Below are 57,671 nucleotides of genomic sequence, written 5' to 3'. Positions count from 1 at the left end.
AGAGTGAAAGAGAGATCATATCCCTATGGCTTTGTTGCTCTTCAAAGTCTTTCTGTACATTGAAGTGGGCATTTTCAAATGAGATACCACGTTTAGCCGCTTTAGTGATCGATGACGCGACAAGCACTTTGCCATTAGCAAATGGGGTGAATGTATCGTTTGTTTTAGTGCGGGCATTTGCTACATCAGCTTCATAGGTCACTACACGGTCGTTGTCTTTGGTATAGATAACCCAGCGATCATAAAGTGATGATTGCTTATTATTGATTTCATACCATATTTGCGGATAACTTTTGCCTGATTCAATACCATTGGCAAGATCTCGTGCAACTTCATTATCGGTAAAGTCATACGAGTTATTATTGTATCCCATGATATTCTGTGTGGTGCCAACAAACTTAGATTTCCAATCTCTGTCACCGACGGTCAGGCATGTCGCAATGACCGTGTTTTCTATCGCTACTTTGTCTATATATGAGCTGTACCAACCACCATCAGAGGTTGATATGTAGCCGGTAAAACCATGTCCTGTGTGGTACAACAGTTTAGCTTCACGGCCCAGATAGTCTGTCAATTCGGCACTAGAAACGTTGTCATCATCAAGTACCCACTCGTAACCCTGTCCACGCATGGCATTAGCAAAAATATTTTTGTCATCAGGGTCTAGGTCATCATAAACACTGGAAGTAATAATGGTGTCATCCATTGAGCCCCCACCGCCAGTATCGCCATTGGCATTCATGTTGTAGGTGTAATCTTCATACTCCCACGCGCTATTTTGGTAGCTCCACAGGCGCACATAGATAGTGCCACTATTTGGAAGGTTGCTTATTGTGGTGCTTTGCTGGCGAATGGCACTTTCGCTTTCAAATATGTCGGCACCACCAACAGATGAGCCTACATCGAGCCAGTAATAACCACTGTCATTTGTCCAGCTTAACGTAACGCTGTTGCTGGTGAGTGTTGAGCCCGCATTTGGGGTGATGGGTGATGAACTATTGCCGCCAACATCCATGCTATAGCTGTAGTCTTCATACTGCCACTGACTAGCGTCCCAGTCGTAGTAGTAGATCCGTACATAAACAGAACCACTGTCTGGCAAACCATCAAGGGTGTAGCTTTTTTCCTGAAAATAGCTATCGGAATCGTATATATCAGTCCCTCCCTTAGAGGTCCCCGCACTGATGTAATAGTAGCCTCCGGGGTGGTCCCAGCTAAATGTCTCGCTGTTACTCGTTAATGTAGAGTTAGCTGCGGGAGATATCGTGCTCTTCGCAGACTTATAATACGCATCTTTCAGCATTGGATATTGCGCTTGGGCATAAGCGGTGCCAACGCTAGATGACACAAGCAAACTAAGAAGAACATACCTAATCATTAAATACTCCATTAATTAGTGAAATTATATCTCTTGGTTAAACCAATACTATGAGTTAAGGCCATAGTTGGATTTCAAGCTTAAAAAGAAATCTCTAATTTCGAATAAATTAAAAACTTTATTAAAATTGGAAGGTTCTATTCCTATTTAAAGGATAGAGTTCGAGCGGGAAGAGTATATAAGTGTTAATTTATTGCAATGGAGTTAAAGTTGTTAACATAATCCAAATCAATTTTTATGTTTTAATGTGATAGACTAAATTAGTTGTTGGTTTGGTTTTAAGTCAGATTTATAGTTTAGACGTTTGCTAATGATTCTTTATTTTGAATGAGGTCAATGCCTATTGTGTTGATTTTTAGCTACTTTATTTTTTGAGTTAAACGCTCTGATGGTTTTAATTCTAATTTACCTATTCATTTTTTAGCTTTTGTTTATTGTTGTGGGTTTTATCTCTTGGCTTTGCTGGTGAATTGTTGTTTAATCGCGATGTTTTAAATTCTATTAACATTATTCTGTTTATTGGCTATTTATTTGTTTTGCCTTTTTTAGGTTGATATGTTTAAGTTGTTTTTATAGCCCTCGGTCTTAAAGCAACGTTACGTAAGCTCGGTTTTTATTCTCTGGAGGATAAGTGAGTAGCACAAGAAAATATCGTTTGATGAGTTCAGTCGCAGCCATTGTATGCTTATTTCAATCTCCGTTATCGGTTGCGAAACAGGTTAAAATTTATAACCCTGGTTTTGAAAGTGATGCGGCTTGGTCTGGTTGGACGGATAGTGAGCCATCTTCTATTTCTGGTGTGGCTCATTTTGGTAAGAGGTCGGCTAAGATCGCAGGACAAGGTGGCCGCTTTTATCAGTACATTGATGTTGAGCGAGATACTGATTATCAGCTTATCGCCCATGTAAAAGGCAGTGGCAAGGTGGGGGTCATCGCTGGTGACACACGCTACACCGAGCAAGTCAGCAAGCAGTCAAACTGGAAGCGAGTTGTAGCCGAGTTCAACTCTGGTGATAACGGCAATATTGAGATCTTTGCTGAATATTATAAAAGCGAAGGCCGCTTTGATTCATTCAAGTTAATTAAAATGGATGCTGGATCAGTGCCGGTTCCGTCTGATCCGAATACTGGTGTGTGTGGCGACCTATCTATGTTGCAGATCTACTCGGCAACTGACGATGGGACTAATGACGGCCATGGACCTGAAAACACGCTTGATGGGGGACTGGGGAATGAATCTCGCTGGTCATCTAAAGGATTGCATAAAGAGCTGGTTTTTGACTTAAAAGATCCGTCGGTGGTCAAGGCAGCGGCGTTTAAGTGGTACAAAGCGCGTCAGCGTATTTCCTATTTTGATATTGAAACCTCGATTGATAAGGCTAATTGGCAGCGTGTATTGTCTAACGGCGAATCAGCATCGGATCACCCTGATTTTTTTCAGGTTGATATAGAAGATAGCGAAGCCCGCTATGTGAAAATTATTGGTCGTGGCAATTCGGATAGTGCTTGGAATAGTTTGATCGAGGCGCGTTTGTACGGCTGTGTCGATGGTCAAGATCCAACAGATCCAACAGATCCAACAGAACCAACAGATCCACCAAGCCCAGAGCTCAATCCATCATTACCTCCTTCAAGTAACTTTGATCTGTCTGATTGGTATTTAAGTGTACCCACTGACATCGATGGCTCAGGTACGGCTGATTCAATCAAAGAGAAGCAGCTAAATGCAGGTTATGAGAGCAGTGACTACTTCTATACTGGTGCTGATGGCGGCATGGTATTTGTGTGTCCTATAACTGGATATAAGACTTCAAAAAATACCTCCTATACCCGTTCAGAGCTGCGAGAAATGCTGCGCCGTGGTAATACCAGCATTAGCACCGGTGGTGTTTCTAAAAACAACTGGGTTTTTTCAAGTGCCCCTCGCTCCGCTCAGAACCAAGCGGGTGGGGTCAATGGGGTGCTTGAGGCCACGTTAGCTGTCAATCACGTGACTAAAACGGGCAGTCGCGCTCAAGTTGGACGTGTCATTGTGGGGCAAATTCATGCCAACGACGATGAACCGCTGCGCATCTATTATCGTAAGTTGCCAAACCACAAGAAGGGATCTGTCTATTTTGCTCATGAACCTCGGACAGGCAAAGAGCAATGGTATGAGATGATTGGTAGCAAAGATGATAATGCAGATGAGCCAGCCGATGGCATTGCATTAAATGAACGCTTTGGCTATCGGGTTGATGTGGTGGCGAACACATTGACAGTGACTATTACACGGCCGGGTAAAGAGGATGTTGTTAAGCGTGTTGATATGAGTGACAGCGGCTATGACGACGGTAAGCAGTACATGTACTTTAAAGCCGGTGTCTATAATCAGAATAAAACGGGGCATGATAACGACTATGTGCAAGCAACGTTCTACTCTTTGAGCAATCATCATGAGGGTTATGAATACTAGGTTGTATCGGGTATATCAGTCTGAATCCGCCTAGGCTACGTACAAATCTGCATCATCCAGTGACCATCGTCATGCGTTAGGTAAAGCGACTGTTTTACCTAACGCCTTTTTATCTTGTGCTGATTGTTTGTTGACCAATGTTTGGCGCTTTGCTTTGATAACCGAGTTAGAGGAAGCGTACGCACCGTATTGGTAGTAAGAACCTCTCGGTGCTGATTAGCATAATGAAGGAGAACAAGATGCAACGACATGGAAAGAAACGTGCGTGGTGTGTTCTGGCTTTTATCACGCTTTGGCCACTGATTGGTTGTGCGCCATCAGACCAGCTAACCCCTCGTTACTCTTTGGTCGGTGAATGGATTGTCACTTCGATGGAAGGGACGGATTTGGTGACTAATACTCCCATCACATTTCGCTTTGCTCCCGATGAAACGATTGCTGGTACCGGTGGTTGTAACCAATTTTCTGGTGCCTACTTTGTGGAAAACGATGCGCTGCGCTTTGGCCAGTTCATGGTGACAGCGATGAACTGTAAGAAGGCGCAAAATGCCCAAGAGAAGCATTTCTTCGCCAATATGGGGTTGGTCAATCAATTCGAGTTGGCGGGGGATACTCTGTTACTGATATCCGGTGACAGCGACATCGTTATTACCGCTAAGGCGATGAATTAATACAGACGTCTGATTGTTCGTTGTTCCGGTGTTGTGGGGGCAAAGACGTTGGTAGCGACTTATATCGCCCCCATGAAGTATGTGAGGAAGCAGTTGGTTACTACTGCTTCCGTATCCTTTTCCAACTTACGCTGTGCGAATGGCTATTCAGGCCGTGGGCATCCATCACCGTGGGCAATCCTTTCTACTTCACAATGAAAGGTGATCGGACTGTCTTCGCAGGCACAGATGCGTCGGGCGCATGCTTCGGCGGTCTCTTCATCTGGAGCCCAGAATGGCGGTGCGGTAGTGCAGCAAAAGTCATTTTCTTCGTTATATACGCGCATGGAGTAATGTTCTTCCGCACGGCCTCCTGCACACGGTGCACACTCTGTGCAAGGTGCAATCGCTGGATCATCGGAGCCCCCGCCACCGGGGCAGTCGCATTCGCCACTGCCATGTGAAGCTGGACCTGGATCCCAAGTGCAGCCAGGCTCGCAGGGCGACGAGGAGCAAAGCCCAGTCCTGTTGTTCCAATATAATCCTTCACAGCAGCGGTCTTGGCTTGAAGCTGTCATGCCGTCAGTGGCACAGCAATAGGGGCCATAAGGGCCGGTACGTATTTGACCACTGCAGCAATCGGATGCTGGCGCATCGCTGTCGAGGGCTGCGTTGTTTCCTCGGCAACATCTATCGTTTTCACAATTACCTGCTTGGCAGCAGTTTGTTTCTGCGGTGCAGGATTCTCCTATATCAGTGCAGTCTTCGCTTTTACTTGCCAGGATCGCTGCAATGCCAAAGATCACGATGAAGGCGAGTATCAGTGGGCGAATAATTGTCCATTTCGGCGTTTGGTTATCCATGAGTGGTTTTCCTCGAGGTTGTAGCCAATGCAATTAAAAACGCCGTCCCAGCACCTGCCAAGATGGCGACAACATCACGGAGGTCAAAGGTGCCGCTGTACAAAATGCAACTTAACATCGTTGCGTGATCCTCTATCTCGATGGCTTGTTCCATGCGCTGTTGAATGTAACTCGCGAAGATGGGTAGCTGTGCCAATTCGAACAGTAGGTTAGCTCCGCCCCAGAATGAGCAAACAATCAGTAAGTTTTTCCGGCTGGGGTTGACCAGGCTAAGGCTAAGTAATGAAAACCCCAACGGATGAACGAATGCGGGCAGTACCAAGCTAAATTTGACGAAAGGTTGTACTAGAGGTTGCAGTTCGGGGAAGTAGTCGGGCAGGTAGGGTAAACCAATGGCTGGACGTACGAACATATATACAGCGCTACCTAGCACCAGTATGGCAATGCTTAAACCAAGCTGTACGACATTAAACAGCTGACGAGGGGGAGCCATCGCCTGCCTTCCTTTAACGAGTATTGAAGATTACAGCACCGTCTTAAGCATAGATCCGGCACGCAAAATAACCACTCTGAGTGTGTGGTTTATTCCCTTCCCTGAACTAATCTTAAATTCCCGAAAGGGATAACCAAGGAGGAGGTAATGAAGCATCTATTGATTGCTCTAATGGCGGCTTGTGCATGGTTGTCTTCCACTTGTGCCGTTGCTGCTTATGTCGAGTTTGATTTCAGTGGTAGTGAGGCTTACGACGATGGCAGTGGTGCCTATGATCGTGCTGTTGTCGGCAACTTATATTGGGATATAGATCAAGCGGTGATTGTCGCTGGAAGAGCGGCGGTGGCTGATACGCTATTTGTCTTTGACGCCGCATCCGGAATGGGAACGACCCACCTTCACGATGCTCGTTTCTTTGATTTCGGCATGTTCATTGAATTTGATGTCTTGATGGTGAACTACTGGAATGCGAGTGATCAGTTACAGCTTGAGTACATTCGCTACGAGGTGCCTATCGGTGATCCTTACCGGCCTTGTGTGGAGGGGCCGTTTACCGATTGCTTTACCAATGGCGTGGATGACCAATATGTGTGGCAAAACGCCTATGATCAAGATGGCATACTTGAAAGTAACTATGTGACGGCAATAAGCGATTACGCTGATGGTGCCCATGGTTGGTTGTCGTTGGCTTCTCCTTGGCGGGATGGCTGGCGGATAATTGATGAGTTGCCTGATCTGGTTGCTAAGCGGGTGCCTGTGGGGTCTGTGCTACCACTTTTTGCTCTGCTAGCGCTGGGATCTATTTCCTTGCGAAAGTCTGTGTAATAAATAGCTTTTGATTCATTGGTGATTTATCAGCGCGTCAGTCTGGCGCGCTTTTTTGTCTCTAGTTGCATAAAGTCCCCATTTGTTTTCCCCCATAAAATAGATTTTCCTTTCACTCTGGAGCTGCGCGTATGCAGTGTCTGACTGAGCTACATCGATCCTAGCCATGCTTCTTGGCTGATAAATGAACGATGCTATATCGCCGGTGGATTTACTTCGCTTTCCTATTGGGGCGGTTTCTTGTCGCGATTTAGATTAATTATGTCGCTAACTTCGCTCCAGCCTATCGTTAGCTCATTTATTAGTTATTCATTATGTTGATGTTATTAGATTTTTTGGGTGAATATTGTTTTGTGATTCAAATCATTAAATGTTATTAAATTGTGACGCGAATCACTTTGGCTGTGTTGGAGTAGGGCATTGCAGGCTAAGGCATACCTCTGTTCTTTATCGCTGTGTTTCAGGTGTATTCGGCGTTCGGTGTTTTTTGTTTTTCATTTTTTGTTAGGAATCGGAATGAATTTGTTAAGCGGTTATTCATTTGGTGTCGGTGCCTTGGTGTCGAAATCTTTGCTGGCGTTCATCACGTCACTACTCTTTTTATCTCCCATTGTCAGTGCTACTACTTACGAACAAGGGTATGGCTATACCCAACAGCACGGGTTGCAAGAATTTAGCGTCAAGGTTGAGCATACCGAGAGCGGCAATGTTCGTTATCTGTTGCAAGGGGTGACTAAAGATGGCTATCTTTTTGAATCACGCTTTGGTGGTGGTCGAGGATCTTACGGCACCATAGGTAATGGCTCGGTTGTTTATGATGGTAACCAAACGAATGTTTGGAATGACAACATCTATGTTGATTACAATGATCAGCGTGTTGATACCACTTATCCCGCCGTTTTGTTGGACTTGCACTGGAGTCTGGAAAAGACCTTAGACTTCTATAAGTTGATGGGTAGGGATGGTGTGATTGAAGCTGATCCTAATTTCGTCATCCGCGGTAATATCTCTTCAACTTGTAACCAATACGGTGAAGCATCCACCCGTTCTAACAATATTTGCTTTGGTAAGCCATCTAACAGCAACGGTGATCAGCCTCACCGTGTCACGTTGGACATCGTCGCGCACGAAGTGACTCATATCGTGGATTCTTCAATCTATCTGGCTGCGGGCAGAGAGGTGGGTTTCTACGAAGGTTTTACCGATCTTTTTGGTACGGCTGTAAAGCGCCACTATCTTGAAGATGCCAGCTATCGTGTAGGTGAAAACAACTTTGCTGGCGGGGTGCCGTATACCTGCGGTACAGAAAGTTCACGACTGCGTGATTTGAGTGCGCCTGTGGTAACGACTTATCGCGGCCAATCTTGGCTAGATAACCAAAACTGCGTCTATGCCGTCGGCTCTCTGATCGGTCATTGGTACTATCTGCTTTCTGAAGGCGGCTCGGGTACCAATGAGCTAGGTAACACATATCAGGTGGACGGCTTTGGCGATAATCTGACGGGCGCCCATATCGCTTATCAGTCATGGGTTAACTTCGATTCAAATACCTTTATGGATATGCCCACTTATGCAGCGTTTAGCGTACAGCAAGCCGAACTCTTGTATGGTGAGAAAGGCGTGAACACGACCTGTGCAGCTTGGTATGCGGTCGGTGTGGACGTGGAAGCCTGTGACAACGATGTTGATCCAATGCCAGAGCCTGTGGCGGTTGAGTTTAGTTGCGCGAACGGTCATACCCAGATGGGCCAAAATGTGTATGCCGTAGGAAATGTGGCTGAACTTGGTAACTGGGATCCGAGTAAGGCCTTCAAGCTGGAGCCAACAGACTATCCAACCTGGCGTGCCTCATTGGCGGGTTTTGCGCCTAATCAAGCCATCGAATGGAAGTGTATTAAGCGTGATCTTGGCGCTGTTGAATGGCAGGGGGGTAGCAATAACACATTGACTACGCCAGCTAGTGGTTCAGTTGCCACCCAAGGCAGCTTCTAGTTTACTTTAGCCCTCGGAGCGTGACCTCCGAGGGCTTTGTTATTATTGTCCCAAATCGAACAAAATTTCTCCATTCGTCTCTTCGCATACAATACGTTTTCTTTTTATTCAGTAAGTTACCTACGGAACACGCCTTGCAACTGTTCAGTGTTTAATGAACCACTGAAGAAGGAAGTGCACTATGGCGACAGTCTATTTTTCGTCTCCGACCATGCGTAAGAACAAAAAGGTGACTGCGGTTGCTGGTAAACGTAATGCCCTACTAGGTTTGGCAGAAGAGAACGGTATTAAGATCCCCTGTGAATGCCGTGATGGCGAGTGTGGATCGTGTTTGGTGAAGGTGACGCATCTTGATGGTGATCGCGTGAAGGCGGTGATGCTGACCGACAAAGAGCGTTCCGTGCTTAAATCTGTGGGTAAATTGCCACCCCATGAAGCTGAGCGCGCGTCAGTCCATGATGTCCCCCCAACCTACCGTCTTGCCTGTCAGACAATCGTCACCGATGAAGATTTGTTGGTTGAATTTACCGGTGAGCCTGGTGGAGCGTAATTAGATAGACAATACGCAGGTTGTTTAATCCAGAAGTCGCTGATAGGCGACTTCTTCTTCCTTGGCGATCACAGTGTGAGCAAGCGCAAATATTCATTCATATGAGACTAAAACTACACTCTTAAGATCAAGCATTCGACGGTTGCTCCCCCCCATATTTTCCACCTTCGAGTAGAGTGCTGTAAGCGGCGCAAGCATCAGTATATTTGATGGTCATCATCTCGCGATGAGATCAACAAACTAACATGGTGAACGGTTTGCGTTTGGTGGCTATTTTCAGGAGTGTCTGATGTTCAACAGTAATAGATTCAAAATGGGGAGCGCGGGTTTGTTGCTTACCCCACTGGCATTGCTTATGTCTGGTTGCGGCGGCAGTAGCGGTGGTGGTGATGATCCCGAACCACCCGTTCCAGATTCATTTACTGTTTCAGGCACGGCCACCGGGTTGCCGGATTTTGGGCTGCTTACTGTTTCATTGAATGGCGGTTTGTCAGAGCCGGTACTCGTCGGTAATGCCAATGACCTGTCGGGCACTTTTCGCTTTCCGGATCGCTTTCAAGTCGGTGATAACTATGAGATCAGTTTGAGTGAACTGCCATCTCGTACGACTTGTATTGTTGAGAACGGCAGCGGTGTTATTGCGGAAGCTAACATCGAAAACATTGTTGTTAGCTGCGAAGCGGTCCCCCTAGCGCCGAATGAAAGAACCTTAACGGGAACGATTTCTGGTTTAGATGACAACACTAACGTACAGCTATCGTTGAATGGCGAAGAGTTTTTAGACGTCAACCACAATGGCCGCTTTATGTTCCAGAGCGCTATGGTTGATTTCCAGAACTATGAGATTGATGTTGAGCGAGATCCAGCCCGACAAGAGTGTGAGATTGAAAATGGCGAGGGAGTGATTGACGGTGACAATATCGTTGATATTGCTGTTCGTTGTGAGCAGGATGATTCTGCCTCTGTTTTTGCAACAGACCGCCTGCATCGCTTCCGCATTACGATGACAGCCCAAGAGTGGCTGGCATTCGTACTGGACACCGAGCGAGCACGTTATACCAATCGGGATGCCCATGGCTGGAGTTTGTGGAATTTGTGGACCCACAGCGAAGTCTATCGTGAAGTCAGTCTGGAGTATCTTGATGATAACGGCGATGTGATCGAACAGTTAGATCACGTGGCATTCAAGATGCGCGGAAACACCAGTCGCCAATGGCCTGAAGAGTGGTATCAGCAGGACGATGACAGCTGGACGGCGAAGCCTCGCCGGTTCCATTTTTCATTGAAGTTTGACGAAGAGTTTGATGACGACGAAAGCGTGTATGCCTGTATTGACGATGACGGTCAACCTGCCGCTGTGAACAATGGGCATTGTAATAATCGTGTTGGTCGCGACGTGCCTGAAGTAACCGCGAATGACGGCCGAGAATTCAACGGCGTCGAGAAACTCTATTTTAAATTCAATAAAGACGATCCAGGCTATCAGCGCGAAATGTTAGCGCATGACGTGCTTAATAGCGCAGGTGTACCGACCGGACGTATGGCCCATGCCAGTGTTGAGTTAGTGATCACGGGTGAGCAGGGTGAAACCCTGTATGACCGGCCATTACCTCAGGTATACAACATGGGCGTGTTTATGATGGATGAGCCTATCGACAAGCCCTATCTAAAACGCTACTTCGGCGAGAATGGTTACCTGTTCAAAGTGGGCGGAGGTGATCTCAGCACCGCGGATGCGGCGAACCCGAACTGTGTACCTTATGAGGATGGTTCCGGCTACATCAATAGTAATTTCTGTTTAATTGGTGTGGAGAAGTCAGACCCTGATGACAGAGAAGATTGGTTAGGCACGGCCAATTACCTAAATCCTGACTACGTGAATAGCGATATTAACGATCAAGGTGGCATGGCGTCGCAGTTCGCCCCTTATCGCCCCACTTATGATATGAAGAGCAAGAAGAAGTCGATTGCTGATGCCAGAGTCGATTTGCAGAACTTCATGACTTTTGTACAGGGACGCCCCAGTGTTTCTCGTTTAGCTGAAGAGTTTGATATTGATGGTTTTGTGCGTGCGCAGGCGGCTGATATCGTTATCGGTGCGGTGGATCATTATGTCCGCGTTGCCAATAACTACTATCTCTACCTCAACCCTCTGACCGAAAAGTGGACGTACTTGACCTACGACTATGATTTCAACTTCCGTGACAATCATCCAGTGGCGTGGGGAAGTAATGTCGAAGCGTTTCAGAATGTGGCAGGTAGTTATGCGCTCCCTGGCACAGGTGAAAGAGATTGGCACAGCGAACGGATGTCAGGTGTGACACCTGTTTTGTGGGATATTGTGTTTGCTGAAGCAGTCTATCAGCGCCGACTTCTGCAGGAGATCAAGCGCATTCTTGATGCCCAGATGGATTGGGATAGCCAGTTGGCGCCTAAGCTCAAACAGCGTCGTGAAATGATCGAAGCGGTAGTATTGGCCACAGACGCTGCACATCCGCAAGGCTGCGAACAGATCTACGACCGTCGTGCGATTGATGCGGATGCAGGGACTGAACTGTGTGATGCGGGCGACGTATCGATGAAAGTGTTTATGCAGCAAAAAGTCGCCGCACTGCGTGAGGAGTTAGCTAAGCATGGCATTGAATAGTGCTGCGTAACTTACTGCTGTTGTTTACTAAAAACACCGTCTTGTTGTTAGCATCAAGGCGGTGTTTTTTTATGGCTGATTGGTGTTTTCTTAAGTTTGATAGTCAGTTATCGGCAAAGATGTTCGATTAACTGATGTACCCAGCTAGCTGCTCGCTGGTGGTATAGCAGGTAAATCTGTTCATTGCAGGTATAGGGGCAATTGGTCACCTGCACCTGTTGCAGTTGCCATTCCCGAAGGAGAAAGTCCGGCAGATAGGCGACCGCCTGGCCGCTTCTCACCAGTTGCCCGATCACCGCATAATCGTTGACGACCCAGCCAATTTGGCGGGGAAACAGCTGTTCATTCCAGCCATCGCATCCCTGCCCACGGGCTTCACCACAAAAAGGCGATATATGTGGCGTCGCGAAAGGATATTTTAAAACCTCTTCCGCATTGGCTGCCCGTGATATCCCTTTGTTCGACCGGCGATCCCGCAGCGCTTGCGCCAGAGGATGGTTGCGGCTGATCGCTGTTTGCATGGTTAACGAGCCGAGAGGCTGGCTCATTATATGGTCCGGCAGTGATTTGAGCTGGGTTCCTGTAACCAAAGCAAGGTGCACGTCACCCTGTTTTAGGCGTTGTAACGCCTGTTGTTCAAACAGTGTGTCGACCTCCAGCGTGCTGGCCGCAAGTTGCTGACGCAGGCAGCGACTGATTGGGCTAAGCCAACGATATTGAAGGATGGCTGGAGCCGCAATTCTGCATATTAGCGCCGTCGACGAGCGGTTTAGTGCTCGTTTGGTTTGGTGTGCCAGTTCAACTAATTCTCGGGCTTTGGGTTGAAGCTGTTCACCATGTTGATTTAACCGCAGGCTTTTTCCTACGCGGTCAAATAGTGATACCTGCAGTGATGCTTCCAAGCGCTTTAATGACTTAGATAGAGCACTCGGGGTGACATTAAGCGTAATTGCGGCCTTCTGCAGACTATTCGTTTGGGCTATGAGTAAAAACTTCTCTAAATCTGCTATTTCCATATCGTTGTTAAAAACTCTTTATTGGAAACGATTTGGACTCGATTTTAGCTTAATCTCGCCATGGTTATTAGTGTGGGTGTTTGAATTGGTGAGGGGATATCTGATGGGAAAGCGTAAATTGTGCCGCGCGGCAGTGGCGGGGAGCTGTGTTGCTTTGATCTGCTGGTTGTTGGCGGGTGGCTCTGCGATGGCGGGTAGTGTAAATCATGCATCTGTGACTGCTGGCCATGATCATTCGGTAGGCATTCACGGCATGGTGTTGGTTAAAGTGGCAGATGTTTTTTATGCTTCTCATCTGCCGCTGCATGGTAGCAAACACGCACATCAGATCATTATGGCAGTGGATATCGAGAGTTTGCCGCCCGATTTTATTAATGCACTGAATAGTCAGCAACTGGTCACTCTCGCTCCGGAGGCGTTCTCGCTAAACCAACTACAGGCAGGAGAGCTGTTGCAATTTCAAGCCACGCTATATCTTGGGCATTTTGAGCGCGGTGGCCAGCCATTTAAAAAACAGGTCACAGTTAAGGTCGCAAGTCGGTTGCTGATGACAGCGTTACATGATGGAGAAAATGGGTCCTTTTACCAAGTAGAGCTAAACAGAGATCATGCCCTGTTGGTACACCGTATCGGACAACGACCAAGCTTTGATCAAATTATCTGGGTCAGTCGTCGCGCCCCTCTTTTGCGGCCTGAGCCGCCTATGGAAGTGCAACGTGAAGTCGATGAGGCCGCTAGTGTGCCGTTATATCGTTTATCTAAAGGCGGTAAATTGACTCGCAGCGATGCCGAGAACGGATTGCCGGGGTGGCGTTGGCAAGCAGAACTGTATCTGGAAACAAGGGATTTTCAATAAGCGCAGCGTTGTCTATAGTAGGCCGCTTAATGTTATTAGCCTTCCATTTGATCTGAGTTCAGGTTTGAAACTAAGGCGCGGGGATATGCTCAACAGGTTAAACCGCACCTTCACTCCTGTATTTTTCAGTCATGAATGGCGGTACCAAGTTGTATTCGCTGTGCTTAAGGTCCAGCAGAGACACAGGCATAGCTAGCCAATAAAGGTGGATACAACACCCTTTAAGAGGACTATATTCCAGTGAGAACCAAACTATTAACCCTTGCTGCAGCCGTTGCTGTGGCAGCAGGATGCTCAGACGTGTCAGAACCGAAACAGCCGCAAAGTGTAGATATGCCGGTCGAAGTAGCCGAACAGGTTGCCGGAGTGGTGGAATCTAACCCGCTGATGTCGATCAGCCCACTGCAGTACCAAGCGCCACAATTTGATCAGATAAAAAACGAGCATTTTAAGCCAGCGTTAGTGGCAGGTATGGCAGAGCAGTTGCAAGAAGTTGATGCCATAGCCAATAACCCTGAGCCTGCCACATTTGATAATACCTTGGTGGCACTAGAAAAAACCGGTGCGTTGCTCAATCGCGCTTCTCTAGTGTTTTATAACTTGGCAGGCTCCAGCAGCAACGAAACCATTCGTGCCATACAAGGTGAGTTAGCGCCTAAGATGGCTGCCCATCGCGATGATATCTATCTCAATAAGGCGCTGTTTAAGCGCGTTGACGCACTGTATCAACAGCGAGAAAGCCTCGGTTTAGATGCAGAATCGTTACGTCTGTTAGAAGTTTATCACCGTGATTTCGTGATGGCTGGGGCGCAGCTTAACGATGCGCAACAGCAGCAGATCCGTGATCTGAACGAACAGGAAGCGACCCTGACTAACAACTTCCGCCAAATGCTGATGGCACAGCGTGATGAAACCGCTGTGGTTGTTGATAGTGTGGACGAGCTGGCGGGGTTGAGCGAAGGCCAAATCGCCATGCTCAAAGCGGCGGCTGATGAGAAAGGTTTAGACGGCAAGTACCTGATTTACATTACCAATACGACACGCCAGCCGATCCTGACCAATATGGATAATCGTGCGTTGCGTGAGCGAGTATGGCAGGCGTCTGTTAATCGCGGTATCGCGGGTGAGAATGCCACTTATCCATTGGTACAGCAGTTAACCGCATTACGTGCTGAAAAGGCTAAATTGCTCGGTTTTGACACCTGGGCGGATTACCGTTTAGCGCCTGCCATGGCTAAAACGCCACAGGCGGTACGTGACATGTTCAGCTCGATGGTGCCAAAAGTGGCTGCCAATGTTGAGCGTGAAGCTGAAGCGATCCAACAAATGATCGTTGCTAAAGGCGAAACATTTAAGCTGCAGCCGTGGGATTGGGCGTATTACGCCAATCAGGTGCGTGCCGAGCGTTTTGCGCTGGATGAATCAGAGGTGAAAGCTTACTTCGAATTCAAGAGCGTACTGGAACAGGGCGTGTTCTTCACCATGAACAAGCTGTTTGGGGTGACGTTTAAGCCACGTCCAGATCTGCCTGTTTACCATGAAGATGTGCTGGCGTATGAAGTCTTTGATGATGACGGTAGCAGCCTAGCTATCTTCTATGGTGACTATTTTGCCCGTGAAGGTAAACGTGGCGGTGCCTGGATGAGCGCCTTTGTGAAACAAAGCGGTTTGCTCGAAGCAAAGCCGGTCATTGTTAACGTGATGAACATTGATAAAGCGGCCGCGGGGCAGCCAACGTTGGTGAGTTATGATCATGCAACCACCATGTTCCATGAACTGGGCCATGGCTTGCACGGTATGTTCTCTGATGTGAAATACCCAAGCTTGTCTGGCACCTCAGTGAGCCGTGACTTTGTTGAGTTCCCATCCACCTATCAGGAAGATTGGGCAGCAAATCCAGAGGTACTGGCGAACTATGCTCGTCACTATAAAACTGGTGAGCCGATGCCAAAAGCCTTGTTGGATAAAGTGCTAGCGTCACGCAGCTTTAATCAGGGTTACGACACCATGGAGTACATGGCCGCGGCCTTGCTGGATATGGAGTGGCATTCATTAGCCGTTGACAGCAAGGTGGAAGATGTCGCCGCGTTTGAAGCGGACGCGTTGGCAAAGAATGGCGTTAAGCTGGATTATGTATTGCCACGCTACCGTTCGGGTTACTTCTCCCATGCGTTCCCTGGCGGCTATTCCGCTAGCTATTACGCCTATATGTGGAGTGAGATCCTGGCAGCTGACGCGTTTGCGTATACTCAGCGCAGCGGTGGTTTAAACCGCGCCAGTGGTGATAAATTCCGCAAACATGTGTTGTCGGTCGGTAATAGCATCGATCCTATGGAAACTTACAAAGCGTTCCGTGGTGAAGCCCCTAAAACAGCAGCGCTGTTAGAGCGTCGCGGTTTGTTATAATGCTTAACATCCTAGCCTAAACTGGCGGTGTTTGATTAAGCCAGCGTTTATTCAGCGCTGGCTTTTTTGTATTTGACGCTTTGATTTTATTGTTAGAAAAGTTCATGCAATTCAACACTGCCGATGCAAATAACGACCTTTCGCCATCAGGTTCATCATCAGTTCATTGACGTAGCTTTTCTGGATCTCGCTGTTGGCTTGTTCACGCAGTGCGAGCAGTGGCTTGAATGCGTAGTGTAGGCAGATAGCTCTGCGCTCGTGCTCTAGTTGCTCATCAGTAAGCACGTGCATCAGTTGGCTGATTCGCTCCAGATGAATAAACCACATAAGTTCAGAGGTCTCACCTGGATGGAGCGGTTGCGTTGCAAGCCAGTTTTCTAATGCAGCTTGTGCATCTTTATCTTCACCTTGAAGCACTGCCGCTGGAAGAGAGGGTTGAGCAGGTTGAGAGAGATACATAATGAGCCCCTATGTGTCGGATTTACGCGAACCAACGATCTAAAAAACAGAAAGATACGAATGATAATGATTATCATTAACTTGTTTTGAGTGTCCGTCAAGGTAACTCATCGGTTAGTTTGATCTGTCGCAATAGGCTGATGTTTTATCGTTTGGTTTGACGAGCCAGTTCAACAAAGCTCTTCAGGTGGGTGAGATCGGCATCGCTTTGTCTTATGCCCACGGCTATTTGTTTATGGATCCCTTGTTGACCAATGCTGATCGCTTCGATAGGCAGGCCTTGTGCGGTTTCTTCAAATAACCATGCGGGCAGGGCAGACACTGCTCGCCCCGCAGCCACCATCTGCAACATGATGTCGGCGGTTTCGACGGTCTTATGTTGTTTCGGCATCACTTGCGCGGGTTGGAGAAACTGGCTGAAGATATCTAAACGCTCTTTTGCTACCGGGTAAGTAATTAGCGTCTGGTCGCTTAGCATCTCTGGCGTAAGCTGCGTAACACTACTTAATGGATTGTCCTTATGCACCACTAAGACCTGCTCATATTCAAATACAGGGCTAAATAAGACGCCCTTTCGCTGGATCGGATCGGGGGTAATAAGCAGATCGATATCATGAGAGAACAGTGCGCTGATACCGCCGAACTGAAATTCCTGGCGTACATCCAGATCGACATCAGGCCAACGCTGCATGTAAGGCGAGACGACTTTAAGTAGCCAGCGATAGCAAGGGTGGCACTCCATCCCGATGCGCAGGCTGCCACGCTGACCGTCGGCAAACTGCTGCAGTGTGCGTTCAGCATGCTCGAACTGCGGTAGCAAGCGATTGGCGAGTGACAGCAAATAACTTCCCGCTTCGGTTAACTGTAAGCGTCGCCCGTGCTTTTGCCACAGCGTGACACCGGTTTTTTGTTCCAGTTTTTTGATCGCGTGAGTCAGGGCTGATTGTGTCAGGCATAGCTGTATGGCTGCCTCTGTGAGGGTGCCATGCTGATCGATCGCGCGGAGGATGTTCAGGTGATGCCGGTCAAGCATGGTTGCGATCCTTTTTATGAATTAAATTCATCTATTGATAATAAATTATCAATATTCCTCACCATTGCAAGGCTCTAGCATACGTCTATCAAATGAATATTGCTGGAGACAACTCATGATCACCACTCATAACCTCGGCTTTCCTCGTATCGGCAGCCATCGCGAGCTCAAGTTCGCACTTGAATCTTTTTGGCGCGGTGAGAGTTCTGCGAAGGATTTAACGGATACTGGTCGCCAACTGCGGATCCGACACTGGCAGCATCAGAGTAAGTTGAGCTTTGTGCCTGTGGGGGATTTCTCGTTCTATGATCAGGTATTGGACATGAGTGTGATGCTTGGTCATCTGCCTGCGCGGGTGCAGCAAAGCCAAGGCTCTGCGCTGGATAAGTATTTTCGTATTGCACGCGGCAGAACGGCAGGTGACAGCGATTGTAGCTGCGTTCGAGCAGGCGAAATGACCAAATGGTTTGATACCAATTATCACTATATTGTGCCCGAAATTGATGGTGATACTGCGTTTTCGTTGGATCCTGAACGCTTGTTGCAACAGGTTAAGGAAGCGCAGGCCGCTGGTTATCGTGCCAAGCCGGTAATTATCGGCCCAGTTACCTATCTTTGGCTGAGTAAAGTTAAAGACGATACCGATAAGTTGTCATTGCTGAGTAAATTGCTGCCGCAATATCTGGCCCTGCTGAATTTGTTGTTTGAAGCAGGGGTGAGTTGGGTTCAGATAGATGAACCGATCCTGGTGACCGAGCTTGATCTCGATTGGCAGCAGGCGTTGCAGCAAAGTTATGCTGCTTTGGCGGCTTCTCCAGCGAACGTGTTGCTGGCTACTTACTTTGGTGCGCTTAAAGACAATTTGGCACTGGCGGCATCGCTGCCCGTTGCAGGGCTGCATGTCGATGGCTTGGCTTGTGGTGATGAAGTCGATGGGTTGGTGCAACGCCTAACCAACGATCAAGTTTTATCGGTGGGGGTGATTAACGGCCGCAATGTCTGGAAGACCGATTTGAAGCAGACGTTGAACTGGCTACAACCTATTTATCAGCAATTAAAAGGACGTTTGTGGTTAGCACCCTCCTGTTCGCTATTGCATGTTCCGGTTGATCTGAGTACCGAAGCGGCGATGGATCCTACTTTGCGCTCGTGGCTGGCATTTGCGCAACAAAAGCTGGAGGAGTTGAATCTACTTGCTGTTGCGTTAACTGATGGCGAAGACAAAGTGGCACGTCAGTTGAAGGAAAATCAGCTGGCTATCGACAGTCGCCGCCAGTCTGATTTAGTTCACTGTGACGCGGTGCAGCGACGCCTGCAGGGGGTTAATGAGTCTGATGCGGAGCGCTATTCTGGCTACACTGCCCGTGCGGCACAGCAGAAAAAAGCGTTGGATCTACCGTTATTCCCTACGACCACCATCGGCTCTTTTCCGCAAACCGCAGAGATCCGCGCTATTCGCCGCCAGTTCAAAGCGGGTGATCTGACAGAGCAAGACTACAAAACCAAGGTACAACAAGAGATAGCCGCTTGTGTGGCTGAACAAGAAGCGTTGGGGTTGGATGTGTTTGTGCACGGAGAGCCTGAACGAAATGACATGGTGGAGTACTTCGGTGAGCAGCTTTCCGGTTATGGCTTTTCGAAATATGGCTGGGTTCAGTCTTACGGCTCCCGTTGTGTAAAACCGCCCATTATTTACGGTGACATTGCCCGTACTCAAGCACTGACTGTTGATTGGACAAGCTACGCCCGTTCACTAACGAACAAGCCAATGAAAGGCATGCTTACAGGTCCCGTCACTATGCTTAACTGGTCATTCGTCAGGGATGATCAATCTCGTGAACAAACCTGTCGTCAGCTGGCATTGGCTATTCGTGATGAGGTGCAAGCGCTGGAAGCTGCCGGTGTGAACATTATTCAGATCGATGAAGCGGCATTGCGAGAAGGCTTACCGCTGCGGCGCAGTGAGTGGCAGTACTATTTAGATTGGGCTGTCGGTAGCTTCCGTTTGGCTGCGAACGGCGTGGCCGACAGTACGCAGATCCATACCCATATGTGTTACTCGGACTTCAATGACATCATGCCTGCTATTGCGGCGATGGACGCCGATGTCATCACCATTGAAACATCGCGTTCCGATATGGTGTTACTGGATGCCTTTGATCAGTTCAGTTATCCCAACCAGATCGGTCCCGGTGTTTACGACATTCATTCGCCAAATGTACCGAGTGCCGAACAGATGGTTGAATTGATGCAGCTAGCGGCAGAGCGGATCCCAGCTGAACGGTTGTGGGTAAATCCTGATTGTGGTCTTAAAACTCGGCGCTGGGAAGAGGTGAAGCCAGCACTTAAAAATATGGTGCAGGCAGCAGAGCAACTGCGAGAGTCTTATGCTGAAGCAGTATAACGCCAACTTGACTCTAGATTAGTAGATACAGAGATTATGTTTATTAGAAATAACGCCAAATACTTTTGGCGTTATTTCTTTTGGAAAAGTTTAGAGTTAAGCTTTTGTATTTAATTTTACTTGTTTAGATTTTTATTTCTTACTCTCACCCTAAATCTTATTCTTGTTATTTAATTTATCCTATTTAAAGCACTCTCTGTATTAGGGTAACTTGTTGTTTTTGTTCTGTTAGCTTTATGTTGACCGAATGTTTTTAATAAGAAAGAATTATGTTTATCTGGATTCGTTTAAATATATTAATACTTATTCTAAATTAGTTTTCGTATTTATATTGCCAGATAAATAATTTCTAATTAAATGTAGGGTCTATTTATGAAAAAACTTTATGCGGGGATGCTGTTGGCGTTTGGCCTATCCTCCTCACTCGCACACGCAAGTCAGTTTAGTGATTGGCAACCGATCACTAAGGCAAAGCGAGTAAAAGTTGAAATGACTGAGTTGGCTAGCCGCTCAAGTGACGGTAGTCGTTATGCTGTCGATATTGATGCATTGAGTGATTTACTGTTAAACGTTGATGGCGACACTGTCATTACATTGCCTTTACCAGATGGCACCTTCTCAGACTTTATTTTGACTCCTTCAGATGTTTTACCTGAGTCACTCCGCAAAAAGTTTCCTAATATGCGGACTTTTACCGGCGTTGAGTCTGGTGAACCTGATAATTGGGCGCGTTTTGAAATCACACCTTCCGGTTTTCACGGCATGCTAGTACGTGATGGTGATGTGTTATTTATTGATCCTGAATATCGTAGTAATAAACGTGAATATATTTCTTATCGACGCACGGATGCGTTACCTCTGTCTGAGCAGGTGAAACAAGATCGTCATGCACCACGTTTGATCCCTCTTGCTGAACGTGCAGAGCAAATCGTGGTAGCTGCCGCGGCGGGAGATGCAGTATTAAAACGAACATATCGTATTGCTGTATCGGCTAACGGCGAGTACACGCAGTTTCATGGGGGTACTGTTGAAAGCGGCTTAGCTGCTGTCGTCACCATGATCAACCGGGTGGATGGCATCTATATGTCTGAACTCGGTATTCATTTGACACTGGTCCCTGAGAATGACCAGCTTATTTTCACAAACCCCAGTACCGATCCATTTAGTAATGATGGCGGCGATATTGATCGTAACGCCAGTGCTATCAATAGTCGTATTGGATCTAACGCCTATGATATCGGCCACGTTGTGACAACGGGTAGTGGTGGGTTAGCCTATTTGGGAGCGGTGTGTTCCAGTTATAAAGCGGGCGGAACCACAGGCAGTGGGTATCCGGTTAATGACTCTTTTCACGTAGATTACGTTGCTCACGAAATTGGTCACCAGTTTGGTGGCGACCATACGTTTAATGGTTACAGGGGGTCATGTAACGGTAACCGTGCGAGTGGCAGCGCTTATGAGCCGGGCAGTGGTAGCACGATCATGGGCTATGCCGGTATCTGTAGCGGCATTAATACACAAAACAATTCAGATCCGTTTTTCCATTCGCGTTCACTGGATCAAATCCGTAGCTACATTGCCAGTGGCGGCAATTGCTCACAGAACTCATCGACAGGTAATTCTGTGCCTTTAGTTAACGCAGGCGCCAACTACACTATTCCTGCGAATACACCGTTTACCTTGACTGGCTCGGCGTCTGATGGCGAGAGTGACACGCTCACTTATGAGTGGCAACAATTTGATCTGGGGCCGCGTGAAGATGATGCCAGTGATATTCGTGATGATGGTCAGCGGACGATCTTCCGGGCCTGGAAACCAACGAATGAACCATCAAGAACCTTCCCGAGAATGCAGGATGTGTTGGACGGTTCAACGGTACTTGGGGAGTCTTACCCTACAGCCAATCGCGATATGACATTCCGTTTGATCGTGCGAGATGGCAAAGGGGGCACACATTACGACACAACGAAGGTGACGGTTAAAAATACCGGTGCAGCCTTTGCCATGACCTATCCCAACGGCGGAGAGAGCGTGGCTGCGGGTACTCGTGATATTACCTGGAATACGGCGGGTACGTCGGGCGCACCTATCAGTTGTGCAAGTGTTGATATCGCCTTGTCTACCAATGGTGGTGCAACGTTCAGTCAGACGTTGGCTTCGGGCGTTGCGAATAGTGGCAGCGCATCAGTGGTATTTCCCAACCAGAAAGTGTCAGCTGCTCGTGTCAAAGTAAGCTGTAGTGATAACGTGTTTTTTGCGGTCAGCGCGAATGACTTTGCTATTGATTCCGATGGTGGAAGTCAGTGCCAAATACCTGCCACGCCGAATCAGCCAACTGCTGATGTCATCGATACGAATACATACACAATCAGTTGGAGCGCCGCTGCTAACGCCGAAACCTATCAAGTTCAAACCTGGAAGGAAGGCGATGAGTGGCAAGACTACTCAGTAACCGAACTAATGACAGCGACTATTTCTGATGAGCAGGCGATGTCATATGCACGTGTTATTGGTGTGAATAGCTGTGCTGAACGAGGGACAGCTTCAGCCTATGTTGAAGTCGATTTGAGCGGTGAACCATGTACCGCACCAGTGAAGCCATCAACACCGGTTGCAAGTAATGTGGGCGCAAACTCCTATACCATTTCTTGGAACGCCGTTAATGGCGCAGGGTTGTATCAAGTGCAGCGTTGGAACGATACAGCCAAGCAGTGGCAAGATTTTAGGAGCGTCACAGAGACTCAATTGACGGTAAACGATGAGACGGATGCCGTCGTCTATCTCCGTGTTATTGCGGCAAGCAATTGTGGCTCGCTCAGTGATGCATCTGGTTATGTGACGATCAATCTTGTTGTTGAACCCTGTGATGAACTGCCTGCCACAAATCGACCCACTGTCACCGATGTTGGTGGTGCGGCATATACCCTTTCATGGGGCTCAGTGAATGGTGCAGCTTCTTACCAGGTGCAAACCTGGAGTGGAAGTGAATGGCTGAACTACCAAACCACCACTGAAACCACTTTTACCGTTACAGGCGTCAGTGAGCGGACAGCCTACGCGCGTATTATTGCTATCAATGAATGCGGAGGTAGAGGTAAAGCGTCTGCCTACGCCACGATTCAGTTAACGGGAGGAGGTGATGTTTATCAGGGAGTTATCTCTAGTTCTGGCGGCAGTGTTGTTGAGCCAAACGGGAACTACTTCCAATACAACGGTGGTACGTTAACGGCGACACTGGAAGGGCCTGAAAACGCTAACTTTGATTTATACCTCTACAAGTGGAATGGTCGTAACTGGGTTCGGATCCGTGTTTCTAATAGCGGAGATTCTAGCGAATCCATCAGTTATCAAGCCGGTTCAGGTTATTACTACTATCGCGTTTATAGCACGCAAGGTGGTGGTAGTTACACTTTGAGTATCGTTAAGTAAGTTCGTTCAGAAGCGCAGCGTTATCAAGGTCGTCCCTCAATGAAGCTGCGCTTATTTTACTGTTCAGACGTCTTAATCTAAAACTCATGGTTCAAAATCAACCTATTCATTAACTAGGTAGTTATTAATGGCAAATATAAAATGGGTGATTGGTGGAAGCATTATCACGTTAATCGTGATCGGTGTAGTCAGCCAATTGTCTCTTAATTTAGGCAAGCCTGCCGACAAAAAAGTGTTAAAGCATGCTTACAACTTATCTCGTCCTGAAGTTACTTCTGAAGAAGCGATTTTGGACCCTATGCCGCCAGGACTTGAAGATGCTGAAGCGGCGATGCCAGTGCCACCAGAGGTGCCCATCGATGAAATTAATCCATCATCACCGCCCCCTGAGGAGGTATCCCCAGCGCTGTTTGCAGATGATGCGCAATCGGGGCCAAACGGCGGTGTTGGTGGTCCACCACAGGAAAGTGGACCGGGTCAGTAATTCTGCTTTAGTGGAAGCCTTTTTTAAAGCAGGCCTCCAGTTTCCCCATGCGCATTGTTACCACGAATAAGCTATAAAAAATCGAGGTGTTAGAGATAGTTACTCGTCTTTAAAAATAGCCACATAGGTGTTTTCCGGGCTGTTTTTGTAAGCACGGTACATACCCGCTGTGTTGAATGGCATGCTGATGTTGCCTTGGGTATCAAGGATGATGACACCACCCGTCCCACCCGCTTCGGGAAGCACTTGGTGGATCACCTCATAGCCTGCTTGTTTAATGGTTTTATCTTGGTAGGCCACGCGGGCGCAGATATCAGAAGCCACGGCATAACGGATGAAGTATTCGCCATGACCGGTGGCAGAAACCGCACAGGAGGCGTTGTCAGCAAAGGTGCCTGCGCCAATGATCGGCGAGTCACCGACGCGGCCGAACTGCTTGTTAGTCATGCCGCCCGTGGAAGTACCTGCTGCCAGATTGCCCAAGCTATCTAAGGCGACGGCGCCGACTGTGCCCATTTTGAATTTAGGGTCGAGTAGGTCGTGTGCGGCTTGATAGTCGGGTGTTTTCTCCATTGCATCACGTAGCTTCTTTTTGGTTTTTAGGAGTGCTTCATATCGATGCTCGGTGTTGAACATGGCGTTGTCGACCATAGTTACGCCGCTGGCTTTAGCAAACGCTTCTGCGCCTTCACCACTAAGCATGACATGGGGTGAGCGTTCCATAACCAGTTTGGCCAGATCGATCGGGTGTTCGACATGTTTAACGCCAGCAACGGCACCGGCTTGACGGTTGCTGCCATCCATAATTGAAGCATCCAACTCATGGGTTTCTTCGGCGGTATAAACCGCACCGACACCGGCGTTAAAATAGGGAGAGCTTTCAAGTACGTTAATAGCCGTGGTGACGGCATCGAGACTCTTTCCGCCTATCTTCAGTACGGCATAGCCGGCCTCTACCGCTTGTTTCAGTGTGGCGCGATAAGCTTGCTCTTGCTGCGGCGTGAATTTGGCCTTCTCTATGGTACCGGCGCCACCATGAATGACGATGGTGATGGGCACGGCCGTTTCGTCCTGAGCATGGCATGTTGGTATTAATAAGTTGATTGCTAATACTGCGAGGATCGTTAAACAAGCTCTCATTACATTCGCCCGTATCTACTGAAAAGATAATGTGTTGCGTAGCACCATTTAACCATACTTCTTTATTTGAAAAGGCTAAATTTCGTAAAGAGATGCGCCACTCTTTTGGCTGCTATTTAATAATCAAAATCAGCCATAGCCCCATGATGCATAACAAACTAAGAACAAAAGCCAGCATGCGGTGCAGGGGGTGATTGTAAGTGAGGTGGATCGCGGCGTGGACGAGGCGGCACCCCACATAAGCCCAGCCTAAGGCGATGGTGAGTGTGCCAGAAAGATTCATGACAATGGTTAAAATGCCTGCCGCATAAAATAACACGGGTGTTTCGAACAGGTTAGCGACATGGCGTCCAGCCTGAGCCACATGGCGGGGCAGCCCGTCACCTTCCATCAGGCGGAAATATTTGGCATCGACTTGCTTATTGGCTACCGAGCGGACTCGGATCACTGCCATGTAGACAAGCACCAGCATGGTTAACATCACCATGGCAAACATTGGGTAGAGCATTTCGTTATCCTCCAGATATGGGAAGTTAGCCGTGTCCTTGGGTGATCACTATTATTTTTTCTACGCAGCGCTTTGCTGCGTTTTCATCTTTAAAGGTGAACGCAATACCATAATGGATAGGGTTGGCGGATTTGTGAACTCGGGTTGGAAATCGCGTCATTTCAGAGTAATGACAATAGCCCGCTTTGGACTTAACGCCATCAATGCTGTTCAAGTCACTTAGGAATAGCTCGTACGCTGGACGAATAATCAGTTGCGCAGCGTCATTTTCGACAAACATATAAAACGCTTCTTTTGAATCTGGCAGCATATATTCAGTGATTTTTTTGATACTAAAATTGGTACGGCAGCCGAGCTCTGTTAATACCGTATGCATCTGGTTCTGACTAATCGGCAAAGTAGTGTTCCTTATGTGTGTTTGTTCTGTCTTCGGCGTTTTGTTTAAGCTAGATAGCCCGTGTGACATCTATATTAATGAGTATTTTTATTTGCTTACGATGCAAGTAGCATTTTCACCGGGATCTTCCAGGTTCGGGTGATATTTTCCATTCGATAGACATACTGAAAGCCAATTTCCCAATGAAAGCTATTGTTGCTGAGAGGATTGTTGGTTCTGATTATTTCATCTTTAGGTACATGAAAACGAAAATGAAGCAGAGATTTTCCTGCTTGTAACTCAATCTCAACGGTTGTGGTGGTAGACCAAAGCTCTGCAGCACTATTGCCCGTGGTTTGGCTGTGGGATGTGCATATAGAGGATAATTTTAATGTGGTTATTCGCTGAAAATCGGGTTGCTTGATTAATATTGTTCCGCTTAAAAGCGTCGACTCTGAACTGCGCTCGACGTGAAGCGTGAGTGGCGTGAGGCCGAGCATCATAAATTTTCGGTTTTGGAACTTTCCGATTAAAAAAAACAGGCCGGCCATCGCCAAAAATGGTGTGATAAAAAACAGCGGCTTGAGTGATATTTCGTTTCGTATGATTGAAATAGCTGATAACAGGCACACTGTGAACATGAGTCCGGCAAGAATATAAAAGACCTTTCCGACAGACTTTTCTTGGCTGTTAATCACGGCTGCGTTACTGATAAAACTCACCCAAATTCTGTGCTGTCCAATTCCAGCACGTTAGCTTTGCAACCATCCTAACCTAGATTTAGTAGACGTTGGTTCCATTTCTTTCTGATTGTGAAATTTGGTGGTGCAGCCACTGCTTGGCTTCATCAATATTTGTAAAGAAGGCGTAGGGTAGCTCGGTATTTTCATAGATAGATGTCCAAAAGCTCTCTACTGTCGTTGCATAGTGCGGATCTGCAATAACCACCGCCGTTGCTACTAGGTTGAGTGTTGTGGCATGTCTAATGGTGGTAATCATCGCTTGTTTGGCTTCGATAGGCAGTAGCGGGATCCCTTTCAGCAACACCAAACTGCCCCACGGTTTCTCTTTTAATAGTTCGCGGTAGCTCTGCACCCTTGCTTGGTACTCCATGATCATTTCTATATTGGCCGGGCCTTCGCCTTCAATGATCAACAGGCCTTCCGATATCGATAACTGAAGCTTGCCATGGCTGGGAAATTGATGGGGTGTCATAGCGCGTCCTTGGCTGAAGAGTGAACGTGATGACTATAAGAGTAGCAGGTGTGTAATGTTGGAGGAGGAAATTGGAGGGGTGATAAACCTAAGATTAATCGTCGATATCACGGATACCCCTGGCGCTGCGGCCAAAGATATCTGCCTGTCAAATCTGGCACTATTTCTATAGCGCCAGTTCAGCAGCTTTTAGCAGTAGCTCGGGCTGAATGCGGACTTTGTAGTTCGGATGGACATAATTAAACTGAACTAAGCCCTGTTGATCGACCACATAAACTGCGGGTACCGGCAGTACGATGCGATCATCCCCCTGCTCAGACGCAAAAACAGCCCCCATTTTTCCGCGGTAACGCTCAGCCGTTTTATCATCTAGATAAAACGCCAGACCAAACCCTTGACTCGCTGCCAACGAACGATCCGACAACAGTTGGTAGCCCAGCTCTCGGTCTTTACTGGTTTCGGCTAACTGCGCTGGGGTGTCTGGCGATATAGCCAGCAATTGATAACCCATTTTTGCCAACTTGGATTCTATCTCCTGCAGGCCACTCAGCTGCGCATTACAAAACGGACACCAGCCACCACGGTAGAAAATAATCACAGTAGGCTTCTGCTTGCTTAGTTCAAGTAGAGAAATTGCAGTACCTTGCAGATCTTTCACCTGAACATCTGGCACGGTTTGACCATTCATTAATGGGCTAACCGATTCTGCGTCATCGGCGATTTTTGCCATTACGGCGGTGGGGATGAGAATAAGTGCAGCGAGCAGTCCGCCGACAAATTGTTTCAACATGGATAAATTGTCCTTGTAAAAAAGATAAATGTAGCTCGGGAAATGAGACCGATTGTTGCTTGGTTTTCTTTCAGCGCTAGTCAAAAAAGAACAGGTGGTTAGTGGCAAAGCCTAGCAAAGTGTTGTTGTGATCTGATGTAACGTTCTTGAAACCGCTTTGGTGCGTTGGGCCAAACAAAACTAACTGCTTGTTTAATAGTCATCTTTTGCCATGATTAATTGCAGTGTGAAAAATCTAGAGTCAGGCTGTTATGAAACGAAAGATATTGCTGCTTTTTGCTCACCCCTCACAGCATCGCTCAGAGGTAAACCTGCCGCTTTATAAGGCCGCTAAGAAAATCGATGGCGTGACCTGTGTGGATCTATACCGAGAGTACCCTGATTACTGCATCAACATCGATCGAGAGCAGAAGCGACTGCTAAGCCATGACATCGTTATTTTTATGTTTCCTCTCTATTGGTATTCCACACCTGCCATTTTAAAAGAGTGGCAAGACCTGGTTTTGGAGTATGGCTTTGCTTATGGGCAGGGCGGTGATGCGTTGCAGGGTAAGTGGTTTTTGAACGCGTTGACGGCTGGTGGTTCTGAGCAGGCATACAAGGCTGAAGGCTACAATCATTTCCGCTTGGATGAATTATTGCAGCCACTGCAACAGATGGCGGATGCATGCGGTATGCGGTATTTACCACCTTTTGCCCTTTTCGGTTCACGCACAGCTGCTGCAGAACAGCGTCTAAAACAACATGTCGACGCATGGCAGAGGTTACTTCTGGCTATGACCGAAGGGCGTTTTGATATCGAAAAAGGCTGCAAGATGCGTAGCCTGACAGAGCAGATAGATCAGCTGATTTCGGAGGCGATATGACGGCGTATTTAGGGCAAGCATTTGTCTATCTGGTGGCTGCCGTCATTATGGTGCCGCTGGCCAAACGCTTTGGTTTAGGTTCGGTGTTGGGCTATTTGGTGGCCGGTGTCGTTATCGGTCCTTTGACTGGTTTGGTTGGGGCTGAAACTGAAACGCTACAGCACGTTGCTGAATTTGGTGTGGTTATCATGCTGTTTTTGGTGGGGCTAGAGCTGCAGCCGCAAATGCTGTGGCAAATGCGTAGTAAGCTCATCGGGCTGGGTGGTATGCAGGTGGCTGGCTCCGCATTGCTGATTTCAGGCACGGCTTTGTTGTTCTCTGTTGATTGGCGCATGGCCGTCGCTATTGGTTTGATATTTGCGCTGTCGTCGACAGCGATTGTACTGCAAAGCCATGGTGAGAAAGGCTGGTCCCATACCGAAGGTGGGCGTAGCTCCTTTTCTGTGTTGTTGTTTCAAGATATTGCCGTCATCCCCATTTTGGCATTTTTACCCTTCTTGGCGATGCCCGAGCCTGACGTTGTTGCTGATCTTGTCCATGGCGGTGCTGAGATGGCTGGCACTGCAGGTGAGCACCACGCTGATGATTCATTGGCTGATTTACCCCCCATGATTTATGGCTTAGCAGTGATAGGTGCGATCAGCATTGTGATTATTGTGGGCCAATTCTTAAGTACGCCTTTGTTTCGCTTTGTCGCTAAGTCAGGTTTGCGAGAGGTGTTTACCGCCACGGCGCTTGCGCTGGTGGTGGGGATCTCGGCATTAATGAGTATGGTGGGATTGTCACCAGCGCTCGGTACCTTTCTTGCCGGCGTGGTGTTGGCAAACAGTGAGTTTCGGCATGAGCTTGAGTCCAATATTGAGCCGTTTAAGGGGCTGTTGCTGGGGCTATTCTTCATTACTGTTGGGGCAGGGATCAGTTTCACTGTCTTAGTGGATAACCTCGGATTTCTTATCGGTGTGACGGTGGCGGTGATTTTTGCCAAAGCGCTGGTGCTCTATCTGCTGAGTATTGTCTTTAAGGTGCGCGGCAGTGATCGTTGGATCTTAACGCTGAGTTTGGCTCAAGCAGGTGAATTTGGCTTTGTGTTGCTGGCGTTTTCGCTGCAGATCAATGTGCTAACGGCAGAGATGGTTGAGCTATTGGCGATGGTGGTGGCGCTGTCCATGTTTCTAACGCCACTGCTGTTTATTTTACTGGAAAAGGTATTGATGCCAAAAATGGAAAAGGCGACCAATGAGCAGCAAGAAGAGGATGTGATTGACGAAAAGGGCCAGGTGATTATCGCGGGCGTTGGACGTTTCGGTCAGATAGTTAATCGCCTGCTACTTGCCAATGGTGTCTCTACCACAGTATTGGATCATGAGGCGCAGCGTGTTGATTTGCTAAGACAAATCTGTATTAAGAGCTACTTTGGTGATGCGACACGGTTGGAGCTGTTACATACCGCGGGCATCGATGAGGCCAGCTTACTGGTGGTGGCAATTGACGACAGAGAACGCGCGATCCATCTAGTGCAAGAAGTGAAGCGAAATTACCCGAATCTAACGGTGCTGGCCCGTGCATTTGACCGTGGTGATGAGTATCAACTTGAGCATGCCGGCGCGGATATTGTTGTGAAAGAGACCTATCATTCGGCACTTTACATGGGGGGAGAAGCGTTGAAGGCGCTCGGGTATCACCCATTTCAGGCTGAAAATCTTAAGCAGGCCTTCAACCAGGTAGAGTTGGAAAACCATCCTGAGTTACGTGCGGACTGGATAAGTACCAAGCATGAGAAGGGGATCAGTGCCAGTTACAAAGAGCTCTTTATTAAGTTAGATGGTGCCCTGGTTCAGGCGATGAAGAAAGATCGCAGTGATACACACTCCCATGAAGAAAGGGGATGGACGCCGCCCCCAGCTGGATATGATGATTTGTTAGAGGCGCAACAAGCGGATGATACTGATGGTACGGCGCGGAGCGGACAATGAAACAGCCAGAAATAGAAACTGAGATCCCGCTGATTGAAGAGATACTTGGTTCTTGGCAAACAGCCTTGATGGCTGATTATCAAGGCTACAAGAATCATGTGTACCGCATGCTGCACTTCTGTTTTGCGTTGCATGAGTGCCGTGGTGATGAGCGGGAGAAATTGATTATTGCCGCCTGCTTCCATGATTTAGGTATATGGCCGGAAGGTTCCGTCGACTATTTGCCGCCTTCAATGGCTTTAGCCAAGAATTACCTGGAAAAACGCGGTCGTGTCGACTGGGAGCAGGAAGTGCTATTGATGATCGATATGCATCATAAACTGCGCCCGTACACGGACCCGCGTTTTCCACTGGTTGAGATCTTCAGACAAGCCGACTTGGTGGATGTGTCGTTTGGTAAGATCGGCAAAGGCATTCCTAAACCCTTTATTGAACAGGTTAAGGCGGTATTTCCTAATGCCGGCTTTCATCAACGCTTGCTCCAACTGGCTTGGCAGCACTTTAAGAAAAATCCATTTAACCCCATACCGATGATGAAGTGGTGAGTCTAAATAGAGTGATGAGGTGACTTAATACCGCAAGATAGTCAGGCTGGGAGAGGGCGTTTTTTTATGTGCGAATGACTACCGTTGGTCGTGGCGCTGTATTGTTCATATTCCTGATGACAAGCAATCGTCAAACGTGGAATGAACGAGCGAGTAGTTAAGCTAGCAGGAAACTGATAGATGTTTCTTTGCGTAACCCTCTTCATCCCGTAGCTTGACGATGAAGAAGGCCTTATATCCCGATTGGTTAGGCAGGAGGGGTGATACTTTGCAGCATCTCGACCAACTCTTGTTCCGTTCTCGGTTCTTTTGCCAACGTGACTTCCGGTGTCGCGCCGCCTCTTAAAACATAAGCGCGGGTGCTGCAGTGATCGTAGTGGTACCACAGTCCATTTACACAGACGTTGCTATAGCAACGCGGGTCTTGTTTCAGTGTCATCGTTAGCCACCTATTTAACCTTATTTATCCTGAGGCTAATAAAACCTAACTCTAATTTGTATAAAAAAAGGTCAATATGTTGATGGTGGTAACAGTTCGTTAGTTGAGATTGTTGCCTGCTCGATCTTTTTGGACAAAGGTCGATGAGTGTCACGTGGGCAGGTTAAGTGCTATTTCGTCGCCTTATCCCGTGCCACTGAAATCGTCTCCGAAAACCATCCTGGTGATGCAGTGCGATGCCACTTTGTCGCAACGAAAATGAACCGTTTAGCTAACTGCCCAAACAAGTCGGCAGGTTGAATGTTGGCTGTCTTTTATAGCGTCTGTTTTTGGTATCGATAACATTTTGGCTCGCCTTTCCTTCCTGTTTTTTACTGGTGGCTTCTAGTCGCTTTCTTTACTTTATCCTTATGATTTTTAGCTGTTTTGTTTGTCGCTTATATTTCATTAGATTGCTATCTAGTGTCCTAAGTTACAGCCGTCCGGCTTTATTGTAGGGTTGTGGTATCAGTACCATAGTGCGAACTAATTTCGTCCTTAGACCGAATTCTCGCCATTCTTACTTCCGCACATTGCTATATTTTGCGATGCACGCTGCGCCATAAGTAGCGGCATAAATACAAAATATTCCAAGGAAAGCGATATGTTGGGAAAAGCTATGTCACTAAAAATCGTTGTCGGCTGCCTGCTGATGTCTCTGTCTGCTTTTGCTGCAGAGGCTGCTGAAGAGGTTCGCCTGAAACATGCTCAATTTACACCTTACTATGAAAACGGATTTGACTATTCTGAGCTGGAAGGCGCCGTTGAAGTTAAGAATATCGGCCCATCTAAAGAGGTTTGGTTGCACTATCAGGCAGAAGATGGCCAGTGGGTTGATCATCCTGCATTTTATGTTGCGGCAACCAGTCATGGGTACGAAGCATTTAGCTTTCGTTTGCCTCTCTCCGGCTCGGTCTCTGGTGTCCAGTTTGCTATTAAATATCAGGTTAATGGTCAAACTTATTGGGATAATAATGGCCTACAGAACTATCAATTTGATGGCACTAATCAAACTGACTTCCGGCATCAGGCCATCGCGTTGGATGACGCCTACCGCGATTCATCGTTGATCTCAGTAAAGGCGCGGGCACGTCATCAAGGCAGTGCGGATAAGGTCACCATGGTTTATACCGGTGATGACTGGGAGCATAGCTATCGTAGAGAGTTAACTTTAAGTCATACCGTTGCTGACGCGAACGGTGTCAGTGGTGTTTGGACGGGCGAACAATATATTGAGTACTACCGCCATTTCGAGTTCTATTTGGAATATAGCTCGGGCCAACAGACCCAGATTGATAACTACTACGGCAAAAATTATCGTTTATTCAGCACGGGCGATGCGATCGGGCAGCGGCCATTGTTGCAGCGTTACCCTCAGGTCTATTTCCGTGGGCAACCAACGGGGTGGAACTCTATCCCAATGACCTTGATCGATGATTATACCTGGTCGATTGTTGTCTATTTTGATGGTTATACCGATTTTAAACTTGATGTTTATGACGATTGGTCACGCAATTTCGGTGATGACAATGGTGATGGTATCGCTGATCTTGATGGAGCGAACATGAAAGTTGATACGGCGGGCTCTATTCGTATCATTTTTAATAGTCTAACGGGTGCTTACCAAGCCACACCTGCGAGCTAGCGGGTTGACCGTGAGTGCTTTGTTTCGACGCAGACTGGTTACTGGTCTTCGAACAAAGCACTCAATATCATAACCACTAAGAATGCGGCGATGTGACCCGTGATGAATGCGAGTGGCATCCAAATGAGACCGTCACCAATATGAGAGGCATCGATGCCAATATCTTTGCGGTGGCTGACAAAAAATAGCAAACCGGCGGCGACTAGCGTGACGGGAACCGCGGTGGCATCAGAAGATAGCCCGCAATGGCCGCGATACTTCATCTCGTAGCAATGCATGGCGACATAAATCACACCTAGGCTGCTGCCTAAGTACCAAAATTGCGGGCCGGCCATTATGATGGGAAAGATCAGCCAAATAATAAAGTAGGCTGGTAATGCACTCCACAAAATCCAATCTGTATTGCGCTTGTTCGACCCACTCTGGCTCATCTAATTTACTGCAGTGATTTAAAACGGAGGTGTAGTATGCCTCAGCATCTCTACTAGTTCATCTTCCGTACGCGGCTCTTTCTCTAGCGTGACCTCCGGCGAGGTGCCGCCTCTCAGGATATAGGCTTTGTCACTGCAGTGATCATAGTGATACCAAAGACCATTTATACAGACGTTGGTATAGCAGCGTGGATCTTGTTTAAGAGTCATCGTCTTCTACCCGAATTAACCTCAGTTATATTGAGGTTAAGTAAGCCGTCGGGATATGAGTATTACCATAAAGGGGTATATTTTTTGACCATTGAGGTTGAGTTGATCTAAATCAATTTTGGCTGGCGAGCATAAAACTGAGAAATATCTCTCTATCACACTGATGGTGACTGGCTTTGAGCTAGTGTATGGCGCGTTTTCTGCAAAGATTATTACGCGTGGTGTTTTTTTGACGGCGCGTGAAATTATTGACGGTTTATGGAATAATGCGCCGCTTAAACAGTCTTGACTACTCGTTGTAGTTTTGTTGTTCCAAGGGATGGATGGTTAAGGTGAAGTGTTGTTATCGTTGGCTTATTCTCATAAGTCTAGTTTTGGGGAGCGCAGCTCAAGCGGAAAGTATTTATTCTTGGGTTGATGAAAATGGCGTCACCCATTTTTCTACGCAGGTGATTAAATCCAATGCCTCGTTCACCTCATATTCGGTCGCTGATAGGCTTGATGATCTGCAGCGTAAAATTGCTGGATTTACGCCCGAAGGTGTGGCCGTAGTATCGATTGAAAAGAAAGGCCCTCGTGTTTTACTTACAGGAAAGAGCTCTTCAGCGAAGTCGCGACAACAATTCAGTGAATTGTTGGTTGAAAATGGCTTTGGTGGTGTTCTTCCTCGGCATACTGGAGCGGCGCGCGCATCCAAGGAACTGTTTCATTTCTACATTTTGGAGCCGCAAACTAAGACTCAAAGTCTGGGTTTTATTAAACCGGCTAAAGATAGAAAAAAGCAGGTACTAAGTGACGCAGACTGGATTAACCAAGTGGGCGCAGAGGTGCCAGGTGAGATCCTTATCAGCAAGTTTAAGGTGATTGACGGGGTGTTGATGGTGAAAGGCAGCACGCCAAGTCAGAATTACTTAGCTGAGCTGATGCAATCGATCAGCAAATATAAGTTGGGCGAGCCCACACTGACAAAATACAAAGGCAAGCAGTTCGTCATCATGGTGACGCCCTGATAGAGTGTTTCAGTTCCGGCTGATTATCTTTCTTTACCTTGAGTAGATATGCTGAGCTTTAATTGCGCGAGCTAGCTTGGCTTTTTTGGGACAGTAATAAGTATGACTAAGTTCTTTTTTGTGTTGGTGACCTCCTTTTTTCTGTTCGCCTGTGGCGGAGGTTCCTCTTCTGGTGAAGTATCGCCAACCACAGACACGCCTGAAGCCGAAACGCCTAGTGAAGGTGATGAAAGCGGCGGCGATGAGCAAGCTAGTGAGGGTGATGGCGAAGAGGGTGAGCAGGACAACGAGCAACCCTCTCCAGAGAATATCGACTACTCACAAGTGCTTTGTGATGACGATTTGTCAGAGGTCATCCACTTGATCAATCAGCTCCGCGCACAATCGCAAATGTGTGGAGAAGAGGCCTTTCCAGCGGTGGATGCTTTATCCATGAATGCCCTGTTAGACCGAGCCGCTGAAGGACATTCAGCCAACATGGCAAACTACGACTTCTTTGATCACACTGGGTTGGATGGCAGTTCGCCGGGGGATCGCATATCGGAGCAAGGCTACGATTGGCGTTCTTATGGTGAAAATATTGCCGCGGGTCAGTTTAATGCGCAACAGGCGGTTAATGGATGGATGAACAGCCCCGGTCACTGCCGTAATATTATGAATCCTAACGTGACCGAGATGGGATTGGCCTGTGTTGAAAACAGCAGCGCCAGTTATGGTCGCTATTGGACCCAGGTGTTTGCCCGTCCGCAGTAGGGGCTTAAACTGGATACAAAAAAAGGGCCGTAATGGCCCTTTTTTTGCGCATGACAAACCAATAATGGTTAGAACAGATCGAGTAACTTTTCAGAGACGTCGAGTAGCTTGTCAACGTCATCCATACCTAAGCCTTCTTCGTCATCTTTATTATCATCTTTCACTTCTGCTTTCCGCGCATTGGGTTGTCTGGCGGGTGATGCCATGGCTACTTGTAGCACTTGCGGGTTCATTGCAATGATCTCTACGCGGCGGTTTTTAGCACGCCCTGACTCAGTCGAGTTATCAGCTACAGGTGCTGACTCGCCTTTGCCCATGGCGTTCATTCGTTGCGGTTTCACACCATAGTTACGGCTAAGTTGATGCTGAATTGAGTTTGCTCGACCATTGGATAGGTTCTGATTTAAGCTGTCGTCGCCGACATTGTCGGTGTGCCCGACAATCAGAATATTCAGCTCGGGGTAGCTTTTCATCAGCTCCGACAATTGTTGCAGTTCAGGCGCAGATTCAGGCTTTAATGTCTCTTTGCCTGAATCGAAGTAGAGCCCGTAAAGGTCGATTTTTCCGTCTTTGGCCAGTGATGCTGCCATCGGTGACATCTTGTCATCATCGAGACCTTCTTTGTCGATGATGAAGAGAAATACGTTGGTTTCGTATATGTGATTGACGAAGAGGGAGATATAGCTATCGCCAACTTTAGCGGCCAAGTACTGCAGTTGCTCGTGCCCATTCATATAGAGATCTCTTGCTTTGACAAGAGACTTTAGGCTACCCAAATTTTCTGTTACACAGGGGCGTTCGCAGTTAAATAGAATTTCTCCACCAGATTTCGCAATGGTTTTTTGATAATTACGAAAGACCTGAAGCGTGGAGACTGATTTTGGAAGTTCGTAGTGGATATAGGTGACCTGTCCTTCTAAAGGCATCAGTTTATCTGCAGTCCAGTCATCACCATTGTCATACGGTTTACTCAGGATTAGCTGCCCCTCTTCATACTCTTTATAGTCATAGTGCTCTATCACTGCGCCGGGGTATCTTTCCAGTCGGGGGTGGTCTTGGCCTTTTTCGGCGATTGCAGAGGTTGAAAACAGCATGCTGCTGAACAGGATAACGACAGTGGCCGAGAGTCGTTGATAGAGTGAAGTGTGGTTACTTGTCATGCGTGATTCCTTATCCATGTGTATCACGAATTAATTCGACTGCTTGAAACTAAAAACTAGGGTCAATCAGCTTGTTACATTGTCTGAGAGGGTAAGAACGATAGCTAAACTCTGACGGGGCAATTTAGGCTTAAATTATCCAATAGGTGGGCTTTGTTCTTGTTAATGCTCAGGCTGCTTGCCTCGGTTGCCCTTAGCGCGATGCATTATAAGTAAATGCGACCTTTAAATCTAACCTGAAGTGGCAGACTTATAAGACATATTCAGTGAAATGACGGCTATAAAGGTGCCTTTGTGAACTGGACAAATGCGTGTGTAACGCATAGTTTCGTTGAATCACATGCTTTTGGTTTCATTAGGGAATGATATGAAGTTTAGGATTTTGTCTTTAGCATTGCTGACCACCATCGCTGGTTGCAGTGATAACAAGCCAACCCCCTCGGAGGTCAACATCGATACACCAACTGCCACAGAAGTTGATGCGGCCGCGGCAGGCTTTCAGCTGGTTTATCCGGAAACGCGTAAAGACGGCACGGTCGATACCTATTTTGAAACCCTAGTGGGTGACCCTTACCGTTGGTTGGAAGATGACCGGAGCGATGAAACGGCGGCTTGGGTTGCTGCGCAAAATGCTGTGACCTTTGGTTACCTTGAGCAGATCCCTTACCGGGAACAGATTGAACAGGTGCTTGAAAAGCAGATCGATTATGAAAAAGTGAGCGCCCCGTTTATTGAGGGGGATTTCAGCTATTTCTATAAGAATGATGGTCTGCAAAATCAGGATGTTTTGTATCGTCAGCCACTGGTCAATGGTAAGCCAGAAGGTGACGCATCGGTCTTTTTAGACCCAAACAAGTTCAGTGCCGATGGCACAACTTCCCTATCTGGGATCAGTTTTTCCAAAACGGGACAACTGGCGGCGTACCAGATCTCTGAAGGTGGCAGTGATTGGCGTAAGATCATCATCATCGACGTGAAGACGTTGGCGCAGAAAGGTGAGCCGCTGGTGGATGTTAAGTTCAGTGGCATCAGTTGGCGGGGTGATGAAGGTTTCTATTACTCTAGCTATGACAAGCCTGAAGGCAGTGAACTGTCAGCAAAGACAGATCAGCACAAAGTATATTTCCACACGCTGGGGACGCCACAGTCAGCTGATGCGCTGATCTTTGGTGGTACGCCGGAACAAAAGCACCGTTACGTGTTCGCTGAAGTGAGTGAAGATGGGCGTTACTTAAGTATTGGCGCTGCGGTTTCAACCTCCGGTAATAAACTATATATCAAAGATCTCTCTAAGCCAGAGAGTCAGCTCGTCACCGTGCTGGATCATACCGATTCTGATACTGAGCTATTGAGCTCCGACGGTGAGCGTTTGTTGTTGGTGACCAACCTTGATGCACCAAACAAGCGGGTGGTTGAAGTGAGTTTTACCGATCCCGCGCCGGCAAATTGGAAAGATCTGATCCCGCAAACTGATAACGTGCTGGATGTCGTCACGGCAGGGGGCAGCCTGTTTGCCAGCTATATGGTTGATGCGATATCGCAAGTGAAGCAATTTGATATGCAGGGTAAGCTGCTGCGTGAAATAGCATTGCCTGGCCCGGGCACAGCCAGCGGTTTTGGCGGCAAAGCCAAGCAGGAAAAGGTGTATTACACCTTCACCAACTACAAAACTCCAGGCACCATTTTTAGTCTGGATGTCGCGACGGGCAGCAGTGATGTCTATCGCAAATCCAATTCGCCGTTTGATCCTGAGCTGTATGAATCAGAACAGGTATTCTACGAATCCAAAGACGGCACTAAGATCCCGATGATTATCACCTATAAAAAGGGCACACCAAGGAACGGCAAAACACCGACTATTCTGTATGGCTATGGTGGTTTTAACATCAGCCTAACGCCTTATTTCAGCTCGGTGAATGCAACCTGGTTAGAGCTTGGCGGCGTTTATGCGGTAGCGAACCTTCGTGGCGGTGGAGAGTATGGTAAAGCCTGGCACGATGCAGGCACCAAAATGCAGAAGCAAAATGTGTTTGATGACTTTATTGCCGCGGCTGAATACCTGATTGCGGAGCAATATACATCGAGTGATTACCTGGCTATTCGTGGTGGCTCAAACGGTGGTCTGCTGGTGGGCGCGGTCATGACACAGCGTCCAGAGCTGTTTAAGGTCGCGCTGCCTGCGGTAGGCGTATTGGATATGCTGCGTTATCACACCTTTACCGCCGGCGCTGGTTGGGCGTATGACTACGGTACATCAGAAGACAGCAAAGAGATGTTTGATTATCTGCTTGGCTATTCGCCGGTACATAATGTGACAGCTGGCGTTAGTCACCCTGCGACACTGGTGACAACCGGTGATCATGATGACCGAGTCGTGCCGGCACACTCGTTTAAGTTTGCGGCGCAGTTGCAGGAGAAACAGGCCGGACCTAACCCTGTTTTGATCCGCATAGAAACCAAAGCGGGTCATGGTGCAGGCACGCCAACCAGTAAAATCATAGAACAGTACGCCGATATATTTGGTTTTACTCTGTACAACATGGATGTGAAATCGCTATAGCGATCTATTGATACCTTCAATGGCATATAAAAAACCCGGCTGATGCCGGGTTTTTTTTGCGAAGCTAGGTGTTTAGCACCAAGCTCTTAGAACTTAGTTGGTGCCGGTGGCGCTTGGAGTGCGGCGGCACGCTTTTCCGGTAGTTGTTTTAATAGCTCTTCTACTGCGCGTTCTACTGAGGGATCTTTACCCATAAAGATCAGCTCAGGTCGGTCGATCACTTCGATGTCTGGCGATACACCCTCATTTTCTACCGCCCAATTGCCATCGGTATCCATAAAGCGGAAAGTTGATGCGATCACCATGCCGCCATCCACCAGACTTGGGTTACCCGAAATACCAATCAAGCCACCCCAGGTGCGCGTGCCGATCAGTGACCCCAGTTTTAGTTTGCGGAAGTAGTAGGGTAGGGCATCACCACCAGAACTGGAGTAGCCGTTAATTAACATCGCTTTCGGGCCAACATGGCTGTAGTAGGGGGTTGCATTGGGCTCGGCACCACGGCGCTTCCAATAGTTAAGCGGTTCGCGCGCGAGCATGGCGATCATATGCTCAGGGATAAAGCCGCCGCCGTTGTATCGGTCATCAATGATCAGGGCCTCTTTATTCACCTGCGGTAAGAATTGCTTGAACAGCTCGCGGTTGCCGGCAAACAGCGTGTTAGGCAGGTGCACATAACCAACACGGCCACCAGACAACTTATCCACATAAGCGGCGCGGCTTGCTACCCAGTCTAGATAGCGCAGGTTGGTTTCGCTCTTGATCGGTTTAACCAACAGATCACGACTGTCTTTGCCATTGGCTGCGGTTGATACGCTGAGGGTGATCGGTTTATTGGCACTGTTTTGTAGTAGCTCGTAGATATTGCTAACAGAATTACTTGGGATGCCATTCACCGCGGTAATGAAATTACCTTCACTGATGTTTACACCAGGCTCGGTTAACGGCGAACGGAACGCATCGTGCCAGTTTTCACCCTTAAAGATTTTACTGATGATAAAGTTGCCTGACGGGTGGCTCTTTATATCAGCGCCCAATAAGCCACCTTCTACACGGTCAACCTTGGGCTGCTCACCACTTTGCACATAAATATGGCCGGCATTCATTTCGCCAGCAATTTCACTGAGGACGTAGTCAAGATCTGTGCGGTGTCCGGCATGGTCGACCAATGGGCGGTATTTGTCATAGATCGCCTGCCAGTCCTGACCGTGCATGTTGGGATCATAGAACCAGTCCCGCAGCGTACGCCAACCATCGTCATACATCTGTACCCATTCAATCGCCGGGTCGATACGCATCTGCATGTTGGCCGTATCTAGTTTGCTTTTAGTGGGTTGCTGCTGCTCTTTGGTATCAATGATGGAGAAATCACCGTTGACCTTAACCAGCAACTTTTCACCGCCAGCGGCCAAGCGATAGGCGCTCACATTGTCGGCTACGTTTTTGCTCTTGGCATCAAGCGCGACAGCCATCATCTGCAACGTGTAAGGGGGTTCGATACCCGCAAGCACAAATAGATCATTCTCGTTGGCCGTCAAATGGGTGTAGTTACCTGCTTTCGCAGCCAATGGCTGAGCCAGCATCTCCATTTTTTCAGCCGTGAGCGTGATCGGTTTATTGGCTGACCCCTTCTCTTTTTCTTGTTCGTCGTCACTCTTAGCTACTGAGACTTCATCGCTGATTAAGGCACCCGGCATGGTGACATCGTCGTGCAGTGGCGCAGCGTATACGCGGGTGGCTTTGTTATAGAGGTAGTTAAACTCGTGATCGCCAAAGGTCAGGTTGTAATCGCGATTGGAGAGAAAGTAGAGGTAGCGTCCTTGTGGATCGAACGTTGGTTCAAAGTCGGCGGTCCGGCCATTACTTAAGGTTGTACGCTGATTATTTTTACTGTCGTAAAGCCAGATCTGCGGTAAGCCGTTTTCAGCGATTTTGACATAGGTCAGATAACGGCCATCGGCAGAAAATTGATAATAGGTAATATCGTCAAAGCGTCCTCTGTCGACCTCAACCTTTTTGCCTTTCAAAGAGGTGAGCCAGAGGGTTTGGTTTTTATCTGCCCAAGCCAGTTTGTCTGAGCTACCCGCCCATACCGGAGCAAATTTCCAGATGCTGCTGTTTTTGGTGAGTTGCTGTGGCGCTTGCTTACCATCTTGCTGCTGGATGTAGAGCTCATATTCGCCGGTGGCATCACTTAGATAAGCGACATATCTGCCATCGGGTGACCAACTGGTGCTTTGCTCTCGTGCGGCTGGCGTATTTGACAGGTTGCGTGTTGGGCCGTTTTTCTCCGGCACAGTGAATAGTTCTCCACGTGCCGCAAACAGCGCACGTTTGCCATCATGGGACAGGTCGAACGATTCAACAAATTTGGCGACATTGCGAAATTTTGCTTGCCGATAGGGGCGTTCACCCGCCACCTTGATGTTTAGCAAGGTACTGTTTTTATCGCCAGGTTGATAGCGATAAAGCAAGCCGCCACTTTCATAGACGATCGCTTCTGGACCGGCACTGGGCCACAGCACATCGAAGTCATTGTGGTCAGTGACTTTGATCGGGTCACCATCAACCTGATACTGGAACAGATTGAGGGTATATTCGCGGTCAGACGCAAAGTAGATGTTGTCGCCAACCCATACCGGCTGATTGTCGGTACCGTCGTAGTGGGTGAGTTGTTGACTCTGGTTGGTGGCTAAATCATAGGTCCAGACATCTTGGGCGCGACCACCTTTATAACGCTTCCAGGTACGCCATTCTCGGTCAATCGGCGTATAAACTAAGGTTTTGCCATCAGGTGAGAGCATACCGCCACCCCCTTCAGGTACAGCTAGGGGGATCGGCATCCCCCCGTTGACGGGTACCAACATCGGGCGCCCCATACGTTTACCCCAGGGCAGTCGGTTGGCGCGGAAAAGCACATGCTTACCATCCGGCGTCCAATCCAATACGCGATAGTCAAAACCACCGCGGGGTGCCATCGGCCCTACATCGTTGTAATAAGTGAGTTGTTTTAGATCACTGCCGTCGGTGTTCATCACCCAGACTTGGCGACTACCGCTGTACTCGGCAGAAAAAGCGATCTGCGATCCGTCAGGAGAGAACTTGGGAAACAGCTCCAAGCCTTTATCGGAAGTTAGTCTTGTGGCTGTTCCGCCGGCAGTGGCGGCGATATAGATATCCCCCCCATAGACAAAGCTAACTTTGTCTTTATGAATATCGGCAAAACGAAGTAGATGGGTGTTTTCTGCGGCTGAACTGTCGGCGAACGCTGCGCCGGATCCCATGCATGCGGTCAGCAGCAAAGGCGATAACCAATGTTTTTTCATGTACAAGTCCCTGTGGAGATGAAGTTTTTTATTGCAGCTGATTTTTTACCTGTGTATGACCACTGGCATCAGTCTGTAGTGAACGATCATTAACAAACAAAGGGTAGAGTATGGCTGAGATACAATATTTTCCTAGGGAACATCTGTTACCGATTGTTAACTAAGGATATTAACCCTAAATGTTATCTCGCTACGTTTGTTGCCATTGCTCAGCGTGCGCTATTGCATCGTTTAGCAGAGGCCATGCTAACAACGCTTGTTGGTAGCGGCCTGCGTCGCCATCGAAATGGATCCCGTATGCGTTCAGTCGATAAGCCATGACGCTATAGAACGCATCGATTGCGCCAGGGGTGTCAAACATGAAAGGTGTTGCTGCGTTAGTGAAGATGTCATGGAGTCTGGCCAGCTCTGCTGCGATTGCAGCGGTATCTGTGATGGGTGCCACTGGGCGAGTAGAAAAAGGGCAGTTTTGCCGGATATTCAAAAACCCTGAATGAAGTTCTGCGATTAAGCTGCGTGCTTTTGCTCGGTCAGCTTGTACCTCTGGATAGAGCGCGCCATCAGTTAACTCATTTAAGTATTCAGTGATAGCGAGAGAATCATTGATTTCGATATCGCCGTCATAAAGCACGGGCACAAGCATGGTGCTTGATAGCTTAGCGAGCTGTGATTGGTAACCTTGTTGCTGCAATGGCACGACCACCAGGTCAACTTTGATAGCTGCGATTTGGCAGCATATCCATACACGAAGTGACCAAGTGGAAGCTGTGCCGACGATTAGCTTCATTGTGGTTGAACTGTGCTCTGTGGGGATGATGCTTTGATGCTAAAGCAAGTCGGCGCGAATACAAGCGCAGTTAGCAACAGGTGATCTTACTGTGTTTTGGGGGCATTTATGGAAACGATGTTAGTGCGTGCCAAACAGCTTGGCTGCTTCTTCGACCACAATGCTATGACGCATAGCCAACGCCGTTTGATCTTTGTCGTAGCCGCCGCCAATCACGGTGGCCACAGGCAGTTGCTGTTGCACGCAGGTGGCGATCACCGATCGGTCTCTGGCTCTGATCCCTTCGAGACTAATGTTAATTAATCCCAAAGGATCGTTAGCATAAACATCAACGCCGGCATCGTAGATCACCAGATCGGGTTGCGATAGTTCAATGGCTTGTAACAGTGTTTGTTTGACGATGCTTAGGTAGGCTAAATCGCCGAGCCCTTTTTCTAATCCGACATCCAGATCACTGATGGCTTTGCGGTGGGGAAAGTTCTTTTCACAGTGGATCGAACAGCTGAATACTTCTGGATCGTCCTCAAGTATTCGTGCCGTACCATCACCTTGGTGAACGTCACAATCAAAGATAAGTATTCGTTTCGTCTTGCCGGAATGAATTAGTTGGCGGGCAGCGTAGGCGAGGTCATTAAAGATACAGAAGCCGGAGCCAAAGTCGTAATGGGCGTGATGGGTGCCGCCAGCGAGATGGCAGGCGACGCCATATTCCAGTGCCAGTTCGGCAGTCAGCAGAGTGCCATTAGGTGCCAGGAAGGTGCGCTGGCGTAGGCCTTCACTCCAGGGGAGTCCCATGCGGCGTAACTCTTGGTCACTCAACGCATCTATGCTGAAGCGCTGAATATAGTGATAGCAGTGTGCCACGCTCAATTCTGCCGCGGAGCATGGTGTCGGCTGAAATAGATTATGTTGTTCTAGGATCCCTAACTCGCGCATACGTTGTTGCAGCAAGCCAAACTTATCCATGGGAAATCGGTGTCCGGCGGGAAATGGAAAACTGTAATCAGGATGAGCAACAATCGGCAGATGCATGGTTGGCAGTTTGGCTTGGTTCGTACATTGTATTCGTGGCAGTGATGATACCGGATCACATTGATTGGTACAGACTGTAATCTAAGGTAACCTCGGTAACTCATTTCCGTTTTTTTCCCGCTTTTTATTCTTTTCGGAGTCTTTTCCTATATGCGACACCGCCATGCCCCAACCGATCCTAATGCGAAAATAAACTGGGCTGTGATCAAAATGCTATGGCCCTATATGCTGGAATTCAAGCGTCGGGTGGGCTTGGCCGTGCTGTGCTTGATGCTGGCAAAAGTGGCCAGTGTTGTCTTGCCGTTTGTGCTCAAACATTTGGTCGATGCGATGGATCGTTCGGCTCAGCCTTTAGTCGAGACCCTAGCATTGCCACTGGGCTTAGTATTGGCCTATGGTCTGGTGCGTTTCTCCAATGTGCTGTTTGGAGAATTCCGAGACACCTTGTTTGGGCGTGTCACCGAACGCGTTATTCGCCGTATTGGTTTGCGGGTGTTTGAGCATCTGCATCGCCTGGATTTGGATTTTCACCTCAATCGCCGCACGGGTGGGCTGTCTCGCGACATAGAGCGCGGTACTTCTGGCATCAACTTTTTGCTGCGCTTTATGGTATTCAATATCGTCCCTATCGTGCTGGAACTATTGATGGTCGTGGGGGTGCTGTTTTACAACTATGGCTGGCCTTTTGCCGTGATCACCCTGTTGTCGGTGACCGCCTATGTCGCTTATTCCGTCGTAGCGACAGAGTGGCGTACCCGTTATGTGCGTGAGGCCAATGCCGCAGACTCCACCACAAACACCAGAGCGGTCGATAGCCTGCTGAATTACGAAACGGTGAAATATTTTGGTAACGAGCAGTTTGAAGCTGATCGTTATGACAGCTCGTTAGCCGCGTGGGAGCAGGCTAAACGCAAAAACCGACTTTCCCTGTTTACCCTTAATGTCGGGCAGGCGCTGATTATCGCCATCGCTATGACCAGCATGATGGGGCTGGCCGCCTGGCAAGTCACGCAACAAGCGATGACCCTAGGTGACTTTGTTCTGATCAATGCGTTTATGATGCAGCTCTTTATGCCGCTCAATTTTTTGGGTTTTGTTTACCGCGAGATGAAAGGTTCGTTGGCTAATATCGATGAGATGTTTGGTTTGCTGACTAAGCAACCCAAAGTGGTTGAAGTAGAACAAGCTGCCACCCTGAATATTATCGATGGCGCGGTGAGCTTCAATGATGTCAGCTTTCACTATCATCCCGATCGTCCCATTCTGAAAGGGATCAGCTTTAGTGTCGCCCCGGGGCAGAAAGTCGCAGTGGTAGGGGAGAGCGGCGCGGGTAAATCGACGCTAATGAAATTGTTGTTTCGCTTTTATGATGCCAATAGCGGCGAGATCTGTATCGATGAACAACCGATTGCTAAGGTGTCGTTAGCGTCATTACGGGCGGCGATAGGGATCGTGCCGCAAGATACCGTGCTATTTAATGATTCGATTCTGGAAAATATTCGTTATGGTCGCCCTGACGCCAGTGATGAAGAGGTGGCTGAGGCGATCAAACTGGCGCACCTATCCACTTTTATTGCACAACTGCCGCAAGGCTGGGATACCACCGTTGGTGAGCGAGGCTTAAAACTCAGTGGGGGTGAAAAGCAGCGGGTAGCAATTGCCCGCACCATACTAAAAAGGCCACCGATACTGGTGTTTGATGAAGCGACCTCTTCCCTTGATAGCCAGTCCGAGCAAGCGATATTGTCAGCCATGGCGAATGTCACTAAAGGCCATACCAGCTTAGTGATCGCCCATCGCCTATCTACCATTCAGGACGCAGACAAAATCATTGTGCTGCAGCAGGGCGAAGTGGCTGAGCAGGGCACTCATCAACAACTGCTAGCGGCTAACGGTATTTATAGCCGCATGTGGCAGATACAACAGCAGGAAGAGTGAATCACACAGAGAGCACTTGCTGGCCTTGTATCGTGCCGTTGTCAGTGAGTCTTTTCTATTTCACATTTATCTACCAACTGTGTTGAGCGTATGGCGTGAATTCACGACAATAGTTCGATTACAAATGGAATTCATTATTGTGCCCGATCGGTTTTTCTTGCGGGCAGTATAGGAGCCGGAAAGGATGCGGATCACAGCGTTAGTGAGTTATGTCATGTTTGCTTTGGCCTTTATTGGCGCGGTGAAAGGACATTTGTGGATGTGTGGGGTGTGCCTCCTGCTTGTTTTAGCTGCGCGGTGGGGCGAGTCCGTGTTTTGGGGTTGGCTCGGTAATTGCCTTACGGTGGCTGCCTCAGCTTATCTTTACCATATAGATAATCACCTGCTCGTTATGGGCCTACTGCTTGTTGGCGTTGCATTGTCATCATTACGAGAGGTGCTGTATTCCTCTTCCATTTTTGAAATATGTGGCAGTACCGATTCAAGCAGTGACTCAGGAGGAGGCTCAGGCTCTGACTGCGGAGGTGGTGACTGAGCTCTGCTATTTGTTTTATTTCAAACGCTATGTTCTGCCCCTTTTAAGGGGCAGATTCGTTTTATCTGAATGCATGTGACATTAAAGGAAACGCTTGATGTTTTGGAATAAAAAGAAAAAAGCCGTCTTGCTTGATGAACCTAGAGCCCATCATTACACCCTGGCGCATATTGCCTTTCGTTACTTTTGTGATTCAGATCCTGAGCAGTTCTTTCGCGTGATGGCGTCTGACTCGCAAGCTGTTGTCGATATGCTGTGGGAGAAAGTATGCCAGCAGTGTGAAGGGGAGGCTTCGGTAGATCTTGATATCGCAGAGCTGGCTGTTACGCCCCTGAAAATTGGGGACTACCCGACGCTACTGATTGAGATGCCTGCAGCACGGGCGATCGTTGAAGCCATGATGATTCTGGTGGTATTGACGGAACCGCTTGCGTCGTTAGAACAGGTGGAAAAACCAAGTTATCGCTATTTTGTCTTGGAGCTAGGAGAGCCTACTGACGAGAAAGAAATGACAGTATTTTGTGAGTGGGCAGACGACAATCACCTTAACCGCGGAGAGGGATGCGAACCTACGCCAAATGCCTTTATTCAGCTTGTTGCTAGTGTGGTTGAGTAACGGTTGAGAGGCCACAATCCGTTACCCCAACCTGACTCCCAGTAACCATTGCGATAGCGTTCAGCGAGCAGGTATTGGTGCCGCCGATTAAATCTAAAATTAGGTGTTAGCAGGCGGATCAAAGTCACACCGGTTGCCAGCATTCTATTCTAGTATTTAAAGACATTGACCGAGTCATGGAGGCGCATCGATGCATGCTAGATCTAAGGGTGTAACACGCTGGTTGCCAGGACTAGCGAGTTTGAAAGGGTATCAGCGGCAATGGCTTAGTCGTGATATGACCGCGGGGCTTTCGGTCGCCGCAATTGCTTTGCCGGTCGGTATTGCCTATGCCAGCTTGGCTGGCGTTCCCCCGGTTGTGGGTATCTATTCCGCGATATTTCCTCTGTTAGCCTATGCCCTGTTTGGGTCCTCTCGCCAGTTGATGACTGGCCCTGATGCCGCTACCTGCATCATGGTCGCCGCCAGCTTGGCACCGCTGGCGAACGGTAACAGCGATCAGTATCTGGCGATGATGGTGGTATTGACATTAATGACGGGTGTGATGTTTGTGGTGGCGGGCATTGGCCGCATGGGCTTCATTGCGAACTTCCTGTCGCAACCCGTACTGACTGGCTATCTCAACGGTATCGCCTTGATTATTATTGTCGGTCAACTGCCTAAATTTTTTGGTTACCAGAGCGCTGGCGGTGGGATTGGGGAGCAGCTCCCTGAGTTTTTTATCCAAGTGACAAATGCCGATCCGGTAACAACCATCTTGGCTGTTAGTTTATTGATTTTATTACTCATGGTGCGCCGATTTGTTCCTTTGGTACCCAGCGCCATGGTGGTGGTTGTTGTCGGTATTGTTGCCGTGATGGGGCTGCAACTGGGGCAGCGGGGCGTTGCTGTGCTCGGAGAGATCCCAGGGGGGTTGCCTTCGGCACATTGGGCGATATTTGATATTGAGATCTACAGGGATCTGTTTCGGGACGCGGCAGGGCTTGTATTGATCAGTTTTACTAGCGGGGTGTTAACGGCAAAGAGCTTTGCTAGCCGCAATCGCTATCAGATCGCCCCTAATCAAGAGTTAATTGCTTTTGGTGCCTGTAACTTGGCAAGCGGTTTGGCACAGGGCTTCCCTGTGACCGGGGCCGACTCTCGGACTGCAGTGAATAATGCGATGGGCGGGAAGACGCAGCTAGTCGGTATTGTAGCGGCGATCGCTATGCTGTTGATCCTGTTCTTTGCTACTGGCCCGTTAGCGTCTGTACCGATAGCGGGGTTGGCGGCCGTCATCATGGTGTCTGCCGTGGGGTTGTTTGATTTCGACTCGTTGCGGGTGCTGTACCAGATGAGTAGTAAAGAGTTTGCCGTTTCGGTGATCACCACGCTGGGGGTGTTGATACTTGGTGTGCTTGACGGTGTCTTGCTGGCCGTTGTGTTGTCGTTACTTTGGTTGTTGTCGGTTGGAGCAAAGCCGAAGGATTCGGTGCTGGGACAGAAAGAGGGCGTTAAGGGCTATCACGATATTAATGATTTTCCGGGGGCGGTGACGTGTCCCGGTGTACTGCTTTACCGTTTCGATTCAAATCTACTGTTTTTTAATATCGACTATTTCTGCGAGCGGGTTCGCTACTTGATAGCGAAAGCCAAACAGCCGGTGCATTGGGTGGTGGTGGATGCCAGCCCGGTGAATATCATTGATGGCACAGCGCTGCTGAAATATCGAGAGTTTCGCGAGCAGCTAGCGAGCGAAGGTATTGTATTGGCTCATGCTCAGGCTAAACGCAACTTGCGCAGACACTTTCACTCTAACTGGTTTGTTGAGGCGAAGAAAAAATACAGTGATTACGAGTTCGACACTATTCAGCAGGCGGTGGCAGCATTTCAGGCACAACAGGAAGCGCATTCAGTCAATGACAACACTGGTTGAGGCTTTGTCGCTGCACTTATGAAGGATATCCGAGGTGAGTGCAGTCACTCTGCATGTTGTGCCTTGCGCGGTTTGAATTAGCTCCCACTATGATCAGGTGCATTTGCGTAATGCTTGCTGCTATCTCATATTGAATTAGGTGATTAGCAAATAAAACCAGTTTGCTGGTTGATGAATGCGTAGGCCTATTACTCTTTGATCTTATTAAGCTACATCATTACTGCTGGGGCCATGGGGTTTGCAGCGTTAAATGCGCTACTGATGGCTATCTACGGTGAGCGTAGGCAACTGTACCTTGTCTGTGCTGTGCTCTGTTTTCTGGCTGCCTGTTTTCAAGTATCTACCTATTTTTATCATTCAGCAGATTCTGTGGCGGATGCTGTTTTAGCACTGAAACTGCAAGTTGCTGCCATCACTTTACTGTATCCCACTTTTTATCTGTTTATCGAGTATTACACCAAACGCCCTCTCTCTTTGGTTGTGCTGACGGCTATCTCTTTGCTTTCTTTGCTGATCTTCGCTTTAAACCTGCTCGAGCCTTTTGGTGTGCGCTTTAGCCAGGTTCATGGCCTTATTGAATCGGTAGTTGCAAGTGAGTCATTGGTGCGCTTGCACGCTGAGCAATCCCCATACGGGATAGTGGTTCATGCTTTTGGCGTGTTGTTTTTAGCATGGGCATTGAGGCGGTTTGTTGATCTGTTGCATGCAGGCGCATGGCGAAAAAGCTGGCTATTTGGTGTTGGCATACTGCTGCTATTTATCGGCGCTGCTGTTGGCGCGTTGATAGATAGTGGCGTGATAGATTTTGTTTATGTTGTTGGCTTTGGCATGTTAATCATCATCGTGATGATCAGCATTAACTTGGCGCATGAGGCCCGTCAACAGCGCACTACGATGAAACAACAGGCCGATGTACTGCAGCAGACACAAGTGGAGAGCGCACGCCATCAGGCTTCACGTCTACAACTGGCGCAAGTGGTTTATCAGTCCCCTGTGCCCATTGTCATCACTTCATTGGATGGTGAGGTGATTAAACAGAATGCCACCAGCCAAACATTCTGGCGAGAGGAACAGCTTGGCATCAATATGATTGCGCAGCTAAGCGCGCTTTATCCAGAGACGGATCTATCCAGTGAGAATATATCTGCGCAGGGTGCTATTTGGTTGCCCGATGTGCCCAGCAACCAGTTTCCTGCTGCAATGGCGTTGACGAAGGAGAACGAATGTTGGCTTAAGTTCAGGCTGTTTGTGATTAACTCTCCGGCTGGAAGCCCTCAGAACATTGCCATCATTTGTGAGGATGCGTCTGAACGCCATCTATATACGGACAGCTTGCGGCAGATAGCTGAAGGGGTGGCCAGCGGCACTGGCAATGATTTTTACGACAAGATGGTGGTGCAGTTAACCAAGTTATTTGATGCCAAATATGCGTTTATTGGGTTACTGGACGAGCAGTATTCGCAAGTGTCGACATTAGCACTGTCGGTTGACGGTAAGATCAGTAACAACTTTTCTTATGAGCTGGTTGGTACTCCCTGTGCGAATGTAGTGGGCAACGATATTTGCTGTTACCCGAACAACGTTCAGCACCTGTTTCCGGATGATCACCTTTTGATTGAAATGGGGATCGAAAGCTACATTGGTGCGCCAATGTTTGATGAAGAGGGTAAACCTTTAGGCTTAGTCGTTATTCTCGACACCAAGCCCCTGCGGCATACAGATACCGTACAGAATATTTTGGAGATTTTTGCTGCGCGTGCGGGAGCTGAATTACAACGTCGTGCAGCCGAAAGCCAGATGCGACGCATGGCCTACGAAGATTACCTCACGTTATTGCCAAACCGCGCGCTGACCTATGAGCGGGTGGGTGTATTAATTAAGCGGCTGCGCCGAAGCGGGAAGCTTGCTTCACTCTATCTGCTCGATATGGATCATTTTAAGAACATCAATGATGTATTAGGGCATGACGTTGGTGATGAAGTACTTCGCGCCTTAGCTAAGCAGCTGCGCGTTACTTTTGCTGATAATCTATTTATCTCCCGTGTTGGCGGGGATGAATTTGTACTGGTTGATGAGTACAACAGTGAGCCCGTTTATGTAGAGCAACTGGCCGAGCTAGTGAATCAGCCATTACAAGTCGGCGATCACCTGATCGATATTGGTGCCAGCATTGGTGTGTGTGCCTTTCCTCAGTTAGAGCAGACACCATTGGATGTGCTGCGTCACGCGGAGCTGGCGCTATACCAAGCAAAGAAAGCGGGGCGCAACAGGCATGTTGTTTATCAAGTTGAGCTGGAAAATGAGGCGAAGAATCGACTGGTGATCCAGAATGCATTGAAGAAAGCACTGCATGCTGATCAATTGAGTTTGTATTACCAGCCACAACTGACCGCCGACGGCCAGATGTTTGGTGCCGAGGCACTGTTGCGTTGGCATGATCCTGAGCTTGGTTTTGTTTCTCCAGCAGAGTTTATCCCTATCGCCGAAGAGTCGGGTTTGATCCACGCGTTAGGTGATTGGGTGTTGCAAGAGGCGTTAGCGCAACTGAAAGGTTGGTTGGCCAAAGGGTTGCCGTTTGCTGGTCACCTTTCTATCAATGTTTCGCCCTGGCAGTTTGCCTTGCCCAATTTTGTTGAACACCTTGAATCAATGATCCGGATCGGTGACGTAGATCCGGCAATGATCACTTTGGAGCTCACCGAGACAGGGATCCTTGTTGATGTTGAGGACACCATTAAAAAATTCAAACGACTGCGCTCATTAGGGATCCAGATAGCCATGGATGACTTTGGCACCGGATACTCCTCGTTGGCCTATTTACGTGATCTGCCCATTGATATTTTGAAGATAGATAAAGCGTTTATTGATGAGTTGCAGAGCAGCGACAGCTCACCGCTAACGGAATCGATGATCGCTATCGGCCGGAATATGGATTTACATGTGGTGGCCGAAGGCGTGGAGTATGACCGACAGGCGATCCGCTTGAAGAAACTTGGTTGCACTATTTATCAGGGCTATCTGTTTGCCAAACCGATGTCGGTGTATGACTTTGAGCAGTGGCTAGCTGCTCGCCGCTAATGTGTTGCACAGCCACTACTTTTCTTGCGTCTTCTCTAGCAGACTGCGTATCACCCGAGCGGGTGCGCCGCCAACCAAAGTGTCGGCAGGAACATCGTGATTAATCACTGAATTAGCAGCAATAATTGAACGTGCGCCTATGGTGACGCCTTGGTTGATCACTACATTACCGCCGATCCAAACATCGTCTTCCACCGTGATCGGTTTGCAAAAGGTTTCCCAGCGGCGACGGCTCTCATAATCCATAGAGTGTGACGCGGTATAAAACTGCACATTGGGGCCCACCAAGACGTGATTGCCTAACGTGATGGTCGCACCATCAAGCATCAATACGTTCATATTGAGAAAGGTGCGTTCGCCCAAACGGATCTGCTGGCCAAACTCGCAGCGAAACGGGGGAGTGATAATTGAGCCTTGGCCTAGCTCGCCCAGCAGCTGCCGAAATAGCTTTTTAGATTTGTTAAATATGCCGTGATGATTGATCTGTTTGAGCAGGGTAAAGGCGTTATCTCGTACTCGCGCCACTTCGGCATCGCCGCCATTAAACAGCTCGCCGTTAAGCATCTTTTCGTATTCGGTCATTACTTGCTCCTGGTAGATCTGCACCAAGAATAATGAGCTTTTATAAACTATTTTACTAGCTGCGTTGCCTGCATAGGCAATAGCGCCTACTACTCGTTGTTTGTCTCTAAGCCCATCGCTGAGGCACCAGTGTGAAGCTGTGATCTGGCTTGTAATAAGGATAGATGGGGCTGACAACCTGTTTGTTGTTTAGGGGGCTCTGGATCAATATCTTTAAACGCCAGGCTGACACTGGCGTTGCTATTTTCTATTCTCGGCATCTGCTAGTCGTAGCCCACTGGGGAGGCTGTCTCCCCAGATCTGTTGCTGGTCACCGGCTTGATCTGCGTCGTCGGACAACCAGCGTAACCAGCCCTCGTTGCGGCGGCCGCGCCGCAGTTTATCGCTCACTTGGCGGCGTAAGTCGTCATTCACTGCAAATGCGCTGTCGGTAGGCTGAGCCATAGTAACCGCTGGAAAGCAGAGTTGTGGGTGTTGTTTCCAATCCAGAGTGAGTAGGGTTTGCAACCATTCACTGACAACGTCTGCAGTGATCCGAAATTCTGGCGTGGCATAGGCAAGTCGGCGGGCGCCGATTCTGGCCAACGCCCAGGAGGAAGCTGCTAATTCATCCTGCTTTTGCAATTTATCCAATAGCAGATTGCCCACTTCCGTTTTGACTTCCACCGGGATCCGCTCTAGCGCGCCGATTAAGCGAATCCGCTCTTCGATACCTGCTTGTTGGCGTGGCTTATTACCTGCGCTGCGGGCATATCCCGGCACCAATACCATGCCGATATCATCAAGTAATGTGGCTTGCTGTTCGTCATTTAGACCGGCAACAACGCGACGCCAAAGCACCCACCATTCGCGCCAGCCTTGATTTTCTTGTTGATACTGCAAGCCGCTAGTATATAGCTGCCACAGCTGTGAGATCCGCTGATTGTCATTGGGCATACCGCTGCCGGGGCGCAGGCAATAGCCACTAAGATTAAACCAGATCCGTTCATGTTTTAGGCTACGGCGGCGCTTACCGGCAGTTTCCAGTAATTGATCGGCCAAATGCCTAGCGGTATCGGCACTCCAGTTGTCGCGTTTTCCCAGCTGTTTCTCCAGCTGATTGCGTAGCTCAGAGACATTGAGTACAGCTTTGCTGCTACCGAATACTTGATGAATAAGCTTGAATGCGGCCGCTGGTGTGCTTTGACAAGCTGGGGCTATGTCTGCCTGTTCATGGGCGCGGAGGTTAAAACTGATCGGCCACTGTTGCGTGGGTTCATCAATCGCCTGACAAGCGACAGCCAGCTGTCCTAGCTCGGTCAGTCGGGTGCTAAGTCTGACGTTCACCATGCCGCTACCCGCTAGCTCAGTGGTGAGTTTGGGTAGGTGGTGCAGTTGGTGGCTGTCAGCAATGCGTTGGCCGAGTTGATAGCGTGTGGCACCGTGGTCACTGGCGATCTCAAATTGCACCGGCTCACCGCACGTGAGGGTGAAATCCGGTGTGCTAAGAGTCTGGCTATGATCTGTTGCGCTACCTTTGGGCAGAATACAAAAAGCCTGTTTACCACTTTGGCTGTCGACAATGGCGAAGTAACTGCGGGCGCTGTCGCTCCGGATCAGTTGCTGTTTTTGTTGTCTTAACCAGCCGTAGTAAGCCGCGCCGCGGGCAACTGCCAGGTCCGGTGCGGGATTCTCCAGCAGAGTAATTGGCCGTTCTGACCACTGTTGTAGCTGTGCGATTAAACGCTGGCGTAGCTGTGGGCTATGAAACGGGCTGCCATTGAGCAGCAGGGTGTCTGGCGTGATCCCGGTCTGTTTGATGTGCGGCGCAAGAAAAGCTGCCAGGTGGCGGGTGATCGCTGCGTCAGCAGGATAGGGCAATCCTGTTTGTACTAAAGCACCTTTACGTTGCTGTGGGTAAGCAGTACTGTCGACTAGGGGAAAGAAGCCATCCAGTGCCAGCTGCTCCACCTCTTTAGCGGTTAAACGGGTTTGCTGGGTGCCGCCAATCAAGGCACTGCCGCTGCCTAACAGGTTGATCTTGAATTCGTCTGGCGGATCTGTGGCCAGCAGAGTTTCTTTTGCTTGCCGACTTTGCTGACTCAGTTGCTGTAGCTGTTTAAAATCGGGACGAGCAGCTTTATCACTAGTGTTAAGCTTGCGCTGCGCCTGTACTGCAAGCGCCAAGTCAATGTTGTCGCCGCCGAGCATCAGGTGCTCGCCAACGGCCACACGCTCCAACTGCGGACGCTTTTGCTCTGCAGATGGCTTGATATTGATTAGCGTAAAGTCACTGGTGCCTCCGCCAATGTCACACACTAACATTTGTTCACGATCTGCGAGTGTATCGCTGTCTGCTTCGCGCAATAGCCAATCATAGGTGGCTGCAATCGGCTCTTCTAACAGTACCGGTTGATTTAGGCCTGCTAGTGCTGCCGCTTCTTGTGTCAGGGCGCGGGCGTGATCATCGAAAGACGCTGGGACGGTTATTTGTAACTGCTGTTGTGCCATCGGTGCGTCGGCAAACTGATGATCCCAGGCACAACGTAGATAATCGAGGTAACTCGCAGTGGCCTGCAGCGGTGAGACCGTAGCGACATTGGCCTCGGCGCGCCATGGCAATGCTGTCTCGGCTGTCTGCTGGCAAAGCCAGCTTTTCGCGCTTTGCACCAAGCGACCGGGCATCGCACTGCCCAACTGTTGTGCCCAGTGCCCAAGTAAGGCATTTGGCAACTGTTGCTGTAGCTGGCTGCTGGGCCAGGGTAGCTGTTGCTGTGCAGCGGACACTTCGGCACCAGGATGATATCGCAGCGCTGGCAAGGTAAGGGCTGTGCCCCATAGGCCTTTATCCAGCCATTGCGGGATCGGCCATACCTGAAATGCAGAGGTCGCAGCCGATGGCTTCGCCGAACTGCCGAGCTTGGCATAGGCCAGCACGATGTTGCTGGTACCGAGATCGATACCTATCACATAGCGCGCTGCCTCGGTGTTTGATGTCGTCATGAATTAGCTGGTAGAGGGTGGTTACCCTCATAATTTAAGTTCAAGCGGATTCACCACGGGTATCAAATTCAACTTGCCAATGCTCGCTGCCATCGATCGGCATAGCGGCAAGCTCCAGCGTGCCAAGGGCATTGATACTGGCTTGCAGTAGCACAGGAACCACATCGCCGGGAGTTCTTCCTTCGGCGGGGAGTAGAGCTTCAATGGCGGGCAGTTCTTCCAGTTCCCCCTCATTCCAGAAATCAAGAATATGGCCAGGTTGGTCGTCGCGGCGCACGGTTGAGCTAAAGAAACGGAAGCGTACCGGCTGGCCGACAACCAGACCAAACTCTTGGGTCGGTAAGCTGGCTTCAGTGCCCTCTTCCATGCCAAAAGGTGCGATACAAAAGGCTTCAATCGGCGCTTCCATGCCGGGTACCGCAGGCATGGCACTCTCGATGCCGACATAATAGGCGGAAGCAATACCGCCACGAATGCGTACACCGTTGCCACTGCGAACCGAGCCGTAATAGGCTGCACCGTGGGCTACCGCTTGATCGGGATCGTTACCTGCCAGCACTTTTACTGGTGCCGCGCCATCATCAGTCAGCCATTGATTCAGCACTTCAACAATACGGTTGGTGAGTGGTGAGGCTTTGACGACACCACCATTAAACAGTACCGCAGTGGGGTGAAGAAAACGTGCCCCGGCCGGCAACTGAACATCGCTTAGTTCATCGGTGGCGTGACGTTGTTTACTTAAAAAGGCGGCCAAGTGACGAGTGACTGCAGGATCTTGCGCGTAAGGCAGGTTTAGTTTGGTCAGTGCCCCGCGCGCACGATGTACCACAGGGGTTTCTATATCTGTACGTGGGAAGAAGCCTTCGACTAATACGGCATCCACTTCGGCACGACTGAGCTCGGTGCGTAAACTGCCGCCAATCAGGCTGGAGCCGCGGCTGGGAACCACAATTGGCACTTCAGTGAGTTCAGGTTGTGAGAACAGTGTCTCTTTGGCTTGGCGACACCCATGGGAAAGCGCCAGCAGTTGCCAGGGTTGCAGTTGCGTCCCTTGTTGTGCCAGTTTTTGGCGAACGGTATGAGCCAGCGCCAGATCCATGTTGTCACCACCCAATAGCAGATGGTCACCGACGGCGATGCGATTCAATGCCAGTGCGCCATCCTCTTCAGTGACGGCGATCAGTGACAAATCCGTGGTGCCACCGCCTAAATCGATCACCAGAATGACATCACCGGTAGACACCTGATTGCGCCAGTCACCATGGCTACCTGAGATCCAG

At 48.7% G+C, this 57,671-nt stretch carries 45 protein-coding genes (2 of these 45 cut by a window edge); 23 read left to right on the top strand and 22 right to left on the bottom strand.

Annotated features, from left to right (window positions below; genetic code table 11):
- Positions 1-1,378, bottom strand: the 5' portion of a protein-coding gene (locus DU002_RS13025) for a hypothetical protein (RefSeq protein WP_114338826.1). The gene continues 491 nt to the left of window position 1, outside the view; 1,378 of the gene's 1,869 nt are visible here — the first part of the coding sequence; the start codon lies at positions 1,376-1,378; its stop codon lies beyond the left edge, outside the window.
- A 631-nt stretch (positions 1,379-2,009) separates the two neighbouring features.
- Between DU002_RS13025 and DU002_RS13020 the strand changes: the two genes are divergently transcribed.
- Together DU002_RS13020 and DU002_RS13015 are read left to right on the top strand one after the other, a co-directional pair.
- Complete coding sequence (locus DU002_RS13020) at positions 2,010-3,833, top strand: polysaccharide lyase family 7 protein (protein WP_233496497.1); 1,824 nt, start codon at positions 2,010-2,012, stop codon at positions 3,831-3,833.
- Positions 3,834-4,072: 239 nt separating this feature from the next.
- The gene (locus DU002_RS13015; protein WP_158538055.1) at positions 4,073-4,504 is read left to right on the top strand and encodes an META domain-containing protein; all 432 of its coding nucleotides are present in this window, start codon (positions 4,073-4,075) and stop codon (positions 4,502-4,504) included.
- A 143-nt stretch (positions 4,505-4,647) separates the two neighbouring features.
- Here the strand turns inward: DU002_RS13015 and DU002_RS19280 are convergent, their stop codons facing one another.
- Positions 4,648-5,346: a hypothetical protein gene (locus DU002_RS19280; RefSeq protein ID WP_130566537.1), complete on the bottom strand. Its 699-nt coding sequence runs from the start codon at positions 5,344-5,346 to the stop codon at positions 4,648-4,650.
- Positions 5,339-5,839: a hypothetical protein gene (locus DU002_RS13005; protein ID WP_114338822.1), complete on the bottom strand. Its 501-nt coding sequence runs from the start codon at positions 5,837-5,839 to the stop codon at positions 5,339-5,341. The genes DU002_RS19280 and DU002_RS13005 overlap by 8 nt, the downstream gene beginning before the upstream one ends.
- A gap of 147 nt (positions 5,840-5,986) precedes the next feature.
- On the opposite strand from DU002_RS13005, the gene DU002_RS13000 reads away from it, so the two are divergent.
- The 4 genes from DU002_RS13000 (at position 5,987) to DU002_RS12985 (ending at position 11,853) form a co-directional block, all read left to right on the top strand.
- Positions 5,987-6,664 carry a hypothetical protein gene (locus DU002_RS13000; protein WP_114338821.1) on the top strand — a complete coding sequence of 226 codons (678 nt, stop codon included), beginning with the start codon at positions 5,987-5,989 and terminating at the stop codon, positions 6,662-6,664.
- A 516-nt stretch (positions 6,665-7,180) separates the two neighbouring features.
- Complete coding sequence (locus tag DU002_RS12995; RefSeq protein WP_114338820.1) at positions 7,181-8,656, top strand: carbohydrate-binding module family 20 domain-containing protein; 1,476 nt, start codon at positions 7,181-7,183, stop codon at positions 8,654-8,656.
- Between the two features lie 181 nt (positions 8,657-8,837).
- Positions 8,838-9,206: a 2Fe-2S iron-sulfur cluster-binding protein gene (locus DU002_RS12990; protein WP_114338819.1), complete on the top strand. Its 369-nt coding sequence runs from the start codon at positions 8,838-8,840 to the stop codon at positions 9,204-9,206.
- A 289-nt stretch (positions 9,207-9,495) separates the two neighbouring features.
- The gene (locus tag DU002_RS12985; protein ID WP_114338818.1) at positions 9,496-11,853 is read left to right on the top strand and encodes a CotH kinase family protein; all 2,358 of its coding nucleotides are present in this window, start codon (positions 9,496-9,498) and stop codon (positions 11,851-11,853) included.
- Between the two features lie 107 nt (positions 11,854-11,960).
- Here the strand turns inward: DU002_RS12985 and DU002_RS12980 are convergent, their stop codons facing one another.
- A complete protein-coding gene (locus tag DU002_RS12980) occupies positions 11,961-12,869 on the bottom strand; it encodes a LysR family transcriptional regulator (RefSeq protein ID WP_114338817.1) in 909 nt (302 codons plus the stop codon).
- 103 nt (positions 12,870-12,972) lie between these two features.
- On the opposite strand from DU002_RS12980, the gene DU002_RS12975 reads away from it, so the two are divergent.
- Positions 12,973-13,725, top strand: a complete 753-nt coding sequence (locus DU002_RS12975; RefSeq protein WP_114338816.1) for a hypothetical protein — start codon at positions 12,973-12,975, stop codon at positions 13,723-13,725.
- Positions 13,726-13,965: 240 nt separating this feature from the next.
- Positions 13,966-16,131 (top strand): M3 family metallopeptidase, encoded by a 2,166-nt coding sequence (locus DU002_RS12970; protein ID WP_233496496.1) that lies wholly within the window; start codon positions 13,966-13,968, stop codon positions 16,129-16,131.
- Positions 16,132-16,242: 111 nt separating this feature from the next.
- On the opposite strand, the gene DU002_RS12965 is transcribed toward DU002_RS12970, so the two are convergent.
- Both DU002_RS12965 and DU002_RS12960 read right to left on the bottom strand, forming a co-directional pair.
- The gene (locus tag DU002_RS12965; protein ID WP_114338815.1) at positions 16,243-16,590 is read right to left on the bottom strand and encodes a hypothetical protein; all 348 of its coding nucleotides are present in this window, start codon (positions 16,588-16,590) and stop codon (positions 16,243-16,245) included.
- 145 nt (positions 16,591-16,735) lie between these two features.
- A complete protein-coding gene (locus DU002_RS12960; RefSeq protein ID WP_114338814.1) occupies positions 16,736-17,623 on the bottom strand; it encodes a LysR family transcriptional regulator in 888 nt (295 codons plus the stop codon).
- A gap of 115 nt (positions 17,624-17,738) precedes the next feature.
- Here DU002_RS12960 and metE point away from each other — a divergent pair, with 115 nt between their 5' ends.
- From metE to DU002_RS12945, 3 genes are all read left to right on the top strand, one after another.
- Entirely contained in the window at positions 17,739-20,027 is a 2,289-nt protein-coding gene (gene metE / locus DU002_RS12955) for a 5-methyltetrahydropteroyltriglutamate--homocysteine S-methyltransferase (protein WP_114338813.1), read from the top strand.
- Positions 20,028-20,399: 372 nt separating this feature from the next.
- Positions 20,400-23,456, top strand: a complete 3,057-nt coding sequence (locus tag DU002_RS12950; protein ID WP_114338812.1) for a reprolysin-like metallopeptidase — start codon at positions 20,400-20,402, stop codon at positions 23,454-23,456.
- A 127-nt stretch (positions 23,457-23,583) separates the two neighbouring features.
- Entirely contained in the window at positions 23,584-23,940 is a 357-nt protein-coding gene (locus tag DU002_RS12945; RefSeq protein WP_114338811.1) for a hypothetical protein, read from the top strand.
- A 99-nt stretch (positions 23,941-24,039) separates the two neighbouring features.
- Here the strand turns inward: DU002_RS12945 and DU002_RS12940 are convergent, their stop codons facing one another.
- The 6 genes from DU002_RS12940 to DU002_RS12915 all read right to left on the bottom strand — a co-directional run bounded on the left by DU002_RS12940 (position 24,040) and on the right by DU002_RS12915 (position 27,969).
- Complete coding sequence (locus DU002_RS12940; RefSeq protein WP_114338810.1) at positions 24,040-25,080, bottom strand: isoaspartyl peptidase/L-asparaginase family protein; 1,041 nt, start codon at positions 25,078-25,080, stop codon at positions 24,040-24,042.
- A gap of 112 nt (positions 25,081-25,192) precedes the next feature.
- A complete protein-coding gene (locus DU002_RS12935) occupies positions 25,193-25,588 on the bottom strand; it encodes an MAPEG family protein (RefSeq protein ID WP_114338809.1) in 396 nt (131 codons plus the stop codon).
- A gap of 25 nt (positions 25,589-25,613) precedes the next feature.
- A complete protein-coding gene (locus DU002_RS12930; RefSeq protein WP_233496495.1) occupies positions 25,614-25,985 on the bottom strand; it encodes a hypothetical protein in 372 nt (123 codons plus the stop codon).
- A 95-nt stretch (positions 25,986-26,080) separates the two neighbouring features.
- Entirely contained in the window at positions 26,081-26,686 is a 606-nt protein-coding gene (locus tag DU002_RS12925; RefSeq protein WP_114338808.1) for a hypothetical protein, read from the bottom strand.
- A 58-nt stretch (positions 26,687-26,744) separates the two neighbouring features.
- A complete protein-coding gene (locus DU002_RS12920; protein ID WP_114338807.1) occupies positions 26,745-27,179 on the bottom strand; it encodes a hypothetical protein in 435 nt (144 codons plus the stop codon).
- A 166-nt stretch (positions 27,180-27,345) separates the two neighbouring features.
- On the bottom strand, positions 27,346-27,969 hold the full coding sequence (locus DU002_RS12915; RefSeq protein ID WP_114338806.1) for a peroxiredoxin-like family protein: 624 nt from the start codon (positions 27,967-27,969) through the stop codon (positions 27,346-27,348).
- A gap of 251 nt (positions 27,970-28,220) precedes the next feature.
- Between DU002_RS12915 and DU002_RS12910 the strand changes: the two genes are divergently transcribed.
- From DU002_RS12910 to DU002_RS12900, 3 genes are read left to right on the top strand one after another with little or no spacing between them, the layout of a single operon-like run.
- Positions 28,221-28,835, top strand: a complete 615-nt coding sequence (locus DU002_RS12910; protein WP_114338805.1) for an NAD(P)H-dependent oxidoreductase — start codon at positions 28,221-28,223, stop codon at positions 28,833-28,835.
- Complete coding sequence (locus tag DU002_RS12905; RefSeq protein ID WP_114338804.1) at positions 28,832-30,808, top strand: cation:proton antiporter domain-containing protein; 1,977 nt, start codon at positions 28,832-28,834, stop codon at positions 30,806-30,808. Before DU002_RS12910 ends, DU002_RS12905 begins: the two co-directional genes overlap by 4 nt.
- Entirely contained in the window at positions 30,805-31,353 is a 549-nt protein-coding gene (locus DU002_RS12900) for an HD domain-containing protein (protein ID WP_114338803.1), read from the top strand. Before DU002_RS12905 ends, DU002_RS12900 begins: the two co-directional genes overlap by 4 nt.
- A gap of 247 nt (positions 31,354-31,600) precedes the next feature.
- On the opposite strand, the gene DU002_RS12895 is transcribed toward DU002_RS12900, so the two are convergent.
- A complete protein-coding gene (locus tag DU002_RS12895) occupies positions 31,601-31,792 on the bottom strand; it encodes a hypothetical protein (RefSeq protein WP_114338802.1) in 192 nt (63 codons plus the stop codon).
- A 643-nt stretch (positions 31,793-32,435) separates the two neighbouring features.
- Between DU002_RS12895 and DU002_RS12890 the strand changes: the two genes are divergently transcribed.
- The gene (locus DU002_RS12890; protein WP_114338801.1) at positions 32,436-33,476 is read left to right on the top strand and encodes a carbohydrate-binding protein; all 1,041 of its coding nucleotides are present in this window, start codon (positions 32,436-32,438) and stop codon (positions 33,474-33,476) included.
- A gap of 38 nt (positions 33,477-33,514) precedes the next feature.
- On the opposite strand, the gene DU002_RS12885 is transcribed toward DU002_RS12890, so the two are convergent.
- Together DU002_RS12885 and DU002_RS12880 are read right to left on the bottom strand one after the other, a co-directional pair.
- Positions 33,515-33,907, bottom strand: a complete 393-nt coding sequence (locus tag DU002_RS12885) for a hypothetical protein (protein ID WP_114338800.1) — start codon at positions 33,905-33,907, stop codon at positions 33,515-33,517.
- An 18-nt stretch (positions 33,908-33,925) separates the two neighbouring features.
- Positions 33,926-34,117, bottom strand: coding sequence for a hypothetical protein (locus DU002_RS12880; RefSeq protein ID WP_114338799.1), 192 nt, complete (start codon positions 34,115-34,117; stop codon positions 33,926-33,928).
- A gap of 332 nt (positions 34,118-34,449) precedes the next feature.
- On the opposite strand from DU002_RS12880, the gene DU002_RS12875 reads away from it, so the two are divergent.
- On the top strand, positions 34,450-35,127 hold the full coding sequence (locus DU002_RS12875; RefSeq protein ID WP_158538054.1) for a DUF4124 domain-containing protein: 678 nt from the start codon (positions 34,450-34,452) through the stop codon (positions 35,125-35,127).
- 102 nt (positions 35,128-35,229) lie between these two features.
- Complete coding sequence (locus tag DU002_RS12870) at positions 35,230-35,880, top strand: CAP domain-containing protein (RefSeq protein WP_114338797.1); 651 nt, start codon at positions 35,230-35,232, stop codon at positions 35,878-35,880.
- Positions 35,881-35,948: 68 nt separating this feature from the next.
- On the opposite strand, the gene DU002_RS12865 is transcribed toward DU002_RS12870, so the two are convergent.
- Entirely contained in the window at positions 35,949-37,040 is a 1,092-nt protein-coding gene (locus tag DU002_RS12865) for an OmpA family protein (RefSeq protein WP_158538053.1), read from the bottom strand.
- Positions 37,041-37,407: 367 nt separating this feature from the next.
- Here DU002_RS12865 and DU002_RS12860 point away from each other — a divergent pair, with 367 nt between their 5' ends.
- On the top strand, positions 37,408-39,600 hold the full coding sequence (locus DU002_RS12860) for a prolyl oligopeptidase family serine peptidase (RefSeq protein WP_114338795.1): 2,193 nt from the start codon (positions 37,408-37,410) through the stop codon (positions 39,598-39,600).
- Between the two features lie 86 nt (positions 39,601-39,686).
- Here the strand turns inward: DU002_RS12860 and DU002_RS12855 are convergent, their stop codons facing one another.
- From DU002_RS12855 to DU002_RS12845, 3 genes are all read right to left on the bottom strand, one after another.
- Positions 39,687-42,926, bottom strand: coding sequence for a S41 family peptidase (locus DU002_RS12855; protein ID WP_233496494.1), 3,240 nt, complete (start codon positions 42,924-42,926; stop codon positions 39,687-39,689).
- A 190-nt stretch (positions 42,927-43,116) separates the two neighbouring features.
- Entirely contained in the window at positions 43,117-43,713 is a 597-nt protein-coding gene (locus tag DU002_RS12850) for a glutathione S-transferase N-terminal domain-containing protein (RefSeq protein ID WP_114338794.1), read from the bottom strand.
- A gap of 120 nt (positions 43,714-43,833) precedes the next feature.
- A complete protein-coding gene (locus DU002_RS12845; protein WP_114338793.1) occupies positions 43,834-44,745 on the bottom strand; it encodes a histone deacetylase family protein in 912 nt (303 codons plus the stop codon).
- Positions 44,746-44,895: 150 nt separating this feature from the next.
- Here DU002_RS12845 and DU002_RS12840 point away from each other — a divergent pair, with 150 nt between their 5' ends.
- The 5 genes from DU002_RS12840 to DU002_RS12820 all read left to right on the top strand — a co-directional run bounded on the left by DU002_RS12840 (position 44,896) and on the right by DU002_RS12820 (position 52,827).
- A complete protein-coding gene (locus DU002_RS12840; RefSeq protein WP_114338792.1) occupies positions 44,896-46,683 on the top strand; it encodes an ABCB family ABC transporter ATP-binding protein/permease in 1,788 nt (595 codons plus the stop codon).
- Positions 46,684-46,867: 184 nt separating this feature from the next.
- A complete protein-coding gene (locus DU002_RS12835) occupies positions 46,868-47,218 on the top strand; it encodes a hypothetical protein (protein ID WP_114338791.1) in 351 nt (116 codons plus the stop codon).
- Between the two features lie 97 nt (positions 47,219-47,315).
- A complete protein-coding gene (locus tag DU002_RS12830; RefSeq protein ID WP_114338790.1) occupies positions 47,316-47,834 on the top strand; it encodes a hypothetical protein in 519 nt (172 codons plus the stop codon).
- A 190-nt stretch (positions 47,835-48,024) separates the two neighbouring features.
- Positions 48,025-49,749, top strand: coding sequence for a SulP family inorganic anion transporter (locus DU002_RS12825; RefSeq protein ID WP_114338789.1), 1,725 nt, complete (start codon positions 48,025-48,027; stop codon positions 49,747-49,749).
- Between the two features lie 195 nt (positions 49,750-49,944).
- Positions 49,945-52,827 (top strand): EAL domain-containing protein, encoded by a 2,883-nt coding sequence (locus DU002_RS12820; RefSeq protein ID WP_147271860.1) that lies wholly within the window; start codon positions 49,945-49,947, stop codon positions 52,825-52,827.
- Between the two features lie 15 nt (positions 52,828-52,842).
- Here the strand turns inward: DU002_RS12820 and DU002_RS12815 are convergent, their stop codons facing one another.
- The 3 genes from DU002_RS12815 to DU002_RS12805 form a co-directional block, all read right to left on the bottom strand.
- Positions 52,843-53,409 carry a sugar O-acetyltransferase gene (locus tag DU002_RS12815; RefSeq protein WP_114338787.1) on the bottom strand — a complete coding sequence of 189 codons (567 nt, stop codon included), beginning with the start codon at positions 53,407-53,409 and terminating at the stop codon, positions 52,843-52,845.
- 240 nt (positions 53,410-53,649) lie between these two features.
- Entirely contained in the window at positions 53,650-56,391 is a 2,742-nt protein-coding gene (locus tag DU002_RS12810; protein ID WP_114338786.1) for a hsp70 family protein, read from the bottom strand.
- Positions 56,392-56,431: 40 nt separating this feature from the next.
- Positions 56,432-57,671, bottom strand: the 3' portion of a protein-coding gene (locus DU002_RS12805) for an Hsp70 family protein (protein ID WP_114338785.1). 593 nt of this gene lie beyond the right edge of the window; the window shows 1,240 of its 1,833 coding nt (coding positions 594-1,833); the start codon falls outside the window, past its right edge — the gene reads right to left on this strand; the stop codon is at positions 56,432-56,434.

The organism is Corallincola holothuriorum, from assembly GCF_003336225.1.
GTDB classification, from domain to species: Bacteria; Pseudomonadota; Gammaproteobacteria; order Enterobacterales; family Neiellaceae; genus Corallincola; species Corallincola holothuriorum.
The sequence above is the reverse complement of the archived record's forward strand: the minus strand, read 5'-3'. Positions and strand labels throughout refer to the sequence as shown.

Bases quoted from the DNA above. Each gene is read 5' to 3' on its own strand.
- DU002_RS13015 (WP_158538055.1), top strand. From the start codon at position 4,073: ATGCAACGACATGGAAAGAAACGTGCGTGGTGTGTTCTGGCTTTTATC.
- DU002_RS19280 (WP_130566537.1), bottom strand. From the start codon at position 5,346: ATGGATAACCAAACGCCGAAATGGACAATTATTCGCCCACTGATACTC.
- DU002_RS13005 (WP_114338822.1), bottom strand. From the start codon at position 5,839: ATGGCTCCCCCTCGTCAGCTGTTTAATGTCGTACAGCTTGGTTTAAGC.
- DU002_RS13000 (WP_114338821.1), top strand. From the start codon at position 5,987: ATGAAGCATCTATTGATTGCTCTAATGGCGGCTTGTGCATGGTTGTCT.
- DU002_RS12995 (WP_114338820.1), top strand. From the start codon at position 7,181: ATGAATTTGTTAAGCGGTTATTCATTTGGTGTCGGTGCCTTGGTGTCG.
- DU002_RS12990 (WP_114338819.1), top strand. From the start codon at position 8,838: ATGGCGACAGTCTATTTTTCGTCTCCGACCATGCGTAAGAACAAAAAG.
- DU002_RS12985 (WP_114338818.1), top strand. From the start codon at position 9,496: ATGTTCAACAGTAATAGATTCAAAATGGGGAGCGCGGGTTTGTTGCTT.
- DU002_RS12980 (WP_114338817.1), bottom strand. From the start codon at position 12,869: ATGGAAATAGCAGATTTAGAGAAGTTTTTACTCATAGCCCAAACGAAT.
- DU002_RS12975 (WP_114338816.1), top strand. From the start codon at position 12,973: ATGGGAAAGCGTAAATTGTGCCGCGCGGCAGTGGCGGGGAGCTGTGTT.
- DU002_RS12965 (WP_114338815.1), bottom strand. From the start codon at position 16,590: ATGTATCTCTCTCAACCTGCTCAACCCTCTCTTCCAGCGGCAGTGCTT.
- DU002_RS12960 (WP_114338814.1), bottom strand. From the start codon at position 17,623: ATGCTTGACCGGCATCACCTGAACATCCTCCGCGCGATCGATCAGCAT.
- metE (WP_114338813.1), top strand. From the start codon at position 17,739: ATGATCACCACTCATAACCTCGGCTTTCCTCGTATCGGCAGCCATCGC.
- DU002_RS12950 (WP_114338812.1), top strand. From the start codon at position 20,400: ATGAAAAAACTTTATGCGGGGATGCTGTTGGCGTTTGGCCTATCCTCC.
- DU002_RS12945 (WP_114338811.1), top strand. From the start codon at position 23,584: ATGGCAAATATAAAATGGGTGATTGGTGGAAGCATTATCACGTTAATC.
- DU002_RS12940 (WP_114338810.1), bottom strand. From the start codon at position 25,080: ATGAGAGCTTGTTTAACGATCCTCGCAGTATTAGCAATCAACTTATTA.
- DU002_RS12935 (WP_114338809.1), bottom strand. From the start codon at position 25,588: ATGCTCTACCCAATGTTTGCCATGGTGATGTTAACCATGCTGGTGCTT.
- DU002_RS12920 (WP_114338807.1), bottom strand. From the start codon at position 27,179: ATGACACCCCATCAATTTCCCAGCCATGGCAAGCTTCAGTTATCGATA.
- DU002_RS12915 (WP_114338806.1), bottom strand. From the start codon at position 27,969: ATGTTGAAACAATTTGTCGGCGGACTGCTCGCTGCACTTATTCTCATC.
- DU002_RS12910 (WP_114338805.1), top strand. From the start codon at position 28,221: ATGAAACGAAAGATATTGCTGCTTTTTGCTCACCCCTCACAGCATCGC.
- DU002_RS12905 (WP_114338804.1), top strand. From the start codon at position 28,832: ATGACGGCGTATTTAGGGCAAGCATTTGTCTATCTGGTGGCTGCCGTC.
- DU002_RS12900 (WP_114338803.1), top strand. From the start codon at position 30,805: ATGAAACAGCCAGAAATAGAAACTGAGATCCCGCTGATTGAAGAGATA.
- DU002_RS12895 (WP_114338802.1), bottom strand. From the start codon at position 31,792: ATGACACTGAAACAAGACCCGCGTTGCTATAGCAACGTCTGTGTAAAT.
- DU002_RS12890 (WP_114338801.1), top strand. From the start codon at position 32,436: ATGTTGGGAAAAGCTATGTCACTAAAAATCGTTGTCGGCTGCCTGCTG.
- DU002_RS12885 (WP_114338800.1), bottom strand. From the start codon at position 33,907: ATGAGCCAGAGTGGGTCGAACAAGCGCAATACAGATTGGATTTTGTGG.
- DU002_RS12880 (WP_114338799.1), bottom strand. From the start codon at position 34,117: ATGACTCTTAAACAAGATCCACGCTGCTATACCAACGTCTGTATAAAT.
- DU002_RS12870 (WP_114338797.1), top strand. From the start codon at position 35,230: ATGACTAAGTTCTTTTTTGTGTTGGTGACCTCCTTTTTTCTGTTCGCC.
- DU002_RS12865 (WP_158538053.1), bottom strand. From the start codon at position 37,040: ATGACAAGTAACCACACTTCACTCTATCAACGACTCTCGGCCACTGTC.
- DU002_RS12860 (WP_114338795.1), top strand. From the start codon at position 37,408: ATGAAGTTTAGGATTTTGTCTTTAGCATTGCTGACCACCATCGCTGGT.
- DU002_RS12855 (WP_233496494.1), bottom strand. From the start codon at position 42,926: ATGAAAAAACATTGGTTATCGCCTTTGCTGCTGACCGCATGCATGGGA.
- DU002_RS12850 (WP_114338794.1), bottom strand. From the start codon at position 43,713: ATGAAGCTAATCGTCGGCACAGCTTCCACTTGGTCACTTCGTGTATGG.
- DU002_RS12845 (WP_114338793.1), bottom strand. From the start codon at position 44,745: ATGCATCTGCCGATTGTTGCTCATCCTGATTACAGTTTTCCATTTCCC.
- DU002_RS12840 (WP_114338792.1), top strand. From the start codon at position 44,896: ATGCGACACCGCCATGCCCCAACCGATCCTAATGCGAAAATAAACTGG.
- DU002_RS12835 (WP_114338791.1), top strand. From the start codon at position 46,868: ATGCGGATCACAGCGTTAGTGAGTTATGTCATGTTTGCTTTGGCCTTT.
- DU002_RS12830 (WP_114338790.1), top strand. From the start codon at position 47,316: ATGTTTTGGAATAAAAAGAAAAAAGCCGTCTTGCTTGATGAACCTAGA.
- DU002_RS12825 (WP_114338789.1), top strand. From the start codon at position 48,025: ATGCATGCTAGATCTAAGGGTGTAACACGCTGGTTGCCAGGACTAGCG.
- DU002_RS12815 (WP_114338787.1), bottom strand. From the start codon at position 53,409: ATGACCGAATACGAAAAGATGCTTAACGGCGAGCTGTTTAATGGCGGC.
- DU002_RS12810 (WP_114338786.1), bottom strand. From the start codon at position 56,391: ATGACGACATCAAACACCGAGGCAGCGCGCTATGTGATAGGTATCGAT.